This is a genomic window from Mucilaginibacter sp., assembly GCF_036568825.1.
GTDB lineage: Bacteria > Bacteroidota > Bacteroidia > Sphingobacteriales > Sphingobacteriaceae > Mucilaginibacter.
The window spans coordinates 1-52,642 of the sequence record NZ_DATCRU010000097.1; the positions used below are offsets into that span (position 1 = coordinate 1).

46 protein-coding genes are annotated in these 52,642 nt (G+C 41.5%); 19 read left to right on the plus strand and 27 right to left on the minus strand.

Annotated features, from left to right (window positions below; translation table 11 throughout):
- Nucleotides 1-152: 152 nt before the first annotated feature.
- The 11 genes from VIM89_RS21615 to VIM89_RS21665 all read right to left on the minus strand — a co-directional run bounded on the left by VIM89_RS21615 (nt 153) and on the right by VIM89_RS21665 (nt 13,299).
- Complete coding sequence (locus VIM89_RS21615) at nt 153-1,559, minus strand: serine hydrolase (RefSeq protein WP_488158269.1); 1,407 nt, start codon at nt 1,557-1,559, stop codon at nt 153-155.
- Between the two features lie 174 nt (nt 1,560-1,733).
- Complete coding sequence (locus tag VIM89_RS21620) at nt 1,734-2,645, minus strand: hypothetical protein (protein WP_488158270.1); 912 nt, start codon at nt 2,643-2,645, stop codon at nt 1,734-1,736.
- A gap of 113 nt (nt 2,646-2,758) precedes the next feature.
- On the minus strand, nt 2,759-3,196 hold the full coding sequence (locus VIM89_RS21625) for a hypothetical protein (protein ID WP_488158271.1): 438 nt from the start codon (nt 3,194-3,196) through the stop codon (nt 2,759-2,761).
- A 69-nt stretch (nt 3,197-3,265) separates the two neighbouring features.
- Nucleotides 3,266-3,883, minus strand: coding sequence for an outer membrane beta-barrel protein (locus VIM89_RS21630; RefSeq protein WP_488158272.1), 618 nt, complete (start codon nt 3,881-3,883; stop codon nt 3,266-3,268).
- A 14-nt stretch (nt 3,884-3,897) separates the two neighbouring features.
- Nucleotides 3,898-4,734 (minus strand): sterol desaturase family protein, encoded by an 837-nt coding sequence (locus VIM89_RS21635; protein ID WP_488158273.1) that lies wholly within the window; start codon nt 4,732-4,734, stop codon nt 3,898-3,900.
- A 48-nt stretch (nt 4,735-4,782) separates the two neighbouring features.
- Entirely contained in the window at nt 4,783-5,799 is a 1,017-nt protein-coding gene (locus VIM89_RS21640; protein ID WP_488158274.1) for a fatty acid desaturase, read from the minus strand.
- 174 nt (nt 5,800-5,973) lie between these two features.
- Nucleotides 5,974-9,075 carry an efflux RND transporter permease subunit gene (locus tag VIM89_RS21645; RefSeq protein WP_488158275.1) on the minus strand — a complete coding sequence of 1,034 codons (3,102 nt, stop codon included), beginning with the start codon at nt 9,073-9,075 and terminating at the stop codon, nt 5,974-5,976.
- Nucleotides 9,072-10,022 carry an efflux RND transporter periplasmic adaptor subunit gene (locus VIM89_RS21650; RefSeq protein WP_488158276.1) on the minus strand — a complete coding sequence of 317 codons (951 nt, stop codon included), beginning with the start codon at nt 10,020-10,022 and terminating at the stop codon, nt 9,072-9,074. The genes VIM89_RS21645 and VIM89_RS21650 overlap by 4 nt, the downstream gene beginning before the upstream one ends.
- Before the next feature lies 1 nt (nt 10,023).
- Nucleotides 10,024-11,259, minus strand: a complete 1,236-nt coding sequence (locus tag VIM89_RS21655) for a TolC family protein (protein ID WP_488158277.1) — start codon at nt 11,257-11,259, stop codon at nt 10,024-10,026.
- A gap of 73 nt (nt 11,260-11,332) precedes the next feature.
- Entirely contained in the window at nt 11,333-12,625 is a 1,293-nt protein-coding gene (locus VIM89_RS21660; RefSeq protein WP_488158278.1) for a sensor histidine kinase, read from the minus strand.
- Nucleotides 12,625-13,299: a response regulator transcription factor gene (locus tag VIM89_RS21665; RefSeq protein WP_488158279.1), complete on the minus strand. Its 675-nt coding sequence runs from the start codon at nt 13,297-13,299 to the stop codon at nt 12,625-12,627. The genes VIM89_RS21660 and VIM89_RS21665 overlap by 1 nt, the downstream gene beginning before the upstream one ends.
- 228 nt (nt 13,300-13,527) lie before the next feature.
- Between VIM89_RS21665 and VIM89_RS21670 the strand changes: the two genes are divergently transcribed.
- The 4 genes from VIM89_RS21670 to VIM89_RS21685 all read left to right on the plus strand — a co-directional run bounded on the left by VIM89_RS21670 (nt 13,528) and on the right by VIM89_RS21685 (nt 19,779).
- On the plus strand, nt 13,528-13,944 hold the full coding sequence (locus VIM89_RS21670) for an EamA family transporter (RefSeq protein ID WP_488158280.1): 417 nt from the start codon (nt 13,528-13,530) through the stop codon (nt 13,942-13,944).
- A gap of 219 nt (nt 13,945-14,163) precedes the next feature.
- Nucleotides 14,164-16,725: a TonB-dependent receptor gene (locus tag VIM89_RS21675; RefSeq protein ID WP_488158281.1), complete on the plus strand. Its 2,562-nt coding sequence runs from the start codon at nt 14,164-14,166 to the stop codon at nt 16,723-16,725.
- Nucleotides 16,726-16,822: 97 nt separating this feature from the next.
- Complete coding sequence (locus VIM89_RS21680; protein ID WP_488158282.1) at nt 16,823-17,059, plus strand: hypothetical protein; 237 nt, start codon at nt 16,823-16,825, stop codon at nt 17,057-17,059.
- A 257-nt stretch (nt 17,060-17,316) separates the two neighbouring features.
- Nucleotides 17,317-19,779, plus strand: a complete 2,463-nt coding sequence (locus VIM89_RS21685; RefSeq protein WP_488158283.1) for a TonB-dependent receptor plug domain-containing protein — start codon at nt 17,317-17,319, stop codon at nt 19,777-19,779.
- Here VIM89_RS21685 and VIM89_RS21690 read toward each other — a convergent pair whose 3' ends face one another.
- Nucleotides 19,780-20,547 carry a hypothetical protein gene (locus VIM89_RS21690; RefSeq protein ID WP_488158284.1) on the minus strand — a complete coding sequence of 256 codons (768 nt, stop codon included), beginning with the start codon at nt 20,545-20,547 and terminating at the stop codon, nt 19,780-19,782.
- A 175-nt stretch (nt 20,548-20,722) separates the two neighbouring features.
- Here VIM89_RS21690 and VIM89_RS21695 point away from each other — a divergent pair, with 175 nt between their 5' ends.
- Nucleotides 20,723-21,388 (plus strand): cytochrome b/b6 domain-containing protein, encoded by a 666-nt coding sequence (locus VIM89_RS21695; RefSeq protein WP_488158285.1) that lies wholly within the window; start codon nt 20,723-20,725, stop codon nt 21,386-21,388.
- Here the strand turns inward: VIM89_RS21695 and VIM89_RS21700 are convergent, their stop codons facing one another.
- The 3 genes from VIM89_RS21700 to VIM89_RS21710 form a co-directional block, all read right to left on the minus strand.
- Complete coding sequence (locus tag VIM89_RS21700) at nt 21,389-23,041, minus strand: ArnT family glycosyltransferase (RefSeq protein ID WP_488158286.1); 1,653 nt, start codon at nt 23,039-23,041, stop codon at nt 21,389-21,391.
- Nucleotides 23,042-23,202: 161 nt separating this feature from the next.
- Complete coding sequence (locus VIM89_RS21705) at nt 23,203-23,619, minus strand: response regulator (protein WP_488158287.1); 417 nt, start codon at nt 23,617-23,619, stop codon at nt 23,203-23,205.
- Nucleotides 23,620-23,982: 363 nt separating this feature from the next.
- Nucleotides 23,983-24,219, minus strand: a complete 237-nt coding sequence (locus tag VIM89_RS21710) for a hypothetical protein (RefSeq protein WP_488158288.1) — start codon at nt 24,217-24,219, stop codon at nt 23,983-23,985.
- Nucleotides 24,220-24,604: 385 nt separating this feature from the next.
- Between VIM89_RS21710 and VIM89_RS21715 the strand changes: the two genes are divergently transcribed.
- Nucleotides 24,605-25,129, plus strand: coding sequence for a DUF2911 domain-containing protein (locus VIM89_RS21715; RefSeq protein WP_488158289.1), 525 nt, complete (start codon nt 24,605-24,607; stop codon nt 25,127-25,129).
- Between the two features lie 234 nt (nt 25,130-25,363).
- The gene (locus VIM89_RS21720; protein WP_488158290.1) at nt 25,364-26,461 is read left to right on the plus strand and encodes a DUF3810 domain-containing protein; all 1,098 of its coding nucleotides are present in this window, start codon (nt 25,364-25,366) and stop codon (nt 26,459-26,461) included.
- 35 nt (nt 26,462-26,496) lie between these two features.
- On the opposite strand, the gene VIM89_RS21725 is transcribed toward VIM89_RS21720, so the two are convergent.
- Nucleotides 26,497-27,012: a hypothetical protein gene (locus VIM89_RS21725; protein ID WP_488158291.1), complete on the minus strand. Its 516-nt coding sequence runs from the start codon at nt 27,010-27,012 to the stop codon at nt 26,497-26,499.
- A 151-nt stretch (nt 27,013-27,163) separates the two neighbouring features.
- Between VIM89_RS21725 and VIM89_RS21730 the strand changes: the two genes are divergently transcribed.
- The 3 genes from VIM89_RS21730 (at nt 27,164) to VIM89_RS21740 (ending at nt 30,392) form a co-directional block, all read left to right on the plus strand.
- Nucleotides 27,164-27,457 carry a putative quinol monooxygenase gene (locus VIM89_RS21730; RefSeq protein WP_488158292.1) on the plus strand — a complete coding sequence of 98 codons (294 nt, stop codon included), beginning with the start codon at nt 27,164-27,166 and terminating at the stop codon, nt 27,455-27,457.
- 87 nt (nt 27,458-27,544) lie between these two features.
- Entirely contained in the window at nt 27,545-28,876 is a 1,332-nt protein-coding gene (locus tag VIM89_RS21735; protein WP_488158293.1) for a sugar porter family MFS transporter, read from the plus strand.
- 1 nt (nt 28,877) lies between these two features.
- The gene (locus VIM89_RS21740) at nt 28,878-30,392 is read left to right on the plus strand and encodes a glycoside hydrolase family 32 protein (RefSeq protein ID WP_488158294.1); all 1,515 of its coding nucleotides are present in this window, start codon (nt 28,878-28,880) and stop codon (nt 30,390-30,392) included.
- 57 nt (nt 30,393-30,449) lie between these two features.
- On the opposite strand, the gene VIM89_RS21745 is transcribed toward VIM89_RS21740, so the two are convergent.
- A complete protein-coding gene (locus VIM89_RS21745) occupies nt 30,450-31,316 on the minus strand; it encodes a TIM barrel protein (RefSeq protein ID WP_488158295.1) in 867 nt (288 codons plus the stop codon).
- A gap of 188 nt (nt 31,317-31,504) precedes the next feature.
- On the opposite strand from VIM89_RS21745, the gene VIM89_RS21750 reads away from it, so the two are divergent.
- Nucleotides 31,505-32,698 carry an acetyltransferase domain-containing protein gene (locus VIM89_RS21750; RefSeq protein WP_488158296.1) on the plus strand — a complete coding sequence of 398 codons (1,194 nt, stop codon included), beginning with the start codon at nt 31,505-31,507 and terminating at the stop codon, nt 32,696-32,698.
- 175 nt (nt 32,699-32,873) lie between these two features.
- Here the strand turns inward: VIM89_RS21750 and trxA are convergent, their stop codons facing one another.
- The 4 genes from trxA to VIM89_RS21770 all read right to left on the minus strand — a co-directional run bounded on the left by trxA (nt 32,874) and on the right by VIM89_RS21770 (nt 35,612).
- Nucleotides 32,874-33,170, minus strand: a complete 297-nt coding sequence (gene trxA / locus VIM89_RS21755) for a thioredoxin (RefSeq protein WP_488158297.1) — start codon at nt 33,168-33,170, stop codon at nt 32,874-32,876.
- Between the two features lie 45 nt (nt 33,171-33,215).
- Nucleotides 33,216-33,602 (minus strand): four helix bundle protein, encoded by a 387-nt coding sequence (locus tag VIM89_RS21760; protein ID WP_488158298.1) that lies wholly within the window; start codon nt 33,600-33,602, stop codon nt 33,216-33,218.
- A 60-nt stretch (nt 33,603-33,662) separates the two neighbouring features.
- Nucleotides 33,663-34,529, minus strand: a complete 867-nt coding sequence (locus tag VIM89_RS21765; RefSeq protein WP_488158299.1) for an alpha/beta hydrolase — start codon at nt 34,527-34,529, stop codon at nt 33,663-33,665.
- A gap of 186 nt (nt 34,530-34,715) precedes the next feature.
- Nucleotides 34,716-35,612 carry an MBL fold metallo-hydrolase gene (locus VIM89_RS21770; RefSeq protein WP_488158300.1) on the minus strand — a complete coding sequence of 299 codons (897 nt, stop codon included), beginning with the start codon at nt 35,610-35,612 and terminating at the stop codon, nt 34,716-34,718.
- 176 nt (nt 35,613-35,788) lie between these two features.
- On the opposite strand from VIM89_RS21770, the gene VIM89_RS21775 reads away from it, so the two are divergent.
- Nucleotides 35,789-37,450 carry an ArnT family glycosyltransferase gene (locus VIM89_RS21775; protein WP_488158301.1) on the plus strand — a complete coding sequence of 554 codons (1,662 nt, stop codon included), beginning with the start codon at nt 35,789-35,791 and terminating at the stop codon, nt 37,448-37,450.
- A gap of 43 nt (nt 37,451-37,493) precedes the next feature.
- Here VIM89_RS21775 and VIM89_RS21780 read toward each other — a convergent pair whose 3' ends face one another.
- From VIM89_RS21780 to VIM89_RS21800, 5 genes are all read right to left on the minus strand, one after another.
- Nucleotides 37,494-38,360, minus strand: a complete 867-nt coding sequence (locus VIM89_RS21780) for an alpha/beta hydrolase (RefSeq protein ID WP_488158302.1) — start codon at nt 38,358-38,360, stop codon at nt 37,494-37,496.
- A 375-nt stretch (nt 38,361-38,735) separates the two neighbouring features.
- A complete protein-coding gene (locus tag VIM89_RS21785; protein ID WP_488158303.1) occupies nt 38,736-38,978 on the minus strand; it encodes a hypothetical protein in 243 nt (80 codons plus the stop codon).
- Nucleotides 38,979-39,364: 386 nt separating this feature from the next.
- Complete coding sequence (locus VIM89_RS21790) at nt 39,365-40,768, minus strand: aminopeptidase P family protein (protein ID WP_488158304.1); 1,404 nt, start codon at nt 40,766-40,768, stop codon at nt 39,365-39,367.
- A gap of 60 nt (nt 40,769-40,828) precedes the next feature.
- Nucleotides 40,829-43,471: a non-ribosomal peptide synthetase gene (locus tag VIM89_RS21795; protein WP_488158305.1), complete on the minus strand. Its 2,643-nt coding sequence runs from the start codon at nt 43,469-43,471 to the stop codon at nt 40,829-40,831.
- A gap of 118 nt (nt 43,472-43,589) precedes the next feature.
- Nucleotides 43,590-44,822: a vanadium-dependent haloperoxidase gene (locus VIM89_RS21800; RefSeq protein WP_488158306.1), complete on the minus strand. Its 1,233-nt coding sequence runs from the start codon at nt 44,820-44,822 to the stop codon at nt 43,590-43,592.
- 308 nt (nt 44,823-45,130) lie between these two features.
- Between VIM89_RS21800 and VIM89_RS21805 the strand changes: the two genes are divergently transcribed.
- From VIM89_RS21805 to VIM89_RS21825, 5 genes are all read left to right on the plus strand, one after another.
- A complete protein-coding gene (locus VIM89_RS21805; protein WP_488158307.1) occupies nt 45,131-45,421 on the plus strand; it encodes a YciI family protein in 291 nt (96 codons plus the stop codon).
- 393 nt (nt 45,422-45,814) lie between these two features.
- A complete protein-coding gene (locus tag VIM89_RS21810; protein ID WP_488158308.1) occupies nt 45,815-48,004 on the plus strand; it encodes a penicillin acylase family protein in 2,190 nt (729 codons plus the stop codon).
- Between the two features lie 36 nt (nt 48,005-48,040).
- Complete coding sequence (locus VIM89_RS21815) at nt 48,041-48,517, plus strand: hypothetical protein (RefSeq protein ID WP_488158309.1); 477 nt, start codon at nt 48,041-48,043, stop codon at nt 48,515-48,517.
- 55 nt (nt 48,518-48,572) lie between these two features.
- Entirely contained in the window at nt 48,573-49,076 is a 504-nt protein-coding gene (locus VIM89_RS21820) for a hypothetical protein (protein WP_488158310.1), read from the plus strand.
- A gap of 83 nt (nt 49,077-49,159) precedes the next feature.
- Nucleotides 49,160-49,348, plus strand: a complete 189-nt coding sequence (locus VIM89_RS21825) for a YtxH domain-containing protein (RefSeq protein ID WP_488158311.1) — start codon at nt 49,160-49,162, stop codon at nt 49,346-49,348.
- 110 nt (nt 49,349-49,458) lie between these two features.
- On the opposite strand, the gene VIM89_RS21830 is transcribed toward VIM89_RS21825, so the two are convergent.
- The gene (locus VIM89_RS21830) at nt 49,459-50,031 is read right to left on the minus strand and encodes a hypothetical protein (protein ID WP_488158312.1); all 573 of its coding nucleotides are present in this window, start codon (nt 50,029-50,031) and stop codon (nt 49,459-49,461) included.
- 699 nt (nt 50,032-50,730) lie between these two features.
- Between VIM89_RS21830 and VIM89_RS21835 the strand changes: the two genes are divergently transcribed.
- A complete protein-coding gene (locus VIM89_RS21835; protein ID WP_488158313.1) occupies nt 50,731-51,843 on the plus strand; it encodes a sensor histidine kinase in 1,113 nt (370 codons plus the stop codon).
- The gene (locus VIM89_RS21840; RefSeq protein ID WP_488158314.1) at nt 51,840-52,586 is read left to right on the plus strand and encodes a LytR/AlgR family response regulator transcription factor; all 747 of its coding nucleotides are present in this window, start codon (nt 51,840-51,842) and stop codon (nt 52,584-52,586) included. The genes VIM89_RS21835 and VIM89_RS21840 overlap by 4 nt, the downstream gene beginning before the upstream one ends.
- The last annotated feature ends 56 nt before the right edge of the window (nt 52,587-52,642 follow it).

The window sequence follows — 52,642 nt, forward strand, 5'->3', positions numbered from 1 at the left end:
AAGGGGTAAAGTGATTAGCATTCCGAACGGCTTCCTACAGCCAATGACAAATCGTAATCTTTTTCTTTACCCTTTTCTTCTGCACTAAATCTACTCTTAACTCACATTGTTTTTATCCTATCCACAAACATAGGATGACAAGCTTTTCTTAATTACTTCCCTGCCTTCTCCAACTCCTTAATCCGATCCGCAGCATAAGTATTCTTCGGATTCAACTCGACGGCTTTTTTAAAGTTTTTAACAGCTAACTCCTTTTCCCCTGCAGCTTCATAGCCTTCGGCTAAACTATCGTAGGCGTTGGCACTATTAGGAAACTTAGCCAGGTTAAATTTGAATATCTCAACAGCCTCATTTTTCTTATCGTCACGCATCAGGATAAAACCGAGGTCGTTAACATCATCTTCGGGTAAGTTAAAACCGCTATCCTTTTCTTTCATCCTATCGGCTATTTCAGTAGCATGATCATAACCCTCTTTTCTCAGATTCTTCATAAATGCTTCCATTCTTTTCAACTCATGAAATTGGTAGCCTGTCCACAGACATGGCCACCAGGTTTGGTTAGGGAAGAATTCGTTCAGAACATCTGTAGTAATATGCAGCCCCCAGGTGGAGTAGGTAAAATAAACCAGTATCTCTTTCTTCTCCGGATTGGCAATATAAAAAGCTTTAAAATCACCATTGTCGCCCCAATGCCATATCCATTTGCCGGTTTCATTTTCCTGTAAGCCAACACCAAGACCCCACATGATATGCTTTTTAGTTTCGGCATCAATATTATGCTTAAACCAATCCGCGTTTGATGCTGTGGTGAACATCATTTTTTGTGTTTCGGGCTTTAATCCAACACCGTTTATCAGTGCCTGCAAAAAACGTGCATAGTCGCTGGCGCAGGTGAGCAGGCTGGCAGCTGCCATCTGATTTTTGTGCCGATTAATTGCATCAGGACTATTGCCAAATGCCGCTTCCGTATTAAACTTATCAGTCCAGGCATAGCTGGAGTTAGTCATACCAAGCGGCGTAAACACTTCTTCCTGCGCCAGCTCATTTAACGATTTATTGGTCAGCTTTTCAACCACATGTTGCAGGTATTGGAATCCTTCCCCTGAATACGAAAAGGTGCTATCTGGTGTAAAAATAAGTTTGGCAGATTTATCATCACCCCAGTTAGGCAAACCGGTGGTGTGTCGCAATACCATTCTTGCCGTTATTTTGGCATAGCGCGGATCGTTGGGATCAAAGCGATCATAGCTTCCCATATAATCCATCAGCGATTTATCCAGATCGATAACGCCGCGGTCATACAAACGCATCACGATGTAAGAAAACACACATTTACTCAACGATGCGGCCTCGAAAACCGTATTGGAGGTGACTTTCTTATCCGATCCTTTGCTGATAACGCCCAAATTAAAGTTTTGAGTTTTATTGCCTTTGATGCAAACTAACTGCATTCCGGGGATACCGTAATCTTTTAGTAGGCTGGTTAATTTTTCTTCCTGGCCAAATGCTGATATACAGGTAAGCATCATGAAAGCAAGACCGCAGATAAATCTTTTCATATGTGTGAATGGTTATAAAGAGTTACTATAAAAATTTATGCCGATTTTATATTGATTTGATTACGAATCTGTTGCATCGATTTTGATCAATGCAAATGTATCGTTAGCGAACAGCAAGTGTCCGTTAATATTCATAAGATGAAGTGAATAATAAGATGTTGCTTGCTTTGAGAATTATTTCTCCGGCGTATTATAGTAATAGATAGGAGCGAAGACACCCTCGCTGGTAACATAATAACCTTTGCCATCCAATGTAAATCCGATTGCCTCGCCTTGCTTTTCTTGCTGATAAGGTAGGGCTTCTGGTTTTCTCTGCATCGTTTTCCAAATAGGCTCGTTGCCGTTACGTTTCCAATAGTAAACTTTTACATAGTCTTTTAGTAGTACTTGTTGACCATCTCTCGAAATATCCCCGGCAGTGATCCATTTGAATGGGCGGAATCCGCTGAAGTATAGTTTGCAGCGTTTGGTTAGTGTTACAGTATCATTTGGTTTAAAATTAAGTGGAGAAGTATATACGGTAACTGAGTCAGAACGCTTGGAAACAATATAAAGCAACTTTTCAATTGGATCGACCATCAGCGTTTCCGCGTCACGGGGGCTATCAGGATACCTGAAATGTATCGGAACAGCGTTCGCCTGTATAATGCTATCCTTTCCGATCCATGATTTTTGTTCCTCGATACGGTAAACAGTAATGTATCTTCGCCAGGCATCGTTGTCGCCAATATCGCCCATGTACACATAACTTTTGCCTTTTAGTGGTCCCGGGCCTACGGCTATATCCTCAACATCACGTACACCCTGCTTTTCTTTTGGGTCGCCTTTATAATAGATCACCGATTTTATATTTCCCTGCGGAGTAATAGCAAAAAAGCGACTGGTATCGCCGCTATCGTTATGTACATAAAAAATGCCCTGATGAATAGCCGACGCCGCTATGCCAGAGATCTCGTCCATTTGCTTATCCTGCAAATGACCGGTTACATTTAGTTTTTGTTGCACATGCTTGTGCTCGGCATAAGCACCCAAAAACAGGATGAATACCAGGGGGAGTATGATCTTTATTTTTTTCCGGCGGCTCATGTAATTCTAAACACAAAGATCAGACAAAAGAACATTAAACTGAAACTTTGCCTGATCCGGTTTAGAACGGTAGAGGTAGGGTATATGTTTTACAATCAGAAATTTATTTACACTTAGCGGACCATTACCATAGGACGATGACTGCTCAATATCTCAGCAGCAGTACGATAATCAGCAAGATCAAGTTCCTGCACATATTTGCAATTGCATGGGTGACCGGGAGAAATAAACACCGGCATATCAAACCCCAATTGCTGGTAATAGGGAGTGATGAATGCCTGTACGGGTAAGCTATTTGCAGTATTAATGATAGAAGTGGTTAATTTCTTTAATGGCTTTAACAACAATCTTACCTCGCAGATATTAAAATTATCATTTAAAGGTATCCAGCGATTTACTTCGTCAATGTCAACCAGCAAAGCATTTTGCCTTATGCCTTTCAGCGTGCCTATCACTTCATTATCCTCGTTCAATAGGCTCTTAATTACTACCTGCTGGCCTAAATAGCGGCTAAAAATTAGTAGCTGCTCTGCTGTTGTTATCCTATTCATAATACTAAATATATTAGCAAATATAAATAAACTTATACCAGAATTGCAAGTAAAATACTAAAATTTTTATCAAAAAATAGTGGTCGTTATACCGATATTGAAGGCCCCAAATTGCGAGTGCGATATGTTAAAACCACTGTGCGAGAATATCTTATAAAATGAAGGATCAAAAACTGCAGCGAAGTGATGGGTGATATAATATTCAATCCCCGCATCGGCTTTTAACGCCACACGAGTATTGGAAATGGTACGCAGCATCACCCCATTTGGCGTGTTCACAGCCAGGTTAAATGAGTGCATGCCAAGCCCCGGCTGCAAAATGCCGTATAATGCCCATCTGCCAAAGTTACTGCGGTAACCTGCTCCAACGATCAGAAAATCAGTAGGCAGCTTTCCCTGTACAATATTGGTCGGGATATTTTGTGAATAACTGGTATAGTTATTATTCAATGCATCATAATCTATCCTGAAAAACACGTCGTTACTATAAGTAGGGCGGTATTCAATAGCCGTGTTTATTGTCAGGCCATCATTAAGATGAGTGTGCCCGTTGGTCAAGGGAAAACCTATCCCAAGTGAACCCGGGAAGTAAAATCTTGAGGAAATATCTTCAACCTGGGCATGTACCTTCGTTACAGCAGCAATAACAATAGCGATCAGCAGAATAAATCTCCTGTTAACCAGCATAATTTATGGTTAGTTTATAAAACGTCGTCGTGGTATTTTTTGCGTTCCAGCTTTTGGAAAGGGATCTTCACAATATTCAAAAATCTTCCGTTGATCTTTTCGTCCATATGGGTATCGATACCAAAGCAGGTATCTTCTCTGTCCAGTTCTTCAAATGTGCCGAATAGTCTGTCCCAAATGCTTAACACATCGCCGTAATTGCAATCGGTATAAGGCAGCCGGTAATGGTGATGCACATGGTGCAGGTTTGGAGTGATGAATATCAGTCCAACGATTTTATTGGCTTTGTCTGATAGCCTGAACTCGGTATGGGCAATGATATTTGAAAATGTCTGGAATATCTGCCTGATGATCAGTACGCCGATCACCGGGCCCAGTATAGTTACCCAAAGCATCAGGAAGCAGGTGCGGACGAAGGTTTCTCCCGGATGTTCCCTTGTAGTAGTCGAAACATCAACTTTCAGATCACTATGGTGCACCAGGTGGAATTTCCATAGCGTATCCACCTTATGCATGATCACGTGGTAGGTATACTCGCACAGATCAAGCAATACAAAGGCGACAATATAATATAGCCAATTCCTGGTATGCCAATGCACCAGGTTAAGCAATCCCCAATGGTGCAAATTAGCCCAATTGCAAATAATGATGATAAAAGTAGTGAGCGAAAGCTGCACCGGCAAAGCCGTGAAAATGAAAGTCAGGTTAACCGATGAATGTTTAAGCTTGGATATTGCCCCGTTGGTTGAAACAAGCAATTCGGCAAGCCATAATGAGGTAATAACAGTTGCATAAAGGATAATTTGTGCAGCATCCTCATGCGTCGAAAACAAAGTGCGTAGACTATGCATAGTCAATTAATAGGGGCAAAAATAAGTGGCGGCTAAAATATATTTTATTTACAATTCCTGCAATTCCATTTGCGGCAGCTCAACATCGGGTTTCGCTGTATCAGTAAGTTTCACTTTACCACGTTCTTTTCTGATGATCCTGTTAAACAGGGAAACTTCTTTATCAAAAAGGAACTGGAAAAACAGCTTTGTCCACGAAGTATGGTATTTCAGCGTATCATAATATTCAGGTGCAGTTTTTCTGATCTCAGGCAACTTGTTCCATGGAATAGAAGGAAAGTCGTGATGCTCATTATGGAAACCTACGTTAAATGCAACGGTATTCCATGAGCCATAATAGCTAAAGGTTTCCTGCTCAGTTTTAAAAGTAAGATAATGTTCCTGTATCCATCTTGCACCTAGTGGATGCAGACCAATTGAAAACCAAAAGCTCAGGAACAGAAATCCTATCGCATGAAATCCGAAGAAATACCAAATTGCGGCGGTAAAAATAGCCTGTGTAAGAAAATTAGTAACGATCCATCCATCAATAGGGTGAATTTCCTTTAACCTCGACAAACGAAATATCTGGAATACCGGGAAGAAGAATAACCAAAGCATCTTACCAATAAAGTAGTTATTGATCAGTTTTGCTTCCCATTTGTTTGGCAAGTCGGCGTCCAATTCGTGTACTCCCTGGAAAGAGTGATGTTTGATATGATATTTCTCGAACGAAATAGCGCTTGGCAATATCTGCGGTAAATTAGAAAGTAAAGCCGCCCAACGATTGGCATTCCGGTTTTTAAATAATAACTGGTGCGTGCACTCGTGTATCATTACAAACAACGCATGGTCGGCAAAAGCACCTAATAAATACGCAGCACCAAATACCAGCCACCAGGATTGATCGCGCAATAGGTATGCTCCAACTACCTGGAAAAGAACCAGTCCGATGATAGCGAATATAGTCGAAGGGTTTTTACCTATCAGGTTTCTCAGGTCAGGAAATTGCTTGAGAATTTTTTTGGTGCGGATGCGATGCGGTTCAGATTCGGTAGAATGGATAAAATCAGTTTTTCTTGCCATGAGCTTCGTTTGCCTTCGCTTTTATTAAAATTTAGTTAAATTTATTTCGTATTTTAACGTTGAATTGTTGCTTAAGTTATATCCAATTGAAATTTTTCAGAAGGAAAAACTAAACCTACAGTTTCTAAATATAGAAGTTAATTCTGTAACAAAACTGTTTTATTTACATTTTTATTACAAATAGTTGTGGTGCGGTGTATGGAACTGTCCTTTTTTGTATAATATCCTGAGTGCACTGGGTAATACGATGAGCAATAAAGGCAATGCCACAAGAAAGCCGCCAATAACCGCAATAGCCAGCGGTTGATGCAATTGCGCTCCGGCCCCTATGCCTAATGCCAGCGGCATCAATGCAATAATGGCTCCGAGCGCTGTCATTAACTTTGGCCGTAAACGGGTAGAAATAGAAAATATAATCGCCTCATTCACACAGTCGCCTGTCGGTGTATTCACTTCGCACAAATTCTCCAGCGCCCGTTGTTTAAACTGCAGGAAGGTGAAAATTGCATTCTCCCCAATAATACCCACGATCATGATCAGTCCGGTGTAGCTGCCCACGTTTAGCGGTGTCCTGGTAACATAAAGTGCCAATAAACTGCCTGCAGTACCTAATACGGCAATTACAAGGATGAGGAATGCAATCCTGAATTGTTTGAACAGGAACAGAATAACGCCAAACACGAGCAGACTGGCTGTGATCAGGATCATCAATAGCTCTTTAAACGATTGCTGTTGCTGTGCATAATCGCCGCCATATTCGATATGATAGCCTTCCGGTAAACTTACTTTCTCAGCAATGCTTTTTTGTATCGCAGGTATCACGGTACCTATGGTGGCATTTTCCAGGCGTGCTGAAATTACGCCCATTGATTGCAGGTTCTCGCGGTTTACTTCTGCTTCACCGGGCTTTAGTTCTACAGATGCTAACTCGGTTATCGGTATTAGCTTACCAGACGGCGTAAAAATGGTTTGACTCTTAATATCATCTACACGCAGGTTTTTATTGCCAGGATAAACCATCCGGATAGGGGATAACTGCTCGCGTTCAAGCAAATTACCTATAATATTTCCTTGCAAAGCATTTTGTAATTGAAATTGCAGACTGGTAGGGGTAATGTTATACTGGGCCAGCTTGCTGTAATGCGGATCGATACTAACAGATGGCCCTGCTATTACAATGCCATCGAATACGTCGGCGGTACCTTTTACAGATCCGGTGGCATCAGCAATTTGTTTAGACAGATCATGTAATTTTTGCTGATCGTCACCAAATACCTTTATTTCGATAGGTTGGGTTGACGTCATCAGGTCGCCCAGCATATCTGTTATTACCTGGCCGAAATCAATTCGTAACGCGGGTTGAGTTGATGCAATTTTCTGACGTAGATCACTTATTACTTCTTCGGTAGTTTTATCCCTTTCTTTCTTCAGTTGTATCAGGTAATCGCCGGTATTCGGTTCGGTGATAAAAAAGCCCATTTGGGTGCCGGTACGTCTTGAATAAGCCTCAACTTCGGGCTGAGCGGTTATGATCTTTTCTACCTGGTGCAGCATGCGGTCGGTTTCCTCCAGCGAAGTACCCGGTGGTGAAGTATAATCGAGCACAATACTGCCTTCATCCATTTCGGGCAGAAAACCACTTTCAAGCAATTTTGGTACGATTATCAGCACGGCGACCAGTCCACCTACAATAGCCAGGCTCAACCATGGACGAAGGATAAACCACGAAACCCATTTCTGTTTTTTGACATGATGTTTTTCTTCCCTGGCTTCTTTCGGATCACGGCGCTTCTTCCTGGTGAGTAAAAGATAGATCACCGGCAAGCCAATCCAGGTAACAAAGAATGAACACACCAGGGTGATGATCATGGTATTGGTGAGCACCTTAAAATAAGCTCCCGCCACACCGCTCATCAGCACAAAAGGAATAAATATCACGATAGTACTGATAGACGAACCCACCATTGCAGGGAAAAGATAATCGATTGCCTTTTGCAGCAACTTTAAGGTATGCTCTTCGGGATGCTCCTCATGGGTCCGGTGTATCTGCTCAACCACAACTATGGCGTCGTCTATGATCAAACCTATTGCCGCAGCTATAGCACCCAGCGTCATAATATTAAAGGTGTAGCCAATGGCATAAAGCACGATGAGGCTTAGGCAGATGGTAATAGGTATGGTGATTAAAATAGTGGCGCTTGCCTTTAACGAACGCAGGAAAATAATGGCGACAATGATGGCCAGCAATAAACCTATCCAAAGGCTATCGGTTACGCTCCTGATTGAGTCGTTTACAAAATCAGCCTGGATATAATAGGGTTTGATGGTAACATCGTGAGGCAGAATTTTTTTCAGATCCTCTACCTTAGCATCCATATCTGCCGACAGGGATACCAGGTTGGTATTAGGCTGTTTAATCACCGCGATAAGCACCCCATCGCGCCCGTTGGCATTGATCTTGGTATACTCGATCCCTTCCTGAACGGAGATATCTGCAAAGTCTTTCAGCCGTACCACACGCTTACGGTTATTGCTGATCACCAGGTCGGCTAACTGATCTTTCGCATTAATGGTAGCGTCGGTAACGGTAAGGTAGAACCGGCTATAATCGGAAAGATAGCCTTCTGATTTTACAAAGTTGGTATTGGTTAGTGTAGTGTTGATGATATCCGGCGTAAGGCCAAGCGAGCTCATTTTCTGCTTGTTCAGCGATAGCCAGTATTCTTTTGCCTTACCGCCAATTACCCTGATCTCTGAAATACCATCCACTTGTGACAGGAAAGGTTTAACCGTATAGGTTGCTAGTTGCCGAAGTTCTATAGGCGTTTTGGTATGGCTCTCCAGTGTATAACCGCTCACCGGTAATATTGAAGGGTTCATTTTAGCCACCGATATGTTGACATCGGCAGGCAAATCGTTTTTTATCTGGTCGATACTGGTTTGTATCCTTTGCAGCGAAAGATCAATATCCGCATCCCAACTCATAAAGGCGGATATTTCGCAACTGCCGCGACTGGTGGTACTGCGCACAGTCTTCAGATCGGGAACCTGCTTAATGGCATTCTCCAACGGTTTGGTAACCGTTACCATCATTTTGTTTACCGGCTGCAAGCCTTCATCAGCTATGATCTTGATCTTTGGAAATGTGATCTCCGGAAATAATGATGTTTGTAATTTAGAATAAGCATACAAACCGCCCATAATTACAATGGCCAGCACCAAACTAAGGGGCTTTTTGTGCGATATAAAGAAATCCTGTAGCGGCCTCTTGGTCATTGTTTTACGATCTTAACTTTAGCGGTATCAGGCAAACCATAATTCCCGGTCACAACAATTTTATCCTCAGTAGAAAATTTTGGCGATAATATCTCCACCCGGTCGCCCATCTCGATTCCCTTAGTTACCGGCACTTTCACAGCCGTGGTAGGATTGATGAGTTTCATTACCCAAAACTCGGTTTGAGTTTCGTTGGCAAGCAGTGCTTCCTTTGGCAAGGATGTCGTGTTCTTTTTTTCTGATTTTACAATGCGTGCTTTAGCAACCAAATTTTCCGGTATCTGATCGTCCGAGTTTAGTTTCAAAACCACACCCTGGGTTTGCGCCACGGTATCAACCGATGGCATAAAAGAGGCTACATGGCTGCTCACGGTTTGCCCGCCCGGTAAGGTAAGCTGGATGTTTTGACCCTGTTTAACAAACTGGCGCAGCTCGTAAGGCATTTGCATCACGAACACAAAGCTTGAGCGGTCGCTGATGGTGGCTAACGCCTCGCCGTCCTGCACATAGTCGCCGGTTTGGTGGTTTAACTGGCTCACATAACCCGGCCCTGGCGATTTGATTTTGTTGACGCCAGAAAATTTCAGCGTTGTATCCAGCACATTGATACTATTACCAATGGCCTGCGCTTCTTTGGTTTTTACAGTAAAGAGCACATCCCCCTTATTTACAAAATGACCCGGCAATGCACTGGCCTGTTGTATATAACCATTGGCGTTTGATTTGATATAGTTCTTCTGCTGAAAAACCGAAGTGGCATTCAGGTCGATATAATCGGTAAGCGAACTCTGGTCGACGGTGGTAACCGTTACAGGTGTCTGCGCTTTTACGTTGGCATCGTCATCACCCTCGGCCTTGGTATTGCTTTTGCACGAGCCAAGGCACAGCGAAATACCTGCTGCTGCGAACAGGCATTTAATAGCCGGGTATCTGGTTAATATTTTCATGTTACCTGTTCCAGTAATTTAACTGATTGATCAGTTGCAGTTTGTTGATAATGGTTTGTGTCTTTAGGTTTCGTACAGCCAAATAATTGTTAATGGCCAGTATCAGATCGGCTATTTTAACATCGCCGGTCTGCAGAAGCTGGGTATCAACCTTTATCAGGCCCTCCGAATATTTGATCTGATCCAGTATCTGCGGCATCAGTTTCTCATTTTCGCTGATCTGTTGATTCAGCTGCGCTATCTGCTGTTTATATTGTGTATTAAAAAACGCTTTGTAAGTCTGGCGCGTTTCTTCCTGCAACGACAATTTTTTATACTGCATTTTACGCTGACCGCCGTCATAGATCGGTACCGACAAACTGAAACCTATACTGGTGCCAAAATTCTTCCAGGCCTGGCCCATAAAATCGCTGTTATAACCTGCATCGGCGAATGCGTTTGCTTTTGGTTTATAACTGAAATCGATCTGCTGTTTGCTGTTCACTAGTTTTAAGCTATCCAGCTTGTATTGCCTGAAAAAAACGCTTGAATTGATATCTGGTGGTAAACCTCTTTCCAGGTTGGGCTCTGCTAATTCTACAGTGGTAGTATCCGCAATTCCCGTAAGGTAATTTAAAGTAGCGTAGTCATTTTTGAATAATAACCGAGCCTGTGCAAGCTGCAATTGCTGCTGTTTTAAGGTAACCAGGAAGGTAAGATAATCGCTCTGACGATACACGTTCGCCCGTGTCAGCTTTTTCAGGACTTCTTCCTCATTGGTCAGGAGGCTAATAATTTCCTGGTTGAATTTCACCTGCTGCTGGTCGCCATAGGCAGTGATGTATTGCCCGGTTATGACTTTCTTTAAATCCTGTTCAGATATTTTTGCTGAATTATTAAGCGATTGCGATTGCAAATTGATCGCTTCAACCTGCGATTTGATATTATTCTTACTCACAATAGCCTGGTTTACCCCAACCAAACCGTTTAAAGTATGCTCGTTGGTAATGGGAGAGGCATAGCCATAGCCATTAATGGTTGGGGCATACAGCCCTGCGCTGGTTAAATTTACCTGTGGTTTAAACCCTGCCATCAACCGTAGGCTGTCCTGTTGGTTTAAGGCAACCTGGTTGTGCAGGTCTTTCAAAAGGGGGCTATTGTTCTTCGCTATTTCAAGGTAATGGTCTAATGAATTGACTTGCGCCTGCGAAACAGAAAAAGAGAATATACATATGGTTATACAGGTGAGCCACTTCATCTACCTATCAATGTGATTGCGTTAGTTTTGCTAAAGTAAAAATTTAATTCTGTATAAATTTAGGACGCAAGCTTCAAAAATTGACCGTAAAAGTGTGATATGGCGCTTGATAACTGTAATTTAACGTGAAGTTTAAATTCTCACAGATTTGCCTTGAAATAGTGAGCCCAAGCCCGCTTCCTTCAGATTCGCTCGATTTGTGAAAGCGTGTAAATATTTCGTTACGCTCCAGGGCTCCGGTTGCCCCGGTATTCCGGATAGTCAATAATTCGTCAGTCAGCTTTATCCTGATCTCTCCGCCTACACGGTTATGCCTTATGGCATTTCCCAGCAAGTTATTTAATAATATATCTATAAGATAGGTGCTGGCAACTACTTCTTTTTCTAAAAGATCAGTGGTCACCTTTAATCCCTTGTCCAGGAATATCTCTTCAAATTGAATGAGCAACTCTTCAATATGTTGTTTCAGATTAATATGTTCATTGCTTTCCAGTAACCTGTTCTCGATTTTCACCAATAAAAGCAACGATTGATTTAACCGGGTGAGTTTGGATACCGCGCTGTACAGATCGTTCAATAATTTGCTTTGCTTCTGGGTAAAGGTGTCAGTCTGTATCAATGTATCCATTTTGGAATTGATAACTGCGATAGGAGTGAGCAACTCGTGCGAGGCATTCTCTGTAAAAGTCTTTAGCTCTTTGTAATCACTCTTAACCCTGGTCGACATCCCTATGATCGCCTGATTCAGTTCTTCAAACTCATCAATATTGGTTTTCTCAAGCGGGATATCCTTGTTATCGGTAATATTAAAAAGCCGGAGCTCTTTCAGCAGATCATAGAAAGGCTGCCATAGCCGGTTCAGGAGTAACCTGTTGGTCACATATAACGTGACAAAGAGTAGCAATATAACACCGGCGGTTATGCCAAAAATAATCTTTATAAGATCTTCGGCTTCCACCGTCGATACCACTACCAATACCTTATAATACTTGTTACCAACGGTAACCGATGTGATCAATCCGCGGCCTGTTTCAAATTCATCGTCATCGTCATGATGGTGATGATGTCTTTTTGCATATTTAACGTTGTCGTTATTGCGGTAAACGGTATTAATAAATTCCCGTTTTACAGAGCCGGGCTCAGCTTCGGTGAAAGTGATTTGCTGATCGTTTGACTTAAAGACTTGTGGTAGTTGGTGGTTTAGGCTTACATAGTCAAATATCTCGTTTTCTTCAACCACCAGATCTTTCTCCAGTTGACTGATCAGTATTAAGCTGATGGCCTGGTAATAAATAATACCTGTTATCAGCATCACCACAACAGTGGTAAGCAAATTAACGCGATTGTATCGGGTAATGAGTTTCATTAGCTGGTAAACTTATAGCCCATGCCATAAGCCGCCTGAATATAATCATTACTTCCTGCCTCAATTAATTTTTTTCTGAGGTTTTTAATATGAGAGTAAATAAAGTCAAAATTATTAGCCAAATCCATGCCATCGCCCCAAAGGTGCTCGGCTATCGCATTTTTTGAAACCACTTTTCCTTTATTAGCAATGAAATACAAAAGCAACGCATATTCCTTCCGTGTAAGTTTAACAGACTGATCGTTCACTTTTGCTGTTTTTGCCAGCAGATCGATATTGATCTCGTTAAATATAAGCTGGTTACTGCCGTTAAAAGTTTTGCGGCGGATGATGGCAGTCACCCGGGCCCGCAATTCCGACAGGTGAAATGGCTTTACCAGGTAATCATCGGCGCCCAGATCAAGGCCTTCCAGGCGGTCATCCAGGGAGTTCTTTGCTGAAATGATCAGTACGCCATCGCTATTATTATTCTTCTTAAGATATTTTAAAATTTCTATACCGCTGCCTCCCGGCAGGGTGATATCCAGTAAAATGCAGTCATAGCTGTATATATTTACCTTGGCCATCGCTTCCGGGTAGTTGGATGCGGTTTCGCAAATATTACCGGCCTCAGTAAAGTATTCCTCAATACTTTCGCGCAGCCCTTTTTCATCCTCAATGATCAGTATCTTCATCCGGTCAATTTTCGATAAAAATACAAACTCAATTCTGAATACATTTGGTAGCGATAGATTTTGTACAGGATGTATTGGTAGATTTGGGGGTGGTTGTATTGGTTGTATTGGTTGTAGAGGTTGTAGAGGTTGTAATGGTTGAAGTAGTTCGGCTCTTTAAACTTAATCAACTTAATCTAACTCAATCAACCATTCACTAACTCACTAATTCACTAATTAAAACAACCCATGTGGTGGATATATGCTTTACTTTCAGCGGCTTTTGCGGCATTAACTGCAATATTTGCAAAAATTGGTATCAAGGGTGTCGATAGCGACCTGGCAACTGCCATACGTACCGTTATTATACTGATCATTGCCTGGTCGATAGCCTTATATAAGGGAAGCGCTGAAAACATGGGTGCGCTCAGCAAAACAAACTGGGCTTTTCTGGTGCTGTCAGGTTGCGCCACAGGCTTATCGTGGATTTTTTACTTCAAAGCATTGCAGGTGGGTAATGTATCGCAGGTTGCACCCGTTGATAAGCTGAGCGTTGCCCTGGCTATCATATTATCAGCCATTTTTCTCAAGGAATCAATCACATTATGGTCAGCTGTCGGTGCCTTGCTCATTATTTCCGGAACCCTTGTACTCATTTTAAAATAACTAACCGTTAGCTTTCCATTATCATTGTTACAAATAAGATAAATCATTTCTTTATTATTAACCGTTTGGTATAGAGTTGATTATTGTTTTGTATTTATACGATTGTCATATCCCTCTGTAATTTGTGTAAAAATCACACTACAATTAATTAACAATCAGATTTAATCCAAAATTTCTGACCATTTTCGCCCGATTTTAAAGATCAGTGATAACCAGATTATGCGATATATTATTATAGTATTATTATTTTTTGTTTGTTCTTCAACAATTGTAAACGCGCAGCCATACAACAATCCGAAAGGCCGCATAAGCGGTAAAGTGATCGATGCTGTTACTAAACAACCAGTTGACTACGCTACAGTAAGTATTTCAAAAGCCGGGGCAACAAGCCCATTCGATGGTGTATCAACTGATCCCAAAGGTAACTTCACTCTCGTGAATGTTAATCCCGGCGATTATGTCGTATCGGTTGATTTCATGGGGTATAAGAAGAAAATTATTGATCATCTGAGCATCAATAATGCTACTCCTAATATCTCTCTTGGTACAATAGCCCTTGAGCCAATTCAAACCCAGCTAAAATCTGTCGATATTGTGGCAAAGGCGCCGGTTGTACAAAATAAGATCGATAAAATGGTTTTTAATGTGGCAAATGACCTTACCTCGCAGAGCGGTACAGCATCAGATGTGCTGCAGAAAGTGCCACAAGTTACTGTGGATGTTGATGGTAACGTGCAGTTGCAGGGCAATTCCAACATTCGCTTCCTGATCAATGGCAAACCATCGAGCATATTTGGTGCAAGTTTGGCCGATGCATTACAGTCTATCCCTGCGACGCAAATTAAAGCCATCGAGGTGATCACCAGCCCCGGTGCCAAATACGATGCAAATGGTACCGGCGGTATCATCAATATCGTTTTAAAAGATAGCAAGGTAGAAGGTGTGAACGGCAATTTTAACCTTTCAGCCGGTACACGCCGCGAGAACGGCAACTTCAACCTGAACGCACGCAAAGGCAATTTCGGCGTGAATGCATTTTTTGGTGGTGGCGAACAGATCAATAGTACTACTATTAATACTTCTGATAACAAATCATACAACGGTAATACCCTTACCGACTTATATCAGAATGGTAGCAGTTCTTTTACCCGTGGCGGCTTTCATTCGGGTATCAGTTTCAACTGGGATATTACCAAAAAGGATGCGTTAACGGCTTCGTTTGGATATAATTATTTTGCCAATCATGGTTATGGTCCAACCAATCAGTCATCAAGCACAATTGACATACCCACTAATACGGTGTTATCAGACATCCTGAGTCAGAGAAATTCAGACAGTCGTTTCAGGGGCAGATATTTCGAGTACAGCCTGGATTATAAAAAGACATTTAATAAAGAAGGCCAGGAATTGGATATCTTATTTAACTCAAGTTACGGGAATAACAAGTCCAATTACCTTCAGCAAACTGATTCTTTGGCTACCGGAAATTATTCCGGGATCAGAAGCAACAACCCCGGAACAGATCATGAAACAGATATTTCAATCGATTATACCCAACCGGTAACCAAAAAATTTACTATTGAGGCAGGTACAAAATTGGTACTTGAAAATATCAACAATACTGTGGCTACAGACACGCTCACTAATAACGGATTTGTGAACGATCAAAATCAAACCTATGGGTTCAGCTATGACAGAAAGGTATACGCCGGTTATCTTTCTACCACTTTTTCAGTTTTTAATGACTTTATCAATGGTAAGGCAGGGGTGAGGGATGAGTATACAACCACAACAGCTACCTTCCCCGGTGCGCAGCAAATACCATCTTATAATACCGTGGCGCCATCAATCGTGTTATCACATAAAATTGATGAAACGCAATCGTTTAAATTGAGTTACAGCTACCGTATTCAACGCCCCGACTATGGAAGCTTAAATCCTTTCTATAACATCAGCGATCCGCATAACATCAGCACAGGTAACCCGAATTTGAAACCCGAGATAGGTCATAATTATGAATTCGGGTATAGCAAGTCATTCCAGCAGGGTGCTAATATTTACATTGGGGCATTTTATCGGTATAATACCAACGACCTGCAATCGTACACTACGCATTATGACAGTCTAACGCTTAACGGTACAACTTATAGTAACGTGTACCTGAACCAGCGTTACAATATCGGCACCGAAACTACCGAGGGGATCAGTTTATTCGGTTCATTACCGGTTACCAAGCAATTTAACCTGCGTACTAACATGATGTTCTCCGACAGGATCACTACTAATCCGGGTAACCCGCAGGTTAGTGGTTTTATGTATCGCATCAACCTGAATGCAAGCTATGATTTTGGTCATGACCTGATTGGTGAAGCTTTTGTTAATTATAACTCTTCTCAAAGGACTATCCAGGGTAACAGGCCGGTGTTTGCTTTCTACAACCTGGCAGTGCGTAAACAATTCTGGAACAAGAAGGCAAGCATCGGTTTAACCACTACCGATCCGTTTGCAAATTATCTTAACCAGAAATCAACTACCAGCGGAACTGATTTTGCGCAGACCAATATCCGTGAGATACCATTCCGCTCTTTCGGCATCATCCTGAGCTACAGGTTTGGTAAAATGGAGTTCAAGAAGGACAGGAACAGGGACGATAATAACAACAATAACAACGATATGCCGGGCAATGATAATGGCGGGAATAATGGCGGTAACAACGGTGGCGGCAATGGCAACAACAATAATGGTGGCGGCAGTGCTGGTACAAGGGGCGGCACCAAATAATTAATGTTGTTGGTTGTTTAGGATTGCATTAATTTGGAGTTAATTGTTAACATAAAATTAATAATTAATTCTTAAATTGTTAATGTAATTTTGCGCGATGCCCAAAAGTAATTTGCCCACGTACGCTATAGTAGAGTTATTGATCCGTTTAGAAAAGCACAATCCAGCCATTGGAGGTTATAAAAATCATACAGAGTTTGATGAAGGGGTAATGGTAAAAACCTCAGGAGGGAGCATCGAGTTCCCCAAAGAATTGGTTGAACAACAATTCCACGATCCGGAACAGATCACCGAAAAGGAACTGGAAAAAACCGCGCTGTTATTTAGAAATTGATAATTTAATCTCAGATACCAAATATTAAAAAGCCGCTTTAAGCGGCTTTTTTGTTGCTAAAGTAATTTTGACAGAATAGTTTATATCCCTGAAATCTAACGGTATACTCCATCAACTAAATTTTTAATTGTTTTGAAAATTAAAAATTTAGTTATAGATTTAGATAGCCAATTACATATTCATCCGCCCGGGTCATTTTTGAGATTGGTTTGATCCGGAGCGGACGAATGATTAAATAAGAATCAATCCCTTTTGCCATGGAAAAGATATTGTACGCCTGTGCATTTCTCGCAGTTTTTTTTAACCTGCCGGCTTATGGTCAGAATGATAATTCAGTAACCAACAATGCAGTTGCCGGGTTAAAAAGTTTATCAGGCAACCGGGTTATCGAAAAGGTATACCTGCATTTCGACAAACCTTATTATGCGGCGGGCGATACAATGCGTTTTAAGGCTTATATAACTTTAGGGGAACATTTTGATCTTTCGGGACTGAGCGGCATATTGCATGTTGAACTGATAAAACCTGGTAACACAATATTAAGGTCAATAAAGCTTCAGATAGTGAACGGCATAGGATGGGGAGATTTCCCATTACCCTTTGCATTGAGTGCGGGCAATTATCGTGTTAGAGCATATACCAATTATATGCAAAACGCACCGGAGTATTTTTTTGATAAAACAATAACAATTGGTTCTGCAATGAATGCAGATGTGGCCAATAAACCATCCGCAGATACCAAGTCTCAGGCTGATGTGCAGTTTTTCCCCGAAGGAGGAGAATTAACCAGTGCCATGGTATCAAAAGTGGCTTTTAAAGCAATCGGTACCAACGGACTGGGAATAAACGTAAAAGGAGTAGTGCTTGATAATACCAATAACCAGGTGGCTTCTTTTTCTTCGTCGCATTTAGGGATGGGCACTTTTTATATTTTGCCCGAAGAAGGGAAAAAATATAAAGCGAAAGTAACTTTTGCCGATGGTACTCAGAGTGTATTTAACCTGCCTCCGGTACAAAGTAAGGGTATTGCCCTGGCGGCAAAGGACACGCTGGGTAAACTTTCTATCGAGATTCACAGCAACCGGCCCTATTTCCAGGAAAATGCGAATAAAAATATCAGTATTGTGATTTATGGCAGCGGATTTGTCAATACGGTAAATACCAAATTGGACAATCGCAGGTTAGGCATGGATATTCCTAATAGCCAGTTCCCGTCTGGGGTAGTACAGGTAACCTTGTTTTCTGAGACCGGTGACCCGTTGAGCGAACGCCTTGTATTCCTGAAGAATCCGGACTTAGTTGACCTTACTTTAAACAGCAATAAAAATACTTACGGAAAGCGCGAGAAAGTGTCTTTTACTGTGACTTCAAATGATAAAGGAGTTGCTGCGGGCGGGCATTTTTCTGTGGCGGTGATAGATGAAAGCAAAGTGCCCGTTGATGAAAATAATGAAACGACTATATTAACTTACTTGTTGCTCACTTCGCAATTGCGTGGCTATATAGAACAGCCGAACTATTATTTCCTCAAAAATAATGATCAAACTTCCGCAGATCTCGACGCTTTAATGCTTACCCAGGGATATCGTCGCTTTAACTGGAAGAACCTGAATGCACAAAGGGATTCATCGTTCGCTTATGCTCCTGAGAAAAAACTTGAAGTAAATGGTATAGCCAAAACAGCTGCCGGAGCTCCGGTTAAAGACATGGACGTAATGTTATTAACAGCGGATCAGAAAAGCATGCTCGGTGAAAAGACAGATAATAACGGGCGGTTCAAATTTGCAAACCTGCCGCCGATGACGGATAGCACGGTACTGATGTTGCAGGCTACCGGTTCAACCAAATCAAAAAATACAACTCTATTTGTTGTTGATGCTGATAAACCCGGTCCGGCGGTATCTGAAAAACAAGAACCTGTTTTGCAAGGAGGTGATGCCAAAGCAATAGCGTCTTATGCCAGCGTTAACAAACAGATAATGAATGCAAATGTGGCAAAAAATACATCCTATACTTATAAATCAAAAAGCGACGTGAAGGCGCAGCCTGCTGTGGTAGCCGATGCCGGCTATGAATCATCAAACCTTTCCGGCGCTGGACATGCTGACCAGGTGGTTAAAGGTGAACAAATTAAAAATGCACCATCCTTATCAGTTGGCCTGACTGGTTTGCTTCGCGGTATTTATTTTGTAGACGGTGAACCTTATTTGAATAGCAATTATACGTTAAGGGGTACAGGAGCCGCCGCCGACCCGATGTATGTCGTAGTCGACGGTGCGGTATTGCCTTTTGGCAGGGGAGGGGTTGATAATATTAACCCTGTCACAATTTCCACCATAGAAGTATTAAAGGGCGCAAATGCTTCGATATATGGTGTTGAAGGCGGTGCAGGTGTCCTGGTTATTACTTCGCGAAAGCTTTCAGAAGTAACAGGAACCAACAAAAATACAACCACGTTAGGTAACCTTACATTCCGTATAAATGGCTTTTATGTCCCGCGCGAGTTTTATTCACCTAAATATGATGTCAAATCAGTCAGCAGTAAACCCGACCTGCGCAGCACCATTTTTTGGCTACCCGAGTTAACAACGAACAAAGACGGTACTGCTTCATTCGACTATTACAATTCCGATGGACAGGGTACTTATCGTGTAGTGATAGAAGGGGTTGATGATAAAGGCAATATCGGCCGCCAGGTATACAGGTATAAAGTGGAATAATTAAAACCGTCTGCCTAATATCACCTTAAAGATAGCTTTATCAGCGTTGCTTGTTAAACCCCATCCCAAACCGGCATTGAATTCCCAGTTTGGATCAAAGTTCAGATCGGTTGCCAGGAATAATTGATGATCCTGCTCTTTTATCGGATCATAGTGAAAGAATGGCCCTGTAGAACCATAGTACTCAATACCCAATGCTACCACTTTGGTAATATCATAGCTCTGCTTAAAATTGGGGGAAAAGATCAATCCCCGGTGTGCATCAGGCCCGGCAAAACTTTGATCGACAGTTGGGTTGAATGAAAAATACCATCCGCCCCATTTTTTATCGATAATTGGGCGTATCTCGAGGGTGCAGGTATTGGCATCAAAAGCTGACTTTTGAAACCCGAATTCTGTAGATAAACTAACTCCTACCGGCCATTTCCAGCTTTCTGGCGCTGCCACGCGTGGGCGGATATGTGAACCTACATAAGCTGTGCGGCCATCGCTGCCTATCGAGTTGAAAATGTAAAAGCCGGTTTCAAACCAGGTTGTCCACCCATGTGTAATTTCAATCGTTTCGTGAACAGCATGATTGGTAGGCAACTGGCCATCCTCAACGGTTTTACTGCCATCAATAGTATAATTGCTGTGCAGCTCGACCATAGTATGGCCTTTTTCTACTGTTTCTGAGCCATAAACCTGTATCTCATAATTGTCCTGCGCTTTGACATCAACAATTGTAAGTAATAATAATATAAGGCTGAGTAAAATCGATAGACGCATTGTATAATTTTATAGAATCAAACGTAAAAAATTAATAGAAGCTTGTCACCTGTTTTTGGGTAATAAAGCTATTACCGAAAATTGAAGTAATTCTGAATAATTGCATGCATAAGCCGGTTTAAACAGTTTTACAACAGATTCCATCTTTATTTTACCTGCAAAAATTAAACTTAATATGACACTTATTGAACCTGTAAAACCGCAGCCTTCCAAAACATTTCAGGGAAAAAAATATTCACCCGGTTTACGCTTATGGCATTGGCTTAGCGCTATAGTTATTTCGGGATCATTGCTGACCGTACTGGCAAATAGCACTATTACCAATGGACATACAAATGCCGGGGTGATCCAAAAATCTTTTGCTGAGAAGAACTTGCCGGTTTCACAAGATCAAGCACGGAGTGCTGCACACGAGATCAGCGATAAGGTTTGGGAATTACATACTTATTTCGGATATATACTTATTGCACTATTTATCTTTCGTTTGACATTAGAATTTACCCATCGCGCCGATCAAAAACTGATCAGGAAATTAAAGTTAGCTTACACTCATCTTAAAGGAGAACACAGCAAGCAAGCAAAACACGATGTCGTGGTGAAGTCTTTATACATTACTTTTTATACACTTTTGGGCATAATGGCAGTAACAGGTTTATGCATGGCTTTTGAAGATGATGTGCCTGCTTTAAAAATTCATGCATTACGCGAAATCCATAGCTTTTGCATGTACCTGATCCTTGCATTTATAATCGTACATCTTACAGGTGTGTTTTTAGCCGAAAGAAAAGATAGCAAAGGAATTGTATCGGATATGATTAACGGGGGAAACGGCGGAGAATAGTTATTTGGTGATCAGGTATACGCTGTCAAGCACGGTTTCACGGGTAGCAGCATTCACAAATTTTGGCAGAATATTTTCCTGCGGATAGTTGGGAAATGAGCTCAATATTTTAAAAGGCACATGCTGCTGATTTAAAATATCGATAGACAACTTCCGGGCATAAAATATAGAGTGAGGTGGAGAATTAAAGTTTTTAAAACTGTCTAAGGGAATATAATCAATAGGCCTCTTTGAATAGAACTGGAAAATATTATTCTCAAACCGGAGCGAATAGAGATGATAACCGTTGAACGAATCGCTATTTATATACCTTGCGGCTTTGATTTGCCCGTTATAATCGGCCATGATATTGTAGAAGATGGTATTTAAGTAGAAATTGGCAAAAAGCACAGCAATGCACGCCATGAAAAATGCCCGTAAATGTGGCTTTCTGATCCTGGGCAGAATAATGAACAAACCAATCGCAAGTATACCGCAATCGACCATGAAGAGCAATATTCCATCGGGCTTTGCAAAATAGTTAATGGCCAAAGTAAGGACGATAAATGCGATTCCATAAAGGTACAGGCTTACCTGTCTTAGCACTTCCCCGAATTTCTTCAAAGGTTTAAAGCAATAAGGTGCAGTAATAATGGCAAAAAGCGGGAAGATGGTATTGGTATAAAAGGGTAGTTGAAACCGTGATAATGAGAACAACAGCAACAGCAATAAGCCCCCGCTGATGGTATAGTATTCAACAAGCTGCCGTTTAAATATTATTTTCCTGATATTTCTGAATACTGCATAATAAAAAATAAGGCACCAGGGGGCAAAGGCCCATAACAGGGTGTGCAGGTAAAAAATAATATCGCCGGATTTCTTCTGGCTGATCGGCCCGTTATTGACAAAGCGCCCAAACTGGCTATCCCATAAAAACCACCGGATACCTGATACTCCGTGCCTGTTGAATACGGTTATTTCGGGATGCAGATCGAACTGTGTATAAAGAGCGTAGAACTCCGGCAATGTAAATAATAAAGTCAGCAGACCTAAGAACAACCATTTTCGCTGGAATATCGATTTGATCTCCTTGTTAAAACACAATTGCCCCAACAGTGCACCATAAATAGCCACGATAACAAATATGCCCTTGGTCATAATGGCGCAAGCTGTCAGCAATGCGCCTAGTATTAGGTCGGTTCGACTGTATTCTTCTTCTAATCGGCTTATATGGTAAATACTGCCTATAACCAACGCCATCAGGTAAGGCTCAGCCCGAACATCAGTATTCAGCATAATTACATGTTGTGAGGTGGCTAATATGATAATAGCAAGCCAGGCAATTTGCTCATTATGATATTTTTTGCTGAACAAAAAGGTATATCGCAAACTGATCAGGAAGAAGACCAGGGCAGGCAAACGGTATGCCCATTCAGACACTCCGAACAGCTTAAAACTGAGTAATGCCATCCAGAATGGGAAATGTGGTTTATCAAGCCAGTTCTGGTCATAAGTAAAAAGATCAAAGAAACTTTTATGGTAGAGCAGATTCTTAGAAATAGACGCGTATAAACCCGGGTCGTCGGTAAAAAACCTTTGATCGATGCCTGCGAAATTAACCACAAGCGCCAGCACAAACAGTAATATAAAATAAGGTTTGTAACTGTCTTCCATTCAGATAGCAGCTGGCGTTAGATAGATTGACCAGCTTCCAAAAGTACATTGTTTATGCCTAAGATAATAATTGCACATCAACTGTAACCTAACCAATACAAAAAATGCCTTCCCGGTGAGGAAGGCATTCAAAACTTTGAATTGTTGATATTTGGTTTGGGTTAATTGAGTTGAGGACCGGTGATCCTTAAATTTCTGCCGCGGATGCCGTCAAAAACGTTTTTCATCATTGGCTTGGTAATATAATTTGTTACAAAAGGGTACCCTTTTGAGCGGTTAATATCCATCTGGAAAATTGAAGACGAAACAACATAAACCTGGATTTCTTTCTTAAGTGTCGTATAAATTTTTTGGAGACCGTTCAGGAAATCCCAGCCGCTGTTACCCGGCATATACAGATCCAGGAAAATAAAATCAGGTAATGCACTAATCTTATTCCTGTTTTCTTCCAGGTAATCAAGCACAAGCTTACCATCAAAAGTATAGGTAGTCTCTTTAGCCAACTCGTTTTTGGTTAGCATAAATTGAACGATCTTGTGATGGATCGGATCGTCGTCGATAATTACAAGTTTTGACATAACAGGTTAGATTGGGTGCAACAAATAGTTTAAAGGTTCGTATAAATAAGTGATTTTTCGTGTTAGGGCAACATTCATCACATATCGGGGAACATTTTACCCTGTATTGATGACTGTTGTTTTTTATTTAGAATCGGGATTAGAATCAGGTAATATTATATCCCAATCATTTTAAACAGGTCCCGTTTATCAAATAAAACCCTTAAAAGAACGCCAATACAGGCTAAAATACCTTATTTACCGTCCCAAGCCGCCCATCATAGCTGTATTGTTGTGGATATAGTTGCCAAGATTATGCCATTTGGGTAGTATTATATGGGTTCAATTGTAACAAACCTGTTATTAAAACAACACCTGATTGTGTTACAGCGAATTAATCGTGTCAAATAAACCTAAGCGGTAAATGTCTTTTGTTTGAGCCAATTCTGATAGTTGTTCATTGGCTATTAAAATGATCTGTTTGTTTTCTTCTATGCAATCTTTCAGCCGGTTTGCATCATTGCTCAAGCCTTTCGCAGAAGCAAAGTCGCGAACAACAAGCAAAAAGCCAAACACCTCAATTGCTTGTGACTTAAGTAATTTAAAGGTATCGATATCCAAAGTGACCAGGTATGAGTGCTTATACTGAATTTAGCAAAAATTAATTAATTATCTAATAGGGAAATTATTAATTAATACGACATGTTTTAGAGGTGGGTTGTGGTATAAAGCGTATTTTCAGACAGACTTAAGCAGATAGCAAAACAAAGCCCTTACTATTTTAGCAAGGGCCCAACTCACAACAATTGTTTAACCTTATGTTTCAAAGGTCAATTCCTAATTGCAATGTGACTTAATTTATAAACAATTTGACCGGAATTTAGTTTTGTTACTGCAAAGTCATTTAAGTGCTGTTTGCCGGGGATTTAATGTAATAGTGATTTTGGCATATATCACCAATCGAAATTTCAATATAACTTTATAGCAAATCAATTAAGAAAACTCTATGAGAAAACTATTCCAATTAAAGACGCTCTCGCTGTTTGCGATAGCCTTTTTCGCATCTACTATGGTTTTTGCCCAAAAACCAAGTCCTGCTGAAACCGCGACGGGAACTGTTGCCGGTTCAGAAATTAAAGTAAACTATAGCAGCCCTGCTGTTAAAGGAAGAAAAATCTGGGGCGGTTTGGTACCATACGACAAAGTTTGGCGCACAGGTGCTAATGAAGCTACCATATTTGAAACCAGCAAAGACATCAAAATTGGCGGCAAAACTTTAAAAGCAGGTAAATATAGCCTGTACACCAAACCAGGTGAAAAAGAATGGCAGGTGATCTTCAATTCAAAAACCGGTCAATGGGGTATTAACATGGACGGCTCTACTACTGATGATCCTTCAAAAGATGTGCTGGTAACTACAGCTAAACCAATGAAATCGACCTCAATGAATGAAAGATTCAAAATTGAAATTAACAGCAAAGGCATGGTATTGCTTTGGGAAAACCTGGCTGTGCCTGTTGAGATCAAATAACTAGAAATTTGGAATATGTAAGAAAGCTCCGCAAGGGGCTTTTTTACATATTCAAGCAAAGCGATCATTAAACTCACCCGGTCATTGCTTCGCTCGACCACCCTCTCTACTTCGTAAAGAGGGTTTTTGTTTTTTATCCTCTTTGCGCGCAGCGGAGAGAGGGTCGAACAGCGTAGCGCATTCGGGGTGAGTTGATACGGAGATCTAATTTTTATTATCTGCTATATTTGCTTAATGGCTAAACGGCTTAACAAACAACCTGTAAGATCGAGACTGATTACTATTGTAATATTAGCATTAGCCATTTTTCTGTTGATGTTTATTGCCGGTTACCCCGATTTTGTAGAGCGATATTATTCTGATGGCTTTTACCGGGCAGTTTGTTTTGTTTTCCATCCAATATTAAACCTACTGCCATTTAGCGTAGGGGATATCATTTATATCCTGATCATCGGTTACCTGGTTTATGCAGCTATAAAGCTAATCCGGCTATTGATAAAAAAGCAATGGCACGCAGCCGGTGTATTTACTCTTGGATTGGTCATCGGCATCCAGGCATTTTTATTGTGCTTTTACCTTCTTTGGGGGATGAACTATTATCGGCCCTCAGCATCCGAAAGATTCAATCTTCCTGACAGCGGTTATACTACAGCCGATCTAAAGTCAGTTACTGCTATGTTGATCGATAGCGCTAATCATTGCCGTACAGAGGTTACATCGGCCGATCTGCAGCAAGATAATAAGACAATATACAACACAGCAGTTAATGCTGTCCTTTCACTTTCATCCACATCAGATAATTTTCACACTTTCAAACCGCACATCAAACCGTCATTACTGACACCATTGATGAACTATATGGGCACTTCAGGATATTACAATCCGTTTACTACAGAGGCACAAATGGATTACGATTTGCCGGTTTTTATCAAACCATTTGTGGCCTGTCATGAGATGTCGCACCAGATGGGTTTTGGCCCGGAGGACGAGGCCAATTTTGGTGGATTTATTGCCGGTACGCAGTCTAAGGATCGTTTATTACGCTACTCTGCCTATTATGTAGGCGTGCAGGAGCTCATGTTTGCTTTGCGACGGCAGGATAGCCTTGCCCGTAAGGAATTGCGTAAAAATATATCTTCCGAAGTATTGAATGACTTTAAAACTGAGCGCCAGTTCTGGTTATCCTACGAAAGTAAGCTCGGTGTATTAAGCAGCATTTTTTATGATGATTTCCTGAAGGCCAATAATCAGCCGCAGGGATTGAACACCTACAACCAGATGGTAAGGTTAGTGATGGGATGGTATAAGCGGAAGCCCATGGTTCATAAATGATGGCCTATCTATGAACCATGACCATCAACTATAAGCTAAATCATCACGCTATCATGATGGAACTGCAGATTTAACTTGCCCGTTTGAGTCGAATTGGCATAAGAGTTTCCATTCACAAACAGCTTTTCATTGTCAATCTCGAGATGCAGATCGTCGACCATAAAATTGCCGCGTATGCGGATAACCACGTTAGGCGAAAGAGCTTCCAACTCAGCGATGATGTTGTGTTCCAGGGCCATGGCCGAATCCTCGTCTAATTGATGGATATCAATGATTGTATTACCGTCTGGTCTGGTGATATGCAGTCTATCTTTGTGCACCGCTACATCATTTTTGCCGACTTGAGCAGGTTCATTTTTGTTGATTTTAATTACTGTACCATCGGCATCTTTTATATCAAGATCAACATCCAGTACGGTTGAATTTTGTCCCGCTGGCCTGTCCTGAAATATAGAATTGATCCTTAGGAAATCGATGTTGTGATCTGTGTAAACCAGCGTATTACCGGGCACAATAAACGAATTGGAACCCATAATAAATGCGTATTTCATGGCTTGATAATTTAAGTTTTTAATACAATAAGTATTTGAAGCGGTTTGTTTTACAAATCTGCTTAGAATGGTAAAAAATGACAGTTTTTTTGATCACTTTGCCAACTACTCATGTCAAACTTTGTTGTAAACAGACAATAATCATTCAACCATGGAAAAGTTAGCATTACTGGCCTGGCTGCAAGCCAAACCCGGCAAAGAAGATGAATTGGCGGAGCTTTTAAAGAGCGCCCAACCTTTGGCTACCGCCGAACCAGATACAATGAGATGGTACGCATGGCAGATCGACGATTCTACATTTGGCATTTTCGATACGTTTGAAACCGAAGAAGGCCGTGAGGCTCACCTTAACGGGCAAATTGCTGCTGCCCTAATGGCCAATGCCGACAAACTGCTGGCCAAACCACCAATCATAGAAAAGCTGAATATTCTTGGTGTTAAATAACTCGGGATGGCTTTTTATTTTCCGGAAATACGCCATATAAGGCTTTAAAGGTTATATTTGATACGCTTCAATTATAAACCTTTTATTATGATTCAACGAAAAGTTATTGGCTGGGCAATCATTATGGCCCTGGGCGGTTTCCTGTTTGGCTTTGATACAGCAGTTATTTCAGGTGCCGAACAGTCTATTCAAAGTTACTGGCACTTAAGCGATTTGCAGCATGGTTTTACCATTTCCATAGCCCTGATCGGAACAGTGACCGGCGCATTCTTTGGGCGTATCCCGGCTGATAGCATAGGCCGAAAGCAGTCATTAATAATCATTGCTTTTATCTTCCTCATCGGCTCGCTTGGAACAGCAGTTGCCACTAACTGGTATCTGTTTGTGCTGCTGCGTTTCATCGGTGGTTTGGGTGTTGGCGCATCATCGGTTATCGCGCCAATTTATATTTCTGAAATTGCACCCGCATCGGCAAGGGGCAGATTGGTTATACTCTTCCAATTCAATATAGTTTTAGGTATTCTGATATCTTATTTGTCTAATTATCTCATCGGTCTAATGTTCACCGATCCATGGCGTTATATGCTGGGTATCATGGCTATTCCTTCTTTGATCTTCCTGATATTGTTACGATTTGTTCCTGAAAGCCCGCGTTGGTTAATTCTTCATAAATCTCAATATGATGACGCAAAGAGAACCCTGAAACTCATCAACCCAGAGGGCTATGAACAGGATATGGCAAACATCATCGCCGCGAAGAATGAAGAGGAGAAAGATGTAAACGCTGAAAGCCTGTTCAATAAACGCTATCGGTTCCCGGCAACATTGGCTATCCTTTTTGCATTTTTTAACCAGGTGTCGGGTATCAATGCGATCATTTATTATGCACCGCGCATTTTCACAATGGCGGGTTTGGGCAAAAGTGCGGCATTACTGTCTACTACTGGTGTAGGTGCGGTCAACCTTGCATTTACCATGCTGGCCATTTGGTTCATTGATAGCCTGGGCCGTAAAAAACTGATGTTTGTAGGATCATTAGGGCTGATTGTCACATTGGGATTGGTAGCTTATTCCTTTTACGCAGGTAATATAAACGGTAACTATGTGACTTATTTACTGATGTTCTATATCGCCTTCTTTGCTTTCTCTCAGGGCGCTGTGATATGGGTATTTATCTCGGAAATATTCCCGAACCAGGTTCGCGCAAAAGGACAAACCCTTGGCAGCTTTACGCATTGGGTGATGGCAACCATCATTGCGTTCTCGTTCCCATATATCACCGATAAATTGGGTGGCGGTCATACTTTCATGTTCTTTACCGTGATGATGGTGTTCCAGCTAATATTTGTTTGGCGAATGATGCCTGAGACTAAAGGTAAATCACTGGAACAAATAGAGCGTACACTAACTATGCATTAATATGAACAAGGCTAAATATTTGGTGATTGGATTGCTGATTTCAACGGCTGCAATGGCGCAGAAGCCGGCCTACAAAGAGCAATACCGTCCGCAGATACACTTTTCGCCGCCTGCGCATTGGATGAATGATCCTAACGGTTTGCTGTTTTACAAAGGCACTTACCATTTATTTTACCAGTATTATCCCAAAGCTTCTGTTTGGGGACCGATGCATTGGGGCCATGCTACCAGCGCAGATATGATCCACTGGAAAAATCAGCCTGTAGCTTTATATCCGGATAGTTTGGGCTATATATTTTCAGGAAGTGCTGTAGTTGATTATAACAACACCAGCGGCTTAGGCAAAAACGGTCAGCCACCGTTGGTTGCTATTTTTACGCATCATGATCAGGCTAAAGAAAAGGACGGGAAGAATGATACCGAAAACGAAAGTATTGCATACAGCAACGACGATGGCAAAACCTGGCATAAATACGATCATAACCCTGTACTAAAAAATCCCGGTATATCTGATTTTCGGGATCCCAATGTGATTTGGTATGCTCCTGAAAAGAAATGGGTAATGTCATTGGCGACCAAAGACAGGATTACCTTCTATTCATCACCCAACCTGAAAGAATGGAAAAAAGAAAGTGAATTCGGCGAACATTTAGGTGCACATGGCGGTGTTTGGGAATGTCCGGCTTTATTCCCTATTACAGCCAGTGACGGGAAAAAATTGTGGGTGCTTATTGTGAACATTAATCCGGGCGGACCGAACGGAGGTTCTGCTACGCAATACTTTGTTGGGAACTTTGACGGCAGCAAGTTTAAGCAGCTCAATAACGATACCCGATGGATCGATATTGGTACCGATGAATACGCAGGAGTAACTTTTCATAACACCGGTAGCCGTAATATCTTTTTAGGATGGATGAGCAACTGGGAATATGCAACCTCTGTTCCTACCGGGGTTTGGCGAAGCGCCAACACCGTTCCGCGCGAGTTAAAGCTGGTTAACCTGGATCACAACTATTATGTTACTTCGGAACCTGTAAAGGAATTGAATACTTTAAAAACGACATCGATTGATTTGAAAAGTCTCGATGTAAAAGGAGATAAAAGTCTAACCAAACTCATAAAAAGATCAGATAATCAATACGAATTGAAGTTTTCATCAAAGCAGCTAAAAAGTTTCTCGCTCATTCTTTCTAATAAAGGTGGTGAGCAACTGGTAATTGGTCTTGATGCTGCTGAAAATAATTGGTATATCGATCGCACAAAAGCGGGCATATCTGATTTCAATAAAAACTTTGCCAAGCGCATCGTTTCCAAACGTATTGCGAATGAGCCAGGCACCGATGTAACGCTGGTCGTTGATGTGGCTTCGGTAGAGTTATTTGCCGACAAAGGTTCAACAGTAATGACAGCAATATTCTTCCCGAAAAAGCCTTATACCAATATCGATGTAAACTCGAAAGATGGCTTTGAAATAAGTGATTTGACTTATTCGCCACTCAAAAGCATTTGGCCATAAACAAACAAGCCGGGCTCCCCGAGGGCCCGGCTTCACATCAGTTTAGTCAATTTAGATTTATACGAGGTTCTTTTTAATATAGCTAATGCTTTGTGAAATGCTGTCGAAAGGATTGCCCGGGCAAATGTCCTGCTCCACGAAGAAGTATTTCAATCCGGCTTTATCAGCCTTAGTAAATATCTTTTTAAAATCGATCACACCATTACCTACTTCCGTGAACATTTTTTTAGCGGTTTTATCCATATCCTTCACATGCCATAAAGGGAAGCGGCCCGGGTGTTTATCGATCAATGCGATAGGGTCCTGGTTAGCTTTGGTCAGCCAGTAAAGGTCGATCTCCATTTTTACCAGGTTCTTATCAGTATTATCTAACAGGATCTCGTACGGATATTTTCCGTTCTCCTGTATAAATTCAAAATCGTGGTTGTGGTAGCAGAATTGGATGCCATTCTTTTTACAGGTTTCGCCGGCTTTGTTAAAGTCTTCTGCCAGTTTTTTGTAATGGTCCAGACTGCCGCGCTCAGACGGTGCCAGCCATGCGCAAACCATGTATTTCTGGCCAACAGACGCTGCGTCTTCAGCTGCTTTATCCCATCCATCTAAAATGGTTCCTTTGCCTTTCATAGCCTCACCAAGTAAATAATGACTGCTCGGCATGATCAGGTTATTCTTCTTCAAAAGTTCAGCAAAGGCTTTTGGCTCAATACCGTAGTATTTGCCATCGCTGTAGCTGGCCTCAACCGAGGTATAACCCAACTCAGCCACTTTAGCCAAAGTGCCCGGTACGTCTTTGCCCATCGCATCGCGAACGGTATATAATTGCAGCCCGATATATTTCTTATCATACGCAAACAATTTTGGGGCAACTAAAACTCCAGCCGAAAATAGGGCAGAGGTTTTCAGGAATGAACGCCTGTTAATCATGGTTTTATTTAGTTTAATTGGTCTATGTGTAAAAATAACACAATAGTTCATTTATGACTAATTTTTTTGAAATAAGTTTAAAACTCAGGGCCAATATGCGGAAATCATCAAAAAAGCTAACAGCCCGAATAAATCATCGTAAATATTTTTATCTTCGGGTATTCTGTTAAGCCTTAATAATCAGCACAATGACAGCCGCCATCACAGCCTCGCCCAAACACCGTATCGAATCCATCGACATATTAAGGGGTGCAGTAATGCTCATTATGGCTATCGATCACATCCGGGATTTTTATCACGGCTCTCCTGAACCAACCGATTTGTCAGTAACAACGCCAATTTTATTCTTCACCAGGTGGATCACACACTTTTGTGCACCCACATTTGTATTCCTGAGTGGCGTTTCGGCTTACCTGGCCGGTATGCGCAGAACAGAGAATCAATTAGGTCTATTCCTGATCAAACGCGGTTTTTGGCTGCTGTTTGTTGAGGTAGCGATCATAACGCTTGCCATTACGCTTAATCCATTGTATAATGTATTTATATTACAGGTGATATGGGCTATCGGTGGCAGTATGATATTGCTGGGCTTAATGGTATTGCTCAAAGTGCCTACCAAAATTATTGTAGCTATTGGTGCAATCATATTCCTGGGGCATAACATATTTGACATCGATAAAGTAGATTTTGTTAATAATTCAGTAGCCGGGAAAATGTTGATCTCCGGTGCAGGATTTGGTGCCTTCGTTCCATTCGGGCCGAACAGGGGAATGCTGGTAGCTTATGCGCTTTTACCCTGGGCTGGCGTCATGTTTATCGGTTATGGCTTTGGGCAGTTGTATAAAAAGACTTTTGATGGGGTTAAGAGGAGAAAAATATTGTTATACTGGGGTCTGGGAGCGCTCTTGTTTTTCCTGGTGTTCCGGTATTTTAATATTTATGGAGATCCGAACCCATGGGCACCGCAAAAAACAGTATCGCTCAGTATCATCTCTTTCTTCAACGTGACAAAATACCCCTGTTCCTTACTCTATCTCTGCATGACATTAGGCACGGCATTGGTTGTGTTATCCGTGACAGAAAATATAAAAAGCAAGGTCACCAACTTCATGATCGTATTTGGGAATGTGCCGTTCTTCTACTATGTGTGCCACTGGTATCTGGTCAGGCTTTCTACGGTCATCGTTTTCTTTGCATCGGGGTATGGCACTAAAGATATTATTAATACACAGGGTCCTTTCTTTCAGCCAAAAGGATTTGGCACAACTTTGTTAGGCGTATACCTGATATGGATCATTATAATCACAATCCTCTATTTCCCATGCAGGTGGTTCAGCAAATACAAGAAAACGCATGATCAGTGGTGGCTGAGTTATTTGTAAACAAGAATTCTTAAAAAATCATGTCATTTCGGTGAGCGGTGGAGGTAGTGGAGTAGGGCGAAGAGAAATCTTATACTTCTTGCAAAGTCTGCCAGTCGCTTGTATAAGATTTCTCCTCACGCCAACGCTTAATCCTGCCTCATTCGTCGAAATGACATGATAGTCGGATGAGGAATTATATAAACTGTTCTGCTATCTGCTTTAACTGCGCGGCCTGCACCACACCGCTTTGACGCCATTTGGTTTCGCCTTTTTTAAAGATCATCAGTGTAGGCACACTGCTTATGCGATAGGCTTGCGCAGCAGCGGGATTTTTGTCGATATCTATTTTGATGATAGTGAGCTTATCACCTAAAGTCTCTTTTACTTCTTTCAATATAGGCGGCATCATTTTACATGGTCCGCACCATTCAGCCGAAAAATCGATCAGTACCGGTGTCTCGGCATTTATTATTTCCTGGAAATTTGCCATTTTTTTATAACAGTTGAAAAGTTGTAAGGTTGGAAAGTTGAAAAGTTATTTTTTCTTTTTGTCCGCCTCGAATTTTTTTAAATAATCGATCAGGCTCTTGGTTTTGCCAGAAAAGTCTATACTTCTCTGGTAAAGATTTTGAAATATTTCATTGTCAATTTTGCATGCCTTGTTGAGTATTGTGAGCTTATTTCTAAATTCACCTGACGAGCCTTTTGCATAATTCAAAAATCTCACAAAATCTGCATTGTTATTATATTCAAAACCTTCTGCGATATTGTCTGACATTGAACACGCTGCACGCCGGATCTGATCTTTCATCCCCCAATCTGATTTCAAAGGCTCGGTGTCACAAAGTAAATAAACCTCAACTGCAATCTCTACCGCTATTTTCCAAATTTCAAGTTCTTCAAACTGTTTTATTTTAGCCATTTAATCGTCAATATAGCAATCAACTTTACAACTTTTCAACCTTACAACTCTCCAATGAAGTTATTTGACCTCCATAGGGCGATCCGTTGACTTTAGATATCCATTATCAGATAACCAATCCGCTAATCGCTGAGGCCAGGTATTGATTGTTTTCAATCTCGATCGATTGCCCATATTAAAGCCATGGTCACCTTTTGTGTACAAATGCACTTCAACCGGAACTTTAGCTTTGCGGTAAGCGTTAAGCAATCTTACAACTGATGGTGAACAGCAAGCATCATCATTTGCAGCCAGCAAAAATGCAGGAGGAGAATCTTGCGGGATATCGTCTGGTATAGATAGCGGGCCGGGATAGATTTGAACTATAAAGTTTGGTTTTGCACTTGCATTATCAATCGCGTCACGATGAGGGGCATCCGGCTCAAAAGTTACCATATCTACTATTTCACCACCTGCCGAGAAGCCCATCAAACCGATTTTATTGGGGTCGATCCCAAATTCGGCGGCACGGCTTCGTACCAGTCGCATAGCGCGGCAGCCGTCTTCTTTACCCTGAACATCAATTTTATAAGATGGTGTGGTGGTGTCACGGCCCAGGCGATACTTCAGAACAAATACGGCCACACCTATATCACTCAGGAATTTGGCAGGCTCAATACCTTCGGCAGTAAAAACCAACAACCTGTGCCCTCCTCCGGGACAGACCACTATTGCCGAACCCGTTGCTTTATCCTTCGGCGGCAGGAAAACCGTAAGGGTAGGGTTGTTGATGGTTTTCACCCAATAATCCTTTGCCTGTTCAGGTATATCCTTCAACTTTTCAAAACCAGGAGCGCCTTTTTCCCAAAGGGGGATTACAAATTGCTTGGTTTGTGCCGATGCCAGTAAGGGCAGCAGGCAAATAATAAGTGTGAGTTTTTTGAGCATATTATTTATTTAATGAACCAAATTTATAACCGGGTGTCATGCTGAGGCACTCGAAGTATGGTGGGTAAAGGCCTCTACGCACCACACTTCGACTATGCTCAGTGTGACACCCGTTTTGTAACTATTTCCCAATCCTCTCAGGATCAAAAATGCTTTTATCCAATCGGAATGACAGGGTTTTTAGTGTTATGCACTAAACTCCTCGTAAGCTGCCGTTAATCCACGCTCTATGCCATCGCCTTGCCAGTCGGTTACACCGAGGATAGATTTAGCCTGCAATATTTCATCCTTACTTTTTCCGGCTTTGATGCTGGTTTGGACAAAATCAGCCAGTTTCTCCATAAAGTTTTGCATGGCTTTTAAGTCTTCCATAGTGCCGGTCACTTTCAGTGGGTCATAAGCATGGCCAAAGACGAAAATGGTGTCCTTACTGAATGTTTTTTGCGCCTGTTCAAGCGTTACGGGCCAGTTTTTAACGGAAGCCCCTGCACTGCGATCAATAAAAGGATAACGGCGGTTAAACATCAGGTCTCCCATGTGCACTACGTTGGCATGTTCAAAGTGGATCATGCTATCGCCATTGGTGTGGCCCGGACCGAAGTAATAAGCCCGGATGCTTTCGTCGCCCACTTTAATCTTCCACGAATCGGTGTAAGTGATATCAGGGTATAATTGTTTGTCTTCAGTTTTTTGGACCACAGCAGAATTTTTCTGATTAGTGAGTGAATTAGCATGTGCCGCCACATTTTTTACAATGCCTTTGAATGAAATATTACCGCTTGTATGGTCGCCGTGATGGTGTGTATTGATGAGCCATTGAAAAGGCTTGTCCGATTGCTCTTTCAGTTTGGCTATCAGGTGAGTGGCTTGCTCGGGGAATTCGGCATCAACTACTGCAATACCCTCCTTGTTACTTAGCCAGGCAATAGTGCCGCCCTTTTCAGCATACATGCCCACATTGCCCCGTAGCAGTTTAAATTGCACAGGATCATCAAAAATTGATGAAGCAAAACTTCTTTTACCGAACAGGGTAAATGCACCTGCCGCTACGGCAGTATTTAATAAAAAACTACGACGTTGCATGGTTGACGATTTTGATTTGAAGTTAAGGAAATTTAGATACTCAATACCAGATTACCTGTAAAAATTCAGAAAGATTGCCTAGTGTATAGAGAGACGCAATGCATTGCGTCTCTACGCCAAAATAATACACCACATGCAAAATCTGTTTATCTTTAGCGCTTTCTTCAGACTTTAAAATGAACGAACAAACCGTAACAAACTATAAATGGCTATACATCCTGATCGCTATAGCCGTTTTTGTGAATTTCAGCGGATTGTTTGTTACCATCATCGGTCCCGATGGTACGTTGTATGCAACCATAGCCAAGACGATGGTGCTCAGGCACGATTACATTAACCTATACGCACAAGGCACCGACTGGCTGGATAAGCCCCATTTCCCTTTTTGGGTGACTGCCCTTTCATTCAACTTGTTTGGCTTTACCACCTGGGCCTATAAACTACCGGGGATACTTTTTATGATGATGGGTGTATGGTATACCTACCTGTTTGCCAAAAGCCTGTACAATAAAGAAGTAGCTTTATGGTCCGCATTGATATTGCTGACTGCCCAACATATTGTTATTTCAAATTACGACGTCCGTGCAGAGCCTTACCTAACCGGGTTGGTAATTGCCTCGGTTTATCATTTTTATAAAGCTTACAATCAAAATAATTTCTGGCATCTATTGGCCGGATGTGTTTTTGCCGCATGCTCTATAATGACTAAAGGGATGTTCGCCCTAATCCCGATAGGAGGGGCCATTGCCGGACATCTAATCATTACCAAACAATGGAAACAACTTTTTCATTGGCGCTCACTGGTGGCGATTGTGCTGACCATGTTGTTTACGCTGCCAGAATTATATTGCCTGTATGAGCAATTCGACCTGCACCCCGAAAAGATCGTATTCGGACATACCGGAGTTTCAGGTATCCGTTTCTTTTACTGGGATAGCCAGTTCGGGCGCTTTTTTAATACGGGACCAATTAAGGGTAGTGGCGACCCCTCATTTTTTATTCATACCACCTTATGGGCATTTTTGCCGTGGTCGCTTTTATTGTTTGCCGCGGTATTTCAGTTTATCAGGAAAGGAATTAAAAATGTACAAAATGAAGAGTGGTATTGCATCTGTGGCTCATTACTTACTTTCCTGGTGTTTTCGGCATCTAAATTTCAATTGCCGCATTATCTGAATATTGTATTTCCGTTTTTTGCCATTATTACAGCGCAATATCTGTATCGTTTAAGTGCAGAGAAGAGTATTCGCGCAGTACGGATAACTCAACTTGTTGTTGCAGGCTTGTTATTTGTTCTGGTTGTGGCATTGAACTATTTTTTCAAACCCGAAGCATTTAATGTATTAATTGGAATTATACTTTTATTAGTACTTATTGCCTGGTTCACACTACCGGCGAAGATCAGCTCTAAAGCATTCTGGCGGTTAGGCTGCCAAACTTTACTGGTCTCGTTTTTTGTGAACTTTTATTTGAACCTGGCATTTTACCCGTCATTGCTGCATTACCAGGCACTTACCCAGGCGGCTTTTTATGTTAATCAAAATAACCCCGGTAAATTACCGGTGGTGCAAAGCGGCGATGTGCCTTTTGCAATGGAGTTCTATCTTAATCAGCCATTAACCAGCATTAATCCCGATGGAACTGGTGCACAGCCGCAAAAGCCCTATTTGCTATTTGCTCAAACCGATATCATTAATGGCTTAAAAGCCAAAGGCTGGCAAATGCAGCATATAAAAACTTTTGAACGTTATTGGATATCGCGCCTTAAGCCTGCTTTTTTGAATAAAAATACACGTAGTAAAGAGCTTACTTATAGCGAGCTGGTGATCGTGAGGTGATATGAGATTTACGAAGTTTTTGAAACTTCGTAAATCTGACTCGTTAATACTGATGAAACCCTTGCGACACAAACGCCAGCACTTCCGGTAACGATTCCCTCCAATAGGTCCAGGTATGCCCGCCGTCACGAACACGGAATTCATGCGGTATTTCCTTCTTACGCATAGCAATATGCACCAGGCAATTACCTTCATACAGGAAATCATCGTCGCCATCATCAATATACCAGCGAATTGCTTTTTTCTGATCGTCGGGAACATTGTTAACCAGCGCCAATACGCTGTGACGGTTGTAATAATTGGTAACAGTTGAGTCGGCAATATTGGGATCGAGCTTTACCAATTGCTTCTTAGCATCATCTACCGTAAGCGGACCGGTTGATGCACTCAACGGACAAGCTGATGAAAATAGTTCAGGATGATGCAAAGCATAAACAAAACTTCCGCCACCACCCATAGACAAGCCTGCTATGGCACGGTAATGTTTATCACTTTTGATGCGGAATTTCTTTTCTACAAACGGCACTAATTCCTTAAAGAAGAAATCCTCATAATTCCAGTCACCACGCGGATCATTAAAGTACCCACGACGCCCGGTATTTGCATCCGGCATAATGATGATCATTGGCGTAGCCTTGCCCTCGTTAATCGCTTTATCAGCAATATGCAATACTTCTCCAAATTGAACCCAGCCGGTCTGGTCATCACCGGAGCCATGTAACAGATAAAGTACAGGATAGCTTCTTTCAGAAGTTTCATAATCAGGTGGCAGGTAAACTGCGTATTTGCGCTCACCTTTCAGTATCTTACTTGGAAGGCTGAGGTTATCATAAACTTTGCCCGTTTGGGCAAATAGATTAATTGAAGTAAACAGAAGTAAAGCTAAAATAGCCGGTAAGGTTGTTTTCATGCATGCAGGTTTTATAATGGGCGATGCATAAAATTAATATTAAAACATAGCTATCAAAAGGTGTAATAATTTTTTTACTACTACTGTAGCGAATGGTAATCGGCTTACGTAATGACAAATATTGAGAGTTGATAGTTTTTAATTACCCAGCCATCTAACGCATTACTCCGCTGTCTGGCCTTCTGGTTACAGCAAAACATTGTCAAACCTGGACCAAATTAACCTGCATCTACACACAACAAAGTAACAGAATGCCGCAGCGGATAATGCGTTTATTTAAAACGAGCCTCATCCAACACCGCATAAAAAAAGCATCAGCATTATTTGTTGATAATGCTGATGCCCTAAAATGTCTTTTTTAGCTACCGCCGCCGGTTACGAATAGTGATTTTTGATCCCTTTGTGCAATTGGCTAAGGATCATGTCGTCAAGCTCACAGTCGCACGATACACAGTTCAGTTGTTTGTCAAATCCGAGCTGACCGAGTACTTTACCCTGATCAACTACTAAGAATTTGCCGGTTTCATCCGGTAACACTGCCAAACTGCGCTCATCATCTTTAAAATTAATTAATAAATGGAACTGACGCTCAGGGTAAAATGCTGCTCTCTGTATCATAATACGCCCCTTTCTTGTTTTATGAATTAGGTAGTGTGTGTTAAGAATACAAATTTAACGAATAGTTATACGATATAGTGTAATAAAAGTTCACATTTTTGGTAAAAAAAAGTTAAATAATTTTTTTAAGAAGCGCCTTAGTGTAACTGTTACGTCATATTTTAGACCGGAAGGCAGTGTTTTTTAATTATTAGCAAAGTGTATCGGATTTGCAATTATTTTCTGTTAAGTTGACATTTCTTAAAGGTGTAAGAAATATGCATAAAGGCATTTTAATCAGCTTATCTTCGTGCTCCCAGTGCAAAACTCCGCGTCCTCTGTGGTAAATTTAACCACAGAGGACACGGAGAAAATCGCAAAGTTCACAGAGTGAGTAAGTTCCGGATTTAATTTTTCAAATCCTCAATTTCTTTTAACGATTTAGGCAGATATTTTCCTAATAAATGATACCCGGTATCGGTGATCAGAAAATTATCCTCAATACGTATACCACCAAAATCACGGTAAGTATCCAGCACATCGTAATTGATGAAATCGGCAAATTTCTTTTCAGCCTGCCAGCGGTCTATAAGTTCGGGAATGATGTAGATGCCTGGCTCGACAGTCAACACAAAGCCTGCTTCCAGCTCACGCCCAAGTCGCAAAGATTTTAATCCGAATAACTGCGTTTCTTTTTTCAGCGTGTCGGTATAGCCTACCAAGGGTTCGCCCAAATCCTCCATATCATGCGTATCCATGCCCAGCATATGGCCCAATCCGCATTGGAAGAACATGGCATGTGCGCCTGCTTCCACAGCCTCTGCCGGATCGCCTTTCATCAGGTTTACTTGTTTCAGGCCTTCTGCTAATTTCTGGCAGGCAGCCAAATGGATGTCTTTATATCTTACTCCGGGTTTAAGCATGCTAATCGCATGATCCATCGAATTCAATACGATTTCATACAATTCTTTTTGTCGATTGGTGAAGCTTTTACCTACCGGGAAAGTACGGGTAAGATCGCCGCCATAATGCATTTCGTTTTCGGCGCCGATATCGCTTAATACCATGCGCCCTTCCTGCAAAGTATTGCCATAGTAATGTGTATGCAGGGTCTGCCCGTGGGTAGTAATAATAGCCGGATAGCCTAAACGCGAGTTATTGGCAATAGCCGTTTCATGCGCTTTAGCTACCAGTTCGTATTCTTTCATCCCTGGGCGGGTATGTTTGATCACACTCAGCATCATATCTACACTGATGGAAACGGCTTTTTCCATCTCGGCAATTTCCAGAGGGGTTTTTATTACGCGTTGTGATATAACTGCTTTGGTTAGTTTTACAGAAATATAATCCCTTACATCATCCAAACTGCTATTGAACCATTCGGCCAACTTTATTTTATTTTCTGGGCGATAAGGTCGAAGAATATGTACTTTTCTGCCTGCGATCAGCGCCTTGTGCACATAATGAATAATCTGATCGTAGGGTTTGGTTTGAGAAACGCCAACCATGCCCGCCATTTCGCTAACGGTAGGTAAGGTGCCGGTCCATACAATATCATCAATAGTCAACTCGTTGCCGAAGATCACTTCATCTCCCGTCTCTGTATCTATGATTCCTGCTAAAGAAGGTACATCCAAACCAAAATAATAAAGAAAGCTGCTGTCCTGTCTGAAGGGGTAGCAATTGTCCTTATAATTCATGCTGCTGTCCTCGTTTCCTAATAAAAGGATGAGGCCATCGTTTCCTATATTCTGCTTTAAAACTTGTCGGCGGTCGGTGTAAACCTGTTTATCAAAAAGATGAAGTTCCATGCAGCAAATATATCCATCTTTGGATAGACGGATATATTTTAATTGTCAGGATAGACAGACTTATTTCTTATCGTTCAGATAGGATTCCAGGATACCGGTCACTTCTTTAACTACCGGCTGCTTGAAGAAATCGATATGCTTGGTTTCAACGATCTTTTCGACGATGTTCCCATCAATATACTTACTCCACAACTTTCTGAATATCGAGTTGCGGTATACCTGTACTTTCTGAAATTCAGATTCATCACCATCAGGGCTGGGCTCGTAGATCAACAGCAGCTCACCACAGTATTTTTGATTTGTCTCGTATGAGTCATGTATCTCATAGATGTGGTTTTGCGTTTCTACTTCAAGCACTATCTCAGGCGCGTTCTGTTTGCCCTTTAAAAGCAGTTTTATAAAATAAGGCAATCTCAGGTGCAGGTATTTGAATTTTAATCGGGTGTTTATTTCCTGGAACACCCTGATCTCATCCAGTATCCTTCTGCTCAGGAACAATCGTTTTGAAGGATATGCCGGGAAGTGACTTATGGCGGCCAGCATATCCACTTTATCGCCGCCCTGTTGCAATTGTACAGCTACTTCAAATATCGTCCGGGCACCGAGGCTGTATCCTACCAAATTATAAGGGCCGTGCGGATGCAGTTTTTTGATATGCTCAATAATAAATTTCACATATTCCTGCACGCTTTTATATGGAAAATCCTCATGGTCTTCCGTATAAATTATGCCATATAAAGGATTATCCGCCTTATAGCTACTTACAAATTCATTGAATATGGTAGGGTAACTGCTCCACGGCGGGAATATAAACAGTGGAGAACCGGTACCTTCTTTTAACAGGATGATTGGATTAACATCGAGTATATTATTCGTTTCAATTTTTTGGGACAGCTGCCTTATGGTAGGAAGCTGATATAATATGGTCAGATTTAAGTTAGTACCTGCTTCCGAATTAATTTGCCCTATCGTTCTGACAGCCGCCAATGAAGTCCCCCCAAGGTCGAAGAAATTATCATCAATACCTATTTGTTCGATATAAAGTAGCTTTTGCCATATGGCAACCAGTGTTTTTTCTAATTCGGTAGTTGCTTCTGCAAAATCTGTCCGTTTTTCGTGATAGCGCTCCGCAGGTATCGGAAGATTTTTTTTGTCAACTTTTCCATTGCTGGTTAATGGCAATGTTTCCATGTTGACATAATATCCGGGCACCATATATGACGGCACCTGCGATTTTAAATGTGCATTCAATTCTGCAGGCGCGGCAGGACCGGTTGTATATGCGACCAGTTCTTTATCGTCACCGCTGATTACACGGGCTACAACTACTGCTGCTGTTACGTCCGGATGTTGTTCTAAAATGGCTGATATCTCATCCAGTTCAATTCGGTATCCCCGTATTTTTACCTGGTCGTCAATGCGGCCAAGATATTCAATATTGCCGTCAGCCAGCCAGCGGCCCATATCGCCTGTCCGGTATATTCTGTCTCCCGGCTTATGCGGGTTTTCTATAAATCTTTCACTGGTAAGTTCAGGGCGGTTCAGGTATCCCCTGGTAACACCGTCGCCACCTATATAGATCTCACCGACCTCACCAAAAGGCACCGGCTGCTTATTCTCATCAAAAATATGTATCTGGGTATTTGCTGTAGGACGTCCTATCGGAATAAATGGATACGGATTGCCGCTTCTTTCAAATACATATTCAACTGATGTAATGGTGGTCTCGGTTGGGCCATATTCATTGATAAAAGTACAGTGGCTATTCCATTTTGCGGCAAGCGCAGGCAGACAGCTTTCTCCTCCTGTTATAACACGTTTCACGCCGCTCATATCTTCGATGGATAATTCGGCCAGGTAGGTAGGTACCGCGTGAACGTGTGTTACCTTTTTTGCTATAATATATTTTTCAAGGGCCTTTACATCCAGCAGGGTAAATTTATTGATGACTACCAATCCTGCGCCCGTTAAAAACGCAATGAATATTTGTTCGGCTGAGGGATCAAAGGTGATGGTCGAAAATTGCAGTACCCGTTCATCCGGGGTCATTTTATAAACCTTTTCTTTCTGCCACCAAAGCAGGTTGACAACATTCCGGTGTTCAACCAATACACCTTTAGGTTTTCCTGTTGAACCTGATGTGTAAATACAATATATCAGGTTTGATGACTTTAAATCATTTTTTATATTCTCAGTGCTGTATTCGGCTAACGATAATTTAAAACGGTCCAGTTCATGGTCGTCAACAAGAACCTTGCATGCGCTGTCCTCTTTGATATAATTGATACGATCTTCCGGGTAATCCGGGTCGATCGGCACGTAAGCACCGCCTGCTTTTATGATTCCTAGTATCGCAATGATCATCCAATCGCTGCGGTTCAGCATCATACCCACTAATTCATCAGGCTGGATGTTGTAAGTCTGCACGAGGTAATCTGCAAATTGATTGCTTATTGCATTCAGCTCAGAATAGGTAAATTCTTTATGTTCAAAGATAAGAGCAATGTTATCCGGGGTCTTTTCTGCCTGCTCATAAAAAAGAGCCACAAGGCTCTTGTCCCTGGGGTAATCAAAGAAGGTATCATTAAAATCATCAAACAATTGAATTTCCTCTGTTTTAGTAAGGTTCTCCCTGGTCAATTTATCTGATAAAGTTGGGTTCGGCATGTTTTGTTTTTTATAACCGTTATTTCTAATATGCATTTAACACATATAAGTATTTTAGGTTTACGTTTATATTTGACATGCTTACGAAAAAATTGATAAATTGGTTGTAATCAATCAAATATCGGTTTTTTATAAATTTAATCCGTAAGTAATTTTATTTCTTTTTAGGACCGTTCTCTAAAACGTACCGGGCTATGCTTTCACCAAGGGTTTGAGATGCATCTTTTTCAAACGAATAATGGATGCCGCCATAAACACGGCTCCAGCCATTTTCTTCTTCACCTTTTGTCAACGACGTAATAGTTCTTGCAGGTTCACCCGGAGTAGTTGTATGAAGTTCGATGGTATTCGTGTCGCCAAAAAACTTTTTTAATACTTCAAATCCAGCCGTAACTGTACCGCAATGTCCGCAAGGGTAGGATGGGTGCGGAGGAGTTTCTAATAATGGCTTCCACTTTGTGTAGTTATTGGTTACACCGCCATCAGCATCCGCGTTAAGCGCTGTAACCGGCCGCCATAACAAGTAATTATATTTGCCGTCCCAAATAGCAATCCGTGCGTCGGCTTCAGCAATATCGGCCAGGACAAATGCAAGCGCATTCACTTCAAGCGATGTTTTATGTTGTAATGCTAATGCACGTGCAGCTTCATTCACTGTCAGTTCCGCATCCTGTTTATAAAATTGTGCTATATGTGTTTGATCTTCGGTGCGTTTTGTGCTGGTAGATGAGCCTAACTCCTCAACCAATGCCAAAGCCTTTTTGAAATCGTCTGAACTAACAGCAGGCGGAGCCACCGGACGGAATTGCGAATCCGATTTCAAAAGAAATGGTTTTACTTTTCCCCATTGCTGGTTAATACCGGGAGTAAACCCTGCCGGAGTGGGGCGATATTCGCCAACGCCTGGTTTCGCTGGTCCGGGATAGCTGACATTAGGGTCAGCCCCATCATTTGCACGCAAAGCGATAATATCAGCCGCAGACGCTGCACCGACAGCCTTACCTGCATCAACCGGACCATCATTTACCTTGTTTAAACTGAGTGTCAAAGCCGAATCGATGTGAGCTTTTTGTGCAGGGAAATAGTTTACCAGGACATCATGTGCTGCCTGTGCTACTGCCGCCTGTGCTGAGGCAGGCTGGGTAGGCGGCACGTAAAAATGGTACGGAGTACCTATTTTTTTTATGGAATTCACAGCATCGTAAACAGCAATTGCTTCAATCGCTTCAATACGGCTGCTCAAGTTACTGTTGTATTTGGCAACCTTGGTTGCTTTAACAGTGATCAGATTCCAGTCTGTTACCACATCAGCTTTGGCCTTTTGTGGTAATAGATATGTTGATATTGCAAATGCCAGAATGTGAATGGGTTTGTAGTTATAGCGCATGGCTTTACGATTTAAGTTTATTCATCAAAGCTAAAATAAATATTTTAAATATACAAAATCTATCTATTAAGTAGATATTAAAGATATTGTTTTAACCCGGCAGGTTTCTTTTATAATATTAATGGCTATAAAAAAATGAAAACCGGTGCTGCCTCAAACAACCCCGGCTTCATTCCCTGGGCAGGAGAACTGTTATGAAAGCTCAAAAATAACCTCATTATTTTAAGGAAAGAAGAGATTAACATATTTTAACTTTTCTATCATTGAGAACGGAACATTATCTTTGATCATAACCGATTGTAAGAATTATGCCTCATTACTTTTTAAAACTAAATCCAAACCGGCCAACTTTTGCACAAGACATGACCGCAGAAGAAAGAGCCATTATGCTTCAGCATGTCGCTTATTGGACCGAACTGATGAACAAAGGATTGGTTGTAGTATTTGGCCCGGTGATGGATCCTAAAGAAGTATATGGGATAGGCGTAATTGAAACGGAGACTGAAGAACAATTGAAAGAGCTGATCAAAAATGACCCGGCAACAAGTATCAATCGTTATGAATATTATCCGATGAGGGCGGTGATACCGGTAAAATAAAAAATGCGTTCCGTATCTCACCCCGGAACGCACTTCAACATCACTCTCAATAATGTTGAATCAACTAAATCTCAGATAATATTTGAATATTGATCCAAGCTCTTTATGATCGGTTTCGATCTTGTGTTATCAAATGGAACCTGTTTTTGTTTGGGACAGGCCTAAATATTTATACATTGTATATCAATCGATTGAGGCTTTTGTTTTCAAAAGATCAATATATTTTTCAATATTAATGAACAGATGTTTCGGCTAAAAATTGTATCGGAGCAAACTTAAATTTTATTCGGCAATAAAAATTAAATGTTATTGCTACAATTATAACCAATTATGTTAAAATAACAGGCATTTGATGCATATTTATACCTATTGTTACGATAAGCCTTAAAAAAAATGAAAAAAATAATTTCTGCAATTTTACTTTTTACACCGTTTTACTGTGCCGCTCAGAGTTTTACAAAAACTGAGATCACGCGGTTCAAAAATGAGGCGAAGTCGGTAACTATTATTCGTGATAATTGGGGCATCCCGCACATCTACGGAAAAACTGATGCAAATGCAGTTTTTGGATTGATGTATGCAGAATGCGAAGAAAATTTTAAGGGAATAGAACGGAACTATTTATACCAGCTCGGCCGTCAATCTGAGGCGGATGGAGAAAGTAAATTATATACCGATATACAACTGCAGCTGATTGCAGATAGTGCCGATGCAATAAAAGATTATAAGGCAAGTCCGCCGTGGTTTAAAAAACTGATGGATGCCTTTGCTGATGGTATTAACTACTATCTGTATAAACATTCCGAAGTAAAACCTGCTGTTTTTCACCATTTTGAGCCCTGGTATGCGCTGATGTTTACCGATGGTAGCGTTTCGGCAACCCAAACCGGGGGTATCAATATTAAGGAAACGCAGAGTTTTTATAGCAATGGACCGGAAAGCCTGGGAGCTGTATCATCTCCTCACACAGTAGAGAACATAATCATCGAAAGGGAAACCGGCTCAAACGGATTTGCCCTGGCGCCTTCACGAACGGCATCCGGACATGCCATGTTATATATCAATCCGCATGTGCCTTTTTATTTCAGGGATGAGGTGCATGTTGTAAGTGACGAAGGCCTGAATGCATACGGCGCTGCTACCTGGGGTAATTTTTTTGTTTACCAGGGGTTTAATCCGCATTGCGGATGGATGCACACCACTAGTAATGCCGATGTGTCTGACCTGTATGCCGAAAAAGTGACCAAAAAAGATGGCAAATGGTACTATGAATACGATGGTAAACTGAAACCAGTGATCACCCGGCAATTGGTTATGAATATTAAAAATGGTGAACAAACCGAACGTCGAACCATAACCGGGTATTATACCGATCACGGGCCTGTATTAGGAGCCCGCAACGGCAAATGGTTGGCTTTACGATCAAACAACCGTTCCTACAATGCTTTGCTCGAATCATGGCTGATAACCAAGGCTCATAATTTTGAGGAATATAAAAAGGCTATGCAACTGGTTTCCAACGGCAGCAATAACACCGTTTATGCTGATGATAAGGGCCACATCGCTTTCTGGAACGGTAACTTTATGCCGAGACGCGATCCAAAATTAGATTGGACCTTGCCTGTGGATGGCACTATTTCAGCAACAGAATGGAAGGGAACGCATTTGCTGAACGAGATCGTACATGTTTATGACCCCGCCACCGGTTGGATAGAAAATTGCAACTCGACACCTTATACCTGCTCTGGTACAAGCAGTCCTGATAAGAACAAGTATCCGGCTTATATGGCAACCGACGGTCAAAATTACCGGGGCATCAATGCGCTGCGGTTATTTAGCAATGCCAAAAATGTGACGCTTGATGAACTGATAGCCAAAGGTTATGATCATTATCTTGCGATGTTTGATGACGCATTACCACCACTATTTAGTGCTTACGAATCAGCCAATGATTCAATCAAAAAAGCACTTGCAGAACCTGTTGATATCATGAAAAAATGGGATCGTCGCTCGGCTGCAAATTCAGTGGCAACAACTATCGCGGTAGAATGGGGCACCAGATTGATGGAAGAAATGCCGCATGCGAAAACTGTGGAAGAATCTTCCTATCAGATAATTCGTTTTGCGCAAATGCTCAAAAAACTGAGTCCGCAAAGGCAACTCGAAATTTTCAGCGAATCGATAAAAAGCCTCGAAAAACATTATGGAACATGGAAAACAGAATGGGGCGCGATAAATCGATATCAACGGCCTGCCGATGGCATAACATTTGACGATAAATTACCAAGCATACCCGTTGCACTGGTAGGGTCGCAGTTTGGACAGCTGCCATCGTTCCAGAGCAAAACTGTGAATACACAAAAACGGTATGGCTATAGCGGCAATAGTTTTATTGCGGCTGTTGAATTTGGTCCGCGGCTGAAGGCTAAAAGTATTATCACCGGTGGCGAATCGTTTGATCCGTCGTCTGAGCATTTTACAGACCAAGCCGAAGGTTTTATTAACGGGCATTTTAAAGACATCTGGTTTTACCGTAACGATGTGCTTAAACATGCCGTAAAAAGCTATCATCCAGGCGAATAAGCTATAGGGATGATGTTTTCTTTTTTTATGACTGATATGATAAAAAGATATCTGTTTGCAGGAATATTACTTTTCGTAGGTGTGGCATGCCGCGCCCAGAGTTTGTCGTTAGAAGAGTTGCAGGGCCTTACTGCTATGACTACCGACCAGGTGCATAACTTCCTGATCATAAACAAAGGTTTTAAACCTCTTGGAAAAATTACGATCAACGGGAAAAGTTTCGAGCATTTTAAAAGCAACCGCATTGATCCAGCAACAGCGGAAACCCTGTCACTTGGTGAAAGTAACCAGATGATGAGCGGCAATACCACCCGGCAGGTGATCTATCACACGTTGCGTTTCCAGGATCTTAATTCACTATATACCCAGGCCAAACGTTCAACCATGACGCTGATCTTCGAGGGGAAGGATGCTTATCAAAATATTTACCGTTTTGATAATTCGCTTTTTACGACGGTCATCAACGTAAGCCTTGATAAAAGATCGGGCACAGTGCAACTGGATGAGAAATAGTAACCTTACTGCTTTATTTGCGTAAAAGTGGGTTGTTGTTATAAAAAACACACCCATGGACTACAACAGAACCTTCAAATCGATCACTCCCGACAGCACACTTAAAACGCTTGTGTTTACACACATGGCGCTGCTGGCATTCCAGATGCTTTTTGCAATTGCGGCCTTTGCCCAAACCACCAGGATGTATTTTGGCGTTATGAATATGGACGACCAGTTTGTATTTATTGCCCCAGTACTTGCACTGGGCGGTTTCTTTGGTGGTTACCTGATATTTAAGAAACAAAAATATGTACTGCGTGAAAAGGAAAACATTCAGGAAAAACTCACAGGGTACCAATCTATTTTGATCACCCGTTTCATACTGATACAAGGGCCTGCTGTATTTGCAATAGTAGCTTATATCCTCAGTGGCAATATATTTTTTCTGTTTCTTACCGGGTTAATGTCTGCTTACTTTATTTTCATTCGCCCTACACGCGAAAAAATAGAAAGCGACCTTCGTTTTAGCTTCGATAGCCCGATGATCCACCAACTGGAACACGAAGAGATCAATTAAAATTTATCTTTCTATAAAATAATTTGCGGAACAACTCTGTTATTCCATTTTTGTAACTTTATTTAAAGTTTAGCTGCACTGTTATGCGTATTTTGAAATTTATGGCGATAGGCGCCGCTGTAGGGTATGGCATTTACTATCTGACGAAAGAAAAGGAAAACGGCAAATCGATACTGGAAGAATTGCTGGAAGACGCTCCGGATTATTTTGACCGCGCAAAAAAGTATGTAGAATACACCATCGATCAGGTATCTGAACGTTTTCATGTGTAAGCCATCTGAACTATGATTTATTTGATTAAATGAAAACTATGACCTTAAAAGGAAATATATTAATATAATCATAGTCCGTCAAAAAATCAGTAAAATTATAGTTCAAGATATCAACGCATCACCACACTAAACCTGCCCGCACTATAAGTATTGGTATCCGACTTAATAACATCAAAACGGTAATTCCAGATCCTGATATTCAGGGAGTCTTTCCGGTAGGCATCTTTCAGCCATATACCCATATTGGCAGGAATGTTTTTGGTAAGACTCGTTTTTAATAGATACACACCATCATTTTTAGCTGTTACCCTCAGCCGAACAGTACAGCCCGGAGAAAATGGTAAGGTTTGTATGGTGCAACCTATGCCATCGCGGGTGACACTGGATAAACTCCCTCTCCCAAAACCTGGAAAATAGGGTGCATCCTGCGAGCTTGAATAATTACAGGAAGCAGAATGCCTGAACATTAATAAAGTTTCATCAATGGCAGTTGAATCCAACTGAAGTTTGATCTTAAACATACTACCATCAGGGATGGTGTCGGTTTGCGCGGCTACAGTCTGTGTGGCAGGCGGTATAACTGGGGTGCTGGGTGCAACGGGGGACGGGTTGTTCTCAGCTTTCTTTTGACATGCACCAAGAAATATAACGCCTGCCATAGACATTAATAAAAATTTCCTCATGCGAACAATTATCTTTAACTACTAAGTAACGCTTTATACGATGCTATTGTTCGGAAGTTGGATGCTTTTGGAGGGAACTTTTCAACATTTGAGGTTGGTTATTAACATTTTAAGCTCTGCGAATTCTGCGTTTTTATTATTGTAACAAGTATTTTACAATTTCTAATAACGAAAATCAGCTCATGATTTAATTGAAAAGCAGCTTTGTTGGGCGGATGGATTCCCCAATATTTGATTGTTATCTCGTTGATTTGTATTTAATTAAAAATATAATTTATAAATCAATGGGCAATATTTTCTGTGGCCTGAAATAAAAAACGTTCCGGATCTCACCCGGAACGCCATCACTAAATCAGATCAACCTCATGTTTATTGATCCTTTGCTACCATCTTTCTCAAGGATGGAAGGTCTTTTGTGTAAGTTTTGGTTAATGTATCCTCAAAACAATCTCATAATCCGGATACAAAAAAATAGAATAGACGGTTGCCGCTTATATATAGACGGGCGCTGACTTTTTCCATATAAAATCGATTCTTAACCGGTGAATCACTGAAATGGCTGTTCAAAGAGTGCATTTTACCCTTCGTCGGTAAAAAATGGCTGCAGAGCGGTTTAGATTGTCCGGCAATGTCCTGATGGGTAATATTGTAGCCTCAGATAATGTATTTGTAAATAAATGATTGTAATTTAACTCGATAATGTTTGCTCCAAGATCCCAAAGCCGGTTGATAGGAATATTGATCCAGATATTGATATGGGCGGTATTCGGCGTTTTACTTTTCTTCTATCAGCCATTTTTTTCGGACATAGATATACCCTACCAGTTTTGGGTAAAGCAGGTGATCGTGCTCAGCACAATTGTGGCTGCTTTTTATCTTAATTCGCTGGTGCTTGTACCGCGATTTCTATTGAAGAACCGCACGGGGTATTACCTGACGTTCGTGGTTGTGATTGTGTTGGCAATAGTATTCCTGAGTGGCTGGGTAGATAGGGCATTAAACCTGCATCAATTGTTTGATGCTGCATTTCATAAACGCTGGCAAAAACAGGGCTGGGAGCTAACGCACCATCGGCCACAAAAACCTGAAAAAGGCGGAGGTGGCCACGGCTTTGATACCCTCACCATGACTATAACGGCATTGGTATTGGGCATAAGCACGAGCATTACCACCATCCAGAAATGGCAAAAAGATAAACAGGCGCGCGAGGAACTGGAGAAAGATAAGGTAACATCTGAATTATCTTTCCTGAAGGCGCAAATTAACCCGCACTTCTTTTTTAATACGCTGAATAACATTTATGCACTCACCCAGGTAGATGCGGAAGTGGCCGGGAAGGCTATCCATCAATTATCGCGGATGATGCGTTATTTATTATACGATACACAACAAGCGAACACTATGCTGAGCCAGGAGCTGGCGTTTGTGAAGGATTATATCAGCCTGATGAAATTGCGCCTGACGGATGTAGTCAAAATAAATTTTGATGAGCCGACAAAGCTGAATGATAAGCCGGTAGCGCCCATGATATTTTTGCCTTTTGTAGAAAATGCCTTTAAGCATGGTGTGAGCGCAACCCAGCCCAGCCATATTGATATTGTGATTTTGCAAAAAGACAGTGTTCTTGACCTGACCGTAAAAAATTCGATCATCAATGATAATAGCGTAAGCCTGGATACAAATAGTGGTATCGGCTTGGTTAATACCCGCCGCAGGCTGGATCTTTTATATCCCGATAAATACAAACTGGAGATTGACGAATTGAATGCCAATAATGAGTATACCGTTCACTTAATCCTCGACTTGTCATGACCCTGAATTGTATAGCAGTTGACGATGAGCCATTAGCGCTCGGCCTGGTTTGTAAGTTTATCGAGCAGACACCATTTTTAAATCTGGTTGGACGTTACTCAGGCGCGGTTGATGCATTAAAGGCCATCCACCAGCAAAAGCTTGACCTGATATTCCTGGATATTCAAATGCCAGACCTGAACGGCATCGAACTGGCGCGCGTATTAGGCAAAGGCGCCGATGTACCGCGGGTTGTTTTTACAACAGCATATAATCAGTTTGCACTCGAAGGTTACAAAGTTGACGCGTTGGACTACCTGCTAAAGCCTTTCAATTATGAAGAGTTCCTGCGTGCTGCGCAAAAAGCGCTCAATTATCATGAATTAGTAAATCGACCAACTACAGCTGCGCCTATTCCAACTATCTCAGAAGAGCAGGCTGATGACGATTATTTGTTCTTAAAAGTAGAATACCAACTTGTGCGCATTGCTTTAGATGATATCTTATACATAGAAGGATTGAAGGACTATGTGAAAGTTCATTTAAAAGGAGCAGACAAGGCGATATTATCCCTTACCAGTTTAAAAGCTTTGGAAGAAAAGTTACCGTCTAAAAGATTTATGCGTGTGCATAGATCATTCATCGTATCATTGGATAAGGTTACCTCAATGACCAAAAACTCTGTGCAAATCGGCAAAATGCTGATTGCGGTAGGCGATCAATACAAAGAAGCATTCAGCCAGTTTGTGGGAAAGTGGATTTAAGGAAGTCGGAAGTCGGAAGTCGGAAGTCGGAAGTCGGAAGTCGGAAGTCGGAAGTC

Excerpts from the sequence above, each read along its gene's own strand:
- VIM89_RS21615 (WP_488158269.1), bottom strand. The coding sequence starts at position 1,559 with ATGAAAAGATTTATCTGCGGTCTTGCTTTCATGATGCTTACCTGTATA.
- VIM89_RS21620 (WP_488158270.1), bottom strand. The coding sequence starts at position 2,645 with ATGAGCCGCCGGAAAAAAATAAAGATCATACTCCCCCTGGTATTCATC.
- VIM89_RS21625 (WP_488158271.1), bottom strand. The coding sequence starts at position 3,196 with ATGAATAGGATAACAACAGCAGAGCAGCTACTAATTTTTAGCCGCTAT.
- VIM89_RS21630 (WP_488158272.1), bottom strand. The coding sequence starts at position 3,883 with ATGCTGGTTAACAGGAGATTTATTCTGCTGATCGCTATTGTTATTGCT.
- VIM89_RS21635 (WP_488158273.1), bottom strand. The coding sequence starts at position 4,734 with ATGCATAGTCTACGCACTTTGTTTTCGACGCATGAGGATGCTGCACAA.
- VIM89_RS21640 (WP_488158274.1), bottom strand. The coding sequence starts at position 5,799 with ATGGCAAGAAAAACTGATTTTATCCATTCTACCGAATCTGAACCGCAT.
- VIM89_RS21645 (WP_488158275.1), bottom strand. The coding sequence starts at position 9,075 with ATGACCAAGAGGCCGCTACAGGATTTCTTTATATCGCACAAAAAGCCC.
- VIM89_RS21650 (WP_488158276.1), bottom strand. The coding sequence starts at position 10,022 with ATGAAAATATTAACCAGATACCCGGCTATTAAATGCCTGTTCGCAGCA.
- VIM89_RS21655 (WP_488158277.1), bottom strand. The coding sequence starts at position 11,259 with ATGAAGTGGCTCACCTGTATAACCATATGTATATTCTCTTTTTCTGTT.
- VIM89_RS21660 (WP_488158278.1), bottom strand. The coding sequence starts at position 12,625 with ATGAAACTCATTACCCGATACAATCGCGTTAATTTGCTTACCACTGTT.
- VIM89_RS21665 (WP_488158279.1), bottom strand. The coding sequence starts at position 13,299 with ATGAAGATACTGATCATTGAGGATGAAAAAGGGCTGCGCGAAAGTATT.
- VIM89_RS21670 (WP_488158280.1), top strand. The coding sequence starts at position 13,528 with ATGTGGTGGATATATGCTTTACTTTCAGCGGCTTTTGCGGCATTAACT.
- VIM89_RS21675 (WP_488158281.1), top strand. The coding sequence starts at position 14,164 with ATGCGATATATTATTATAGTATTATTATTTTTTGTTTGTTCTTCAACA.
- VIM89_RS21680 (WP_488158282.1), top strand. The coding sequence starts at position 16,823 with ATGCCCAAAAGTAATTTGCCCACGTACGCTATAGTAGAGTTATTGATC.
- VIM89_RS21685 (WP_488158283.1), top strand. The coding sequence starts at position 17,317 with ATGGAAAAGATATTGTACGCCTGTGCATTTCTCGCAGTTTTTTTTAAC.
- VIM89_RS21690 (WP_488158284.1), bottom strand. The coding sequence starts at position 20,547 with ATGCGTCTATCGATTTTACTCAGCCTTATATTATTATTACTTACAATT.
- VIM89_RS21695 (WP_488158285.1), top strand. The coding sequence starts at position 20,723 with ATGACACTTATTGAACCTGTAAAACCGCAGCCTTCCAAAACATTTCAG.
- VIM89_RS21700 (WP_488158286.1), bottom strand. The coding sequence starts at position 23,041 with ATGGAAGACAGTTACAAACCTTATTTTATATTACTGTTTGTGCTGGCG.
- VIM89_RS21705 (WP_488158287.1), bottom strand. The coding sequence starts at position 23,619 with ATGTCAAAACTTGTAATTATCGACGACGATCCGATCCATCACAAGATC.
- VIM89_RS21715 (WP_488158289.1), top strand. The coding sequence starts at position 24,605 with ATGAGAAAACTATTCCAATTAAAGACGCTCTCGCTGTTTGCGATAGCC.
- VIM89_RS21720 (WP_488158290.1), top strand. The coding sequence starts at position 25,364 with ATGGCTAAACGGCTTAACAAACAACCTGTAAGATCGAGACTGATTACT.
- VIM89_RS21725 (WP_488158291.1), bottom strand. The coding sequence starts at position 27,012 with ATGAAATACGCATTTATTATGGGTTCCAATTCGTTTATTGTGCCCGGT.
- VIM89_RS21730 (WP_488158292.1), top strand. The coding sequence starts at position 27,164 with ATGGAAAAGTTAGCATTACTGGCCTGGCTGCAAGCCAAACCCGGCAAA.
- VIM89_RS21735 (WP_488158293.1), top strand. The coding sequence starts at position 27,545 with ATGATTCAACGAAAAGTTATTGGCTGGGCAATCATTATGGCCCTGGGC.
- VIM89_RS21740 (WP_488158294.1), top strand. The coding sequence starts at position 28,878 with ATGAACAAGGCTAAATATTTGGTGATTGGATTGCTGATTTCAACGGCT.
- VIM89_RS21745 (WP_488158295.1), bottom strand. The coding sequence starts at position 31,316 with ATGATTAACAGGCGTTCATTCCTGAAAACCTCTGCCCTATTTTCGGCT.
- VIM89_RS21750 (WP_488158296.1), top strand. The coding sequence starts at position 31,505 with ATGACAGCCGCCATCACAGCCTCGCCCAAACACCGTATCGAATCCATC.
- trxA (WP_488158297.1), bottom strand. The coding sequence starts at position 33,170 with ATGGCAAATTTCCAGGAAATAATAAATGCCGAGACACCGGTACTGATC.
- VIM89_RS21760 (WP_488158298.1), bottom strand. The coding sequence starts at position 33,602 with ATGGCTAAAATAAAACAGTTTGAAGAACTTGAAATTTGGAAAATAGCG.
- VIM89_RS21765 (WP_488158299.1), bottom strand. The coding sequence starts at position 34,529 with ATGCTCAAAAAACTCACACTTATTATTTGCCTGCTGCCCTTACTGGCA.
- VIM89_RS21770 (WP_488158300.1), bottom strand. The coding sequence starts at position 35,612 with ATGCAACGTCGTAGTTTTTTATTAAATACTGCCGTAGCGGCAGGTGCA.
- VIM89_RS21775 (WP_488158301.1), top strand. The coding sequence starts at position 35,789 with ATGAACGAACAAACCGTAACAAACTATAAATGGCTATACATCCTGATC.
- VIM89_RS21780 (WP_488158302.1), bottom strand. The coding sequence starts at position 38,360 with ATGAAAACAACCTTACCGGCTATTTTAGCTTTACTTCTGTTTACTTCA.
- VIM89_RS21785 (WP_488158303.1), bottom strand. The coding sequence starts at position 38,978 with ATGATACAGAGAGCAGCATTTTACCCTGAGCGTCAGTTCCATTTATTA.
- VIM89_RS21790 (WP_488158304.1), bottom strand. The coding sequence starts at position 40,768 with ATGGAACTTCATCTTTTTGATAAACAGGTTTACACCGACCGCCGACAA.
- VIM89_RS21795 (WP_488158305.1), bottom strand. The coding sequence starts at position 43,471 with ATGCATATTAGAAATAACGGTTATAAAAAACAAAACATGCCGAACCCA.
- VIM89_RS21800 (WP_488158306.1), bottom strand. The coding sequence starts at position 44,822 with ATGCGCTATAACTACAAACCCATTCACATTCTGGCATTTGCAATATCA.
- VIM89_RS21805 (WP_488158307.1), top strand. The coding sequence starts at position 45,131 with ATGCCTCATTACTTTTTAAAACTAAATCCAAACCGGCCAACTTTTGCA.
- VIM89_RS21810 (WP_488158308.1), top strand. The coding sequence starts at position 45,815 with ATGAAAAAAATAATTTCTGCAATTTTACTTTTTACACCGTTTTACTGT.
- VIM89_RS21815 (WP_488158309.1), top strand. The coding sequence starts at position 48,041 with ATGATAAAAAGATATCTGTTTGCAGGAATATTACTTTTCGTAGGTGTG.
- VIM89_RS21820 (WP_488158310.1), top strand. The coding sequence starts at position 48,573 with ATGGACTACAACAGAACCTTCAAATCGATCACTCCCGACAGCACACTT.
- VIM89_RS21825 (WP_488158311.1), top strand. The coding sequence starts at position 49,160 with ATGCGTATTTTGAAATTTATGGCGATAGGCGCCGCTGTAGGGTATGGC.
- VIM89_RS21830 (WP_488158312.1), bottom strand. The coding sequence starts at position 50,031 with ATGAGGAAATTTTTATTAATGTCTATGGCAGGCGTTATATTTCTTGGT.
- VIM89_RS21835 (WP_488158313.1), top strand. The coding sequence starts at position 50,731 with ATGTTTGCTCCAAGATCCCAAAGCCGGTTGATAGGAATATTGATCCAG.
- VIM89_RS21840 (WP_488158314.1), top strand. The coding sequence starts at position 51,840 with ATGACCCTGAATTGTATAGCAGTTGACGATGAGCCATTAGCGCTCGGC.